Below are 57,671 nucleotides of genomic sequence, written 5' to 3'. Positions count from 1 at the left end.
CCTTAACGCCAGTTAATTTAAACTGGAAGTAGTCTGGTAACATTAAAAATGTTTTTGCTTTTTTTAGACTTTCTTCTTCCTGTAACTTTAAAGCCATAAGCTGATAAATGGTGTTAAAAGGCTGCTTTTGAATGCCTGTCCTTCTATATAAGCTTTCACTATCTATTATTTTTTCAACCTCAAGATCAATATCCTTAGTTCTATTATCTCTGTATGCGTAAACATCTCCGATTAATTCATCCTTTTCATCAAGCAAGCAATAATCCACCGCCCAAGTATCAATGGAGATGTATTCTGGTATCTTGCCTAAGACATTACACATCTTAAGACCGATTTTTATCTGATCAAAAAGATAATCTATATCCCAGACTTTATGTCCGTTTTTATTAGTCATTGCATTTTTAAATCTGTAAATTTCTTCTAAAATTAATTTACCATTATCTATGTGACCTAAAATATGACGGCCACTTGAAGCGCCAATATCAATGGCTAGATATAATCCCTTCATTATCGCCCCTCCCTTTGCATCTTTATTCTTTATCTTTAATAAGCAACTTAAGCAAGAAGCTTAAGCAAATCAAAAACTAGCTAAGATAAAATACGTTTTTTAAATCATCTTGAACCGGGCTATTATCAGCATTAACTTTCATTAAAGGTGCCATATAATCCCACCATTTTTTATTAATTGGAGTCTTTGCAATCTCCTGCCACTTTTCCTCGCTTTCCACCTCCACATATCCGTAAAGAACGTTAGTGTCCTCATCAAGGAAAATTGAATAATTATGACCTCCATGACTTCTAATTACTTCCTTCATTTCCGGCCAAAGTTTTTGATGTCTCTCTTCGTATGTTTTTGCGCACCTAGGATTTAGGTACATTTTAAATGCTTTTCTAATCATGTAATAACGCCTCCGCTAAAGCCAAAATTGTTAGTGACTGTCCATATGCCATTGGGGCAATTAGGATATTTTTATAGTGGTTTGCATCATAGCCCATACCTGTACCACCTGAAACGTTAAGAACTGTTCCGTCCTCATCGATATTTTTCAAGATAGCTTTTATAGCCTTATCAGCTACGCAAAGATAAGAATCATCTAAGATTCCAAGTCTAATACCCTTTAAGATACCTGCTGTAATAGCTGCAGAACCTGAAACTTCCTCGTAACTTGACTTATCATCAAGAACTGTATGCCAAAGTCCTGATTTAGCCTGTAATTTCTTTAATGCATTTGCTTGCGCCTTATAAGTATCAAGGATAAATTCCTTAACTCCGGCATTCATTGTGCCCTTGAAACATTCGATGTAATCAAGGATTCCTAGAGTGAACCAGCTATTTCCCCTACACCAGAAGATTCCGCCGAAATTATTCATCTCATTAAAAGTCCAACCGTGATAGAATAAGCCGCTTTTTTTATCATAAAGATATTTAATATGCATAAGAACCTGATGAATGGACTCATCTATCCAATCCTGACGATTGTATTTTTGTCCCATCTTATTAAGGAATAGAACTGTCATAAAAATGGTGTCGATCCACATTTCATTTTCATTAAGACGAACCCCTTGTCTATCCCCGTTAGCACTTGTTACATGCTGGAAGCCTCTCTCTTTAGTTCTTGGTAGACAATTCATAAGCCAATCTGCCCAACTAAGACAAAGCTCTTCAAATTCAGGATCCTTGTAACACTCGTTTAACTCCACAAGTGTAAGAAGAGGTGTTGTAGTGTTTATGTTTCTTGATGGAAGGCCGGCACTTATATTTTCCTTAAACCAGTTATATAAAAACTCCTTGTAGTTGTCGTTATTCTGGTACTTCATAATCTTTAGAAGGCCTAGTAAACCAACCCCCTGTGGCCAGTCCCACTCTTTTATTCCAAAGTCTCTTTTAAAGAAGCCCACTGCCTCACCCTTTTTTGCAAGCTCTGCATCATCTTTTGTTTCTGAACCTAAATTCATTAGTTTATTAATTACAAGATCTAATTTTTCTTCGATTTCTTTTCTGCAATTATTTTTAATACCCATAAAATTTCCTTCTTATCCTAATAATATTTTCAAAAAATTGTTTAAGAAAAAGGGCCTTGTAAAATTCCCGTAGGATTTACATTTTCACAAAGCCCTTAAAATTTCTACACTCGTCAAGACTCGCTCGCGAGTCTTGCGCGCCGGATTCGGGTCTGCTTCAGCAGACAAATTCCTGTCCGAATCCGTGCGCATCCTCGCGGAGCGTTTAACTCAGTCGGAGCTTGTTCTCCGACTGAGTTAAACTAGCCTAGTAATCCAAGAATACCTGGTAGCCACATACTAAAGGCTGGAATAAATGTGATAAGTAAAAGTGCTGCCACAATTACGCCAAAGTATGGTAATAACTTCTTTATAACGTCTTCAACTGAAAGCTTTGAAACACTACAACCTACGAATAATACGCTACCAACAGGTGGTGTGATTGTTCCGATTGAAAGGTTCATAACCATCATTACACCAAACTGAATTGGATCCATACCAAGTGTCTTAATGATTGGTAAGAAGATTGGTGTGAAGATAAGTAATGCTGGTGCCATATCCATAAATGTACCAACGATAAGTAAAATAAGGTTGATGATAAGTAAAAGTACAATCTTATTTGATGAAAGACTAAGTAATGCTGCTGAAATAGCCTGTGGAAGGCCTGTAAATGAAAGCACGAATGAAAGTACTGATGAAGCACCAATAATTAACATTACGATAGCTGTCATAACTGCTGTTTCTCTTAAAATCTTAGGAAGATCTCTAAACTTAATGCTCTTATAAACAAAGCAAGCTAAGATAAATGCGTACACAACCGCAACACCACTAGCTTCAGTTGGTGTAAAGTAACCTGAAAGGATACCACCAATGATGATTACAATAAGGAATAAGCTTGGAATTGCATCCCAGATTGTCTTTAAAACGATTTCCTTAGTTAACTTATCTCTCTTAATTACGTAGCCGTGCTTTTTGCTATATACAAATGCAACTAACATACAGAAGAGTGCCCAAAGTAAACCAGGAATCCAACCAGCCATAAGAAGTGCTGCTACTGAAACACCACCACTTGCTGCTGAGTAAACGATAAATGAAGCTGTTGGAGGAATAAGCTGTCCAACTGGAGCTGATGCAATATTTACTGCTGCTGAGAAGGCCTTATTATAACCCTGCTCTTCTTCAAGTGGCTGCATAACACCACCAATAGCTGTAGCTGCTGCAATACCTGATCCTGAGATTGAACCAAACATTGCGTTACCTGCAATATTTGTCATAGCAAGGGAACCAGGAACCTTACCTAAAACTAGCATGGCCAGATTTATCAGTCGTTTTGCAATACCGCCGTTACTCATAAGTAAGCCTGCAAGTAAGAAGAAAGGAACTGCAAGTAATGTGAAACTATCGATACCTGTTACCATTTTCTGTGCTGATATAAATACTCCAAATTTAGGAGTTAAAAACATTGTCAATGTAAGTAATGCCGATGAAATAATGCTAAATGAAACTGGAACCGACAAAGCCAGTAACAAAAAGAATGTAATTACTAAAACAATTGCTGCTTGAATTTCCATAAAATCCCCCCTATTTAAACTGCCTTCTTAAAACTTGGAGCCTCTTCCTGCTTTGATGCATTTTCATTATGAAGCTCAGCTCTAAAGTCTTTAATATGCTTAACAATCTTATCGATACCGTAAATTACCATTAAACAACCACTAATTGGAACGCAAACATAGTAAACTTCCATTGGAAGCTGCATAGCTGCTGATAACTGGCCTGCTGCATTGCCTGTTACCATGATGCCACCAACAATCATTACAAGTACGCAAAGTGCAACTACAAAGACATCCACGAATAACTTAACTAATGCATCGTTTTTCTTAGTATTTTTATTCATGAAAATGTTAATAGCTAGGTGTCTGTCCTGACCATAAGCATATGGAACGCCCATGAAGGTTACCCAAATCAACATATATCTAAGTAATTCTTCTGTATATTTACTTGGATCGTGGAGGATAAATCTTGTAACTACCTGCCATACGCAACCAAGAACCATGCCACAAACAAGAACGCTTAGTATAAATTCAACTGTTTTGTTCAAATATTTCATAACTCTCTCCCATCTCTACTTAATTAGCGTAGCTTTGAATATCATCATAAAGTGCCTTGTATTCTTCGCCTCTTGCACAGAACTCCTCATGAATTGGCTGAACTGCTTCAATAAATGCTGTCTTATCAATATCTCTATAAACATGAACTCCCTTTGACTGGGCTTCCTCAATAGCCTCTGCCATCATGTCGTTGTAGACACTTACGAAGTTGTCATTAGTCTCTTCTAAGGCTGTGATTAAGCACTGTCTCTGTTCTTCAGTCATCTTATCCCATGTCTTAGTACTGATTATGAAAATGTCTGGAGAAAATTGATGTTCTGTATATGTATAAGACTTTACTAAGTCCTCATGTCCATCAACTGTTAATGCAAGTTCTGTATTTTCAGCACCATCAACAACTCCCTGCTGAAGTGATGCATATGTTTCTGAACTTGCCATTGGTACTGGTGTACCACCCATCTTCTCGATTGTATCCATTGATGTTGTACTTGCCATTGAACGAATCTTTAAACCTGAAAGTACACTTGGATCTGTAACTGCCTTATCTTCTTTTAAGTAAAAGTTTCTAGATCCATTTGCATAATAACCAATTGCAATGAAGCCATATTCTCTAGTATCTGTAAATAAATTCTTGATTTCACTACTTTCTCTCATTGCTGTGTAGTAATGCTCCTGGCTCTGGAAAAGATATGGAACAGAAAAGATTGCGTATCTGTCATCAAACTGTCCTAATGTATTAGAACTTACCTTTGCCATATCAAGGATTCCTGCTTGTACCATTTCAACTTCAGAACTTTCTGTTCCAAGTACGCCACTAGCAAAAATCTTTACGTTAATTGTGTCATCTGACTCTTCTTTTGTGAATTCAGAGAATTTAGCTATTGTTTCTGCAATCTCTGAACCTGCTGCCTGATTGTGTGCTAACTGAATAACTAATTTGTCCGAATTTTCGATTCCTTTTACGCTAATAAATGTTCGACCTACAATTATCAAACATAAGATTATGCATAAAAACCCCAAATATTTCTTTTTGATTTTCATGAAAAACCTCCCTTATATATTCTTTGCTTAACCCTTTAATATTTAACATATAGCTATCTGTTGGTCACATTATATCATTAATGTTTTTAACTTTTCTTAAACTATATTGCGGGATGGTGGGGAAATTCAAACTATATTGCACTGTTGGGGGATGAAGAAGGGAAGTGTAGAAAAATGGAAGTTAGAAGGGACTACGAAAAACACGCTCCCGCTTGGCGCAGCTCGGAGCAGATGCTAAGCCCTCTTTACGGGCTTCGCCCTAAAGATGGCAAGCACTGCCGGCTGCACACAGATTTTTCTTTAGTCCCTCCTAACTTCCTACTTCACTTCATCTCCCCCGCGGGAAGGGGCGCCCTAGCTAGGGCTTTAACTAACCGGAAATGTAGTGTGGACGAGTGGGTGGGGATACGGCAAATGTTGGGTTGGGGTACGACAAATGTGCTTCGCTGTTTGTCTAACGGAAGGTTTAGTTTAACGGACGGCAAACTAGCTTCGCGTTTGTCTACCGGGAAGTGTAGAGTTGATGTACGCCAAATGCACTTCGTTATTTGGCTACCGCGACTTAAATAGATTTTAAAGGACATACGCCAAATGCGCTTCGCTGTTTGGCTACCGTGAAAGGAAATAGTTAGGACGCCAAAGTTGCTTCGCCTTTGGCTGGGTAAAAAGAATCCCATCTCTACATTGCTTTAGAGATGGGATATTTTTATGTTTCTTTACTATTAAATATAGTCTGAATCATCTATAGTATTTAATTCTTTCTCACCATAGGTCACGCTATGATGGCTTTTCTTATATTTTAATGGTGTGATATTCATAAACTTCTTAAAGACTCTTTCAAAATATGTCATGCTTTCAAAGCCTAGTAAATCTGAGATTTCTAGGATGCTTTTATCTGTTGTTTCTAGTAGATCTGTTGCTTTTTTTATTCTGAAAATGTTTACGTATTCTGTGATTGTAAATCCTGTGTATTCTTTGAAAATTCTACAAAGGTAATATTTGCTTAGATAGAGTTTATCTGAGATTTCTTCTAGGGAAATCTGTTGGGTGTAATTTTTTTCAAGGTAACTTGAAATTCTAAATACTGTTTGGGCTCTTGCATCGTCTCGCGGACTTGCTACATTTTCATTCTTAGAATAGCTTTGTGAAAAACGCGATAACCATGCTAGTAGATAGACTGAGATTCTATCTTTATAGCCTGATTGTTTCTTAGTAAATTCGTGGCGCAAATCTCTATATAGGTTTAGAAAGTTTGCCCTTTGCTCGTCATTAAAATGATATATGCCATAATTTTTATGAAAAAAATCTACCAAGTTTAGGCCTGGATACATTTTATCAAAGACACACATCTGCTCGTAATCGATGTAGAGAATTACTCGATTGTAGCCGCTATCGTCCTCATCCACAGTTCGTGTGGTGTGAACTAGATTTGTATCAATAATTGCAAGGTCCCCAGCATATGCATTATACGATTTGTTATCGAAGAAAAACTGACGTTTACCTTCAATTATATAGAAGAACTCATATTGGCTATGAAAATGTTTCACCTTCATATCAAACTTTTGATACCTGATGAGCTGCTCCACCGAAACCCCATCTACTTTTCCGAAAAATGTTATTTTGTTCTCAACTTTATTCAATCCCATACTCAAGCCTCCAAAACTAGAAAATAATAATTAAATAGGATGTCTTATTTTATCATTAAATTGTTTAAGAATTAAACCTACTTTTTTAGGGTTTTTAAAGAATAGCTATGACTAGAATACTAGAAATGTCTTGATTTTTCATACTTTAAGCCTAGCTATAGTCCTTATTAAAGACCTTAAGGGGAAATTAATCAAGGATTTTCTAGGTCAAAAAAGTCTAAATTCTAATTTGTAGCCGCGCACAAAAAAAGTTCCATACTTTCGTATGGAACTTTAATAATCTTTTATAATATCTCCCAGAACGCCGTCCGCCTACGGTTTCGACTCCTAGCAAAGCCAGGTGGGTCACCGCAACTATACATCTGCCATCCACTCTAAGGAGGCTCGACATCAGCATAGCGATATAGGAATCCCGTCGAATAAATGTAGGATCAAAATAAGTAGGTTTGCGAACGCCCCAGGAATTGATATTCCCGTATTCATTTCTCTAAAGAGATTGCTCTCTTAACTTACGTTTATTATGGCACTATTACTGAAAAAAGTCAATATCCTAATAGTACAAAAGGACTAGTAATAGTTAAAAAGTATTAGTTTTTATTTCTTTTTTATAGTCTTTGGATAGTCGATGTTTTCAATATTTTCTGCTGAAAGGCTAATTGCTTCATTTATCTCATCTTCTGAGACTTTCATCTCTGCTGCAACTTCCTTTACAGTAGGCTTACGACCCAAGTCTTCCATCATGCCCTTTGCGAAATCATTGACCTTATTAACCTTATTTAAAATCTTACCAGTTACAAGGTTTGCGTTGCCTTCTTCATCAAGAAGCATATCAAGAGCATCTTCAATCTCTGACTTAACAGCCTTGTTGATTTCTCCTAAAACATAAAGTAAATCTTCTGTTGAGCCTTCCTTAACCTTATCTTTCCACTCGTAGTTATTAAGCCACTTCTTCTCGCCAATATATGACATCATGGCTAAATTTGCTTCCTGAACAAGATCAGAGGCTAAAACACCCTTATTTCTATAAGGTGTGATCCACTCGATAACCTTCTCTAAATATGATTCACTAAGGATTTCAAGGGATTCCTTGTCGTTATCTTCAACGATGTTCATAAGTAAGAAGGCCTTTGAAGTATCTGATAAAGGCTGGATTCTTGCAAGGTCATCTAAGTATAACTTAAGGTACTTCTCATCTTCTTCATAGTTAAGATTGTTGGCGATTTCCTTTGCCACGTTGGCATCTTTTTCGTCTACGTCTTCCTTTGATGAAAATAAATCAATGCCCTGAATTGTTACATTTTCATCATCATCCTTAGATTCTTCCGACTTTGTCTCATCCTTAAACATCTCTTTAAACTGGTTGTCTTCTTCACCAGAAACTGTGATGTTGTGGGCAAGTAAATATCCAGTAATCATTCCCATCTTTGTCTCATCAAGGGACAAATCCTTGAAATAACTGTTGATATCGTCTTGATTTATTATATTGCCATTGACTTTGGCGTATTCTTTTAAGCTGTTAAGGGCTTCCATAAAGGCTGCCTGATTGTTATCTGCCATATTACCTCCGATAATTCGTCTTCACATTGCAACTCTAAAAGAGTTGCAACAGTTTTATAGAACCGTCCAGCATGAGATTTTGCTTCGCAAAACTGCTGGAGGCTACATTGCAACTCTTTCAGAGTTGCAACAGGGGGAACCTCATGCATTAGATGCCTTCGGCAGCATGAGGCTACATTGCAACTCTAAAAGAGTTGCAACAGGGGGAACCTCATGCATTAGATGCCTTCGGCGGCATGAGGCTACATTGCTGTTAAAAATTAACAGCAACATTAATTATAACAGTAAATTGCTATTCTGCAAAGTACATTAGCCTTCTTAGTTGCCTTATTTAAGATTAATTTTATAAAAATTAATTTATACTTTCTCCCATTAAATTGCAAGTTCGTGTATTATATGAATTAGGCGTGATTTTGCAAGAAAAGAATGGAAACAATCATTGACAAAAAGCATATTTTTGCTTATTATTAAAATGTTTGTAAATTCTACTTTGTAGCCAAAAAATGCTACAAATAAATATGCCTATGAAGACTAGATATATGCTAGCTTTTAGGTGTATTACAATTTAATCGTTTGTAACAAAATTTTAGAAGGTGAGGAGAAAAATATGAGAATCGCTCTTATTAATGAGAACAGCCAGGCTGCTAAGAATAGCGTAATTTATGATGCTTTAAACAAGGTAGCTAGTGCTAAGGGACATACAGTAGATAACTACGGTATGTATTCAGCAGAGGATAACGCTCAGTTAACATACGTTCAGAACGGTATCTTAGCTGCAATCTTACTTAACTCAGGAGCTTGTGACTTTGTTGTTACAGGTTGCGGTACAGGTGAAGGTGCTATGCTTGCACTTAACTCATTCCCAGGTGTAATTTGTGGTCACGTTGTAGACCCTTCAGATGCATATATGTTCATGCAGATTAATGATGGTAACGCTATCGCTCTTCCATTTGCAAAGGGCTTTGGTTGGGGCGCTGAACTTAACCTTACATATATTTTCGAGAAGTTATTCGAAGGTGAACCAGGTGGCGGATACCCTAAGGAAAGAGTTGTTCCAGAGCAGAGAAATAAGAAGATCTTAGACGGCGTTAGAGCTGTTACACTTAACCAGGATTTAGTTGAAAGCTTAAAGAAGCTTGATAGCGACTTAGTTAAGGGCGCTGTTGCTGGTGAGAAGTTTGCTGATCTCTTCTTTGCTAACGCTAAGGATGAGAAAATCATCGAATACGTTAAGACTTTAAGAGCTTAACTAATAAATTTCATTGTCGAAACCTCATGCATTATTTATGCATTTGGCTATATAATGCTTTTATCATAAGCATTATATTTATAAAACGTAAAGTAGCATCTTTTTCATAGGTCCCCCCTTATAAAAAAATTTACTACTTTACGTTTTTTTATTATAAAAAAGAGCTCATTAAAAATGAGCTCTTAAGAAGGTATATTTTGCAAGGTTTAAACCTTTGCAAGCTTTAATTTGTTTGGCTTTTAGCCAATAGTTTTTGTAGAAAATTTCTACTCTACTATCTTATCTCAATTCTCTTGGGCCACCGCCTACGTCTAATGCATAGAAGGAAGCCTCGATTCCTGTTTTCATAGTATATTCTTTAGATACATTTTCAATAAAGGCATCTACATTCTCGTCCTTGACTAAAGATACAAGGCAGCCGCCAAATCCAGCTCCTGTCATTCTTGTACCAATAACGCCCTCCTGCTTACTCTGAGCATCAAAGAGAGTGTCTAGCTCAAGGCCTGTAACCTCGTAATCATCACGAAGTGATAGGTGAGACTGAATCATTAATTGTCCGAATTTTTCAATTTCGTTATTATTAAGCGCCTCCACAGCCTGAATTGTTCTGATATTTTCAGTGACTGCGTGTCTAGCTCTACGATAGTTTACCTCTTCCTTTATGAAGTCCTTGTTTCTCTCAAAAGTCTCAAAATCAAGGTCACCTAAAGTTTTAATGTCCTTGCACTCTTCACTTTCCTTAAGCATCTCTAGTGCTGCTTCGCACTCTGCTCTACGCTCGTTATATTTTGAAGAGCCAAGACCTCTTTTCTTATTTGAGCAAGTAATTACAAGCTTTACACCATCAAGTTTAATTGGCACATACTCGTATTCAAGGCTTGCTGTATCAAGATAAATTGCATGATGCTTCTTACCCATAGCAATGGCAAACTGGTCCATAATGCCACAGTTGACGCCGCAAAATTCATTTTCAGCCTTCTGACATAACTTGGCAGTTTTAATCTTGCCCATCTTAATGCCGTAGAGCTTAATCATGGAAAAGCAAGTTAAAACCTCAATGGAAGCTGATGAGGAAAGTCCTGAAGAACTTGGTAAATCTCCCCATACAAGCATTTCAAAGCCTGAGGAAAATGCAACTCCACTCTTTTTAATCTGGTCAATAACTCCCTTTGGATAATTTGTCCACCAGTCGCTTTTATTGTATTTTAAATTGTTAATTCGGCTTTCAATAATTCCGTCCTGATCATAATTTAGCGAGAAAAATCTAATCTTAGAATCCTCTCTTTTTCTAATGGCCGCATAAGTTCCAAGAGGAATTGCACATGGGAAAACGTGACCACCGTTATAGTCTGTGTGCTCTCCAATTAAATTAACTCTTCCTGGAGCAAAGAAAACTCTTACGCCTTCACTATCGCCATAAACTTTAGCGAATTCTTCAAGCATTTTCTTCTTTGTCATAATCATCCTTCTCCTTTAACTCTTCAATAAAGAATATTCTTGAGGCATAATCCTGATAAAAACGTACATCCCCATCAAAACCTGTAGCTGCATAATTATTGTGTAGCTTAATTGGAGCGTTATTAATAAAACTTCCACTAAGTACAAAATCTTCCACTTCTCCATCCATTTTCTTGAATTTAGAAATTATCTTATGGATGTTAGAACCCGGTCTAATGTGAATTGGAGATACTGCATTTATCAAATCCCCGAAATGTTTTATGTCATACTTTGCTGGCATATTATAAATGTGATAAAGCTTATTATCATCAAGGCCCGTAAGTCGAAGCGAAGCATTTGGCTGATTAGCAACTGCCTTGTCCTGCATTGTAAAGGCAAGGGCTCTTTCCTTATCCTTTGAAACACATATCCACTCAAAGACATGATTATTAAAATCTGTCTCTTCGCCGTTTTTAATTCTTATATAATCACCAGTAAATATCAAATCTCTAACTGATTTATAGACTTCTATTTCTGTCTTTAAAATCTCAAGCTCCTCATCCTTTAAATCTGATAAGTTAAGCTCTAAGCCTAGCATTGCAAAGCTTGCCACATTAAATCTAGTTTCTAGTAAGGTCTGTCTTAGGGTCTGATGATTTGGACTAGCAGAAATGTGTGCTGCAATTACTGACATAGGGTAGCCATAGCTATAGCCTGTCTGAATATTAGCTCTACACCAAGGATCAGTATTATCTGATGCCCAAATTTGTGACATGTAAGATAAAATTCCTAGGTCAAATCTATTGCCCCCTGATGCGCAACCTTCAAATAATACATCTGGGAATTCCTCTACAATTCTTCTTAAAATGTCATATAAACCAAGCACATATCTATGAGCAAATTCCCCTTGATTAGATAGGTTAAAGCCATAATAATCTGTGAAAATGCGGTTCATATCCCACTTTACATACTTAATATTAGCAGATGATAATAAATCAAAAATTCTAGCAACTAGATAATCTCTTACCTCTTCTATTGTTAGATTTAATATTCTTTGATTTCTACCCTCAGAGTGCTCAATTCCAGGAATATCTACTGCCCAGTTTGGATGACTTCTGTAAAGTGCCGAGTCTACATTTATCATCTCAGGTTCAAGCCAGATACCAAAATCTAGACCTAGGTCATTAATTTTCCTACAAAGACCTGAAACTCCGTTTGGTAGCTTAGTTAAATTTACATCCCAGTCACCAAGTGAGGACTTATCATCGTTTCGATTGCCAAACCAACCATCATCCATAACAAAGAGTTCCACGCCAATTTTTTTAGCTTCCTTAGCCATATTAACTAACTTAGTTTCATTAAAATTAAAATAGCAAGCCTCCCAGCTGTTTAATAAAACTGGACGAACCTTCTTAGCCCAAGTTCTTCTAAGAACATGTTCTCTAATAAATTCATGGAAGTTATGAGATAGGCTATTAAGTCCATTTTTTGCAAATGTCATAACTGCCTCAGGGCTCTCAAATACTTGTTCCGGTTCGATTCTGAAATTGAAATTATTTGGATTTATACCCATTACAAATCTTGCCATACCATAAGCATTTTTCTCAGCGCAAGAATAATGGTTTCCACTATAAATTAGGTTAAAGCCGTAGCTCTCTCCTGCAAATTCTGTTGTGTCTCTTTTTTTCAAAATTACAAGAGGATTATTTCTGTTACTTGAGGTTCCTGTAAAGGAAGAATTAACAAGCTTATTCTGACTTAGCTTAGTAAAATTCCTATTCATTTCTCTAATCCAAGCCCCAGTGAAATTAAGCATTTCAAGGTCTTCACCCTCAAGGTCAAGATTTAGTGAAAGAGCTCTATTAACCTCAATAAAAGACTCCTCTTTATTTATAATTTTAATTCTTCTTGTTATACAATCCGTCTCGTAAAACAAGTTATAAATCATCTCAATATAGATATTTCTTTGCTTATCCTTTAAAGTAACAATAAGCTGACTATCACTTGAATGTGCCTCTGGCATCTCTTTTAAGTGTCTATAGCCATTACTTGCATAGCCTTCAATTAACTCATGACTATCATAGATAAAGTCATTAGAATTTGAACCATCAATATTAGTTAAAATGACCTGACTTTCTCTAATATCACCCTTACCCATTGTAGATAATTCAAGGGCTGTATCTTCAAGAGCTAAATAACTATATTCATTTGAATAGCTAATAGTATTGCCTGCTAGATACTTACTAAAGCCTAGTCTTGCCTTAATAGCATTCTCATCAAATTCTAGCCTAGCACCATAATAAAGATGAAGTAAATGTCCGCTTTCATTTACTGCAAAGGCGTAACTTGTATTGCGACTTTCAATAACAAAAGCTCTATTTACTCTTTGATCTTTAACATCAAAAATCTTTATCATCGCAATCCCTCCATTTTCGTTTTAATTAGAAAATGCATCCTAAAGCCGCGGCTTCGGACACATTTTCTAGTAAGATTAGTCCCTCTAAATTAGAATCTAGAAAAACTAAGCGTTTAATTTCTTAACCTGCTCATTGATTTCTTCAATCTTTTTATCTGTTAAAATGTACTTCTTCTTAAACCAGATAAGAGCGATAAATAAACCAATTATAGGAATGATTGTCATTGTTGTTCTAAGGCCGAGTCTTGAGGCAGCTGATACATTTTCACTAAAATCAATAACTGCTTCAGCATCAGTAACTTCTGTTCCGCTCTGTAAGTTGTTAAGTGAAAGGCAGATAGATGCAACGAAAGCTGCAATACCTGATGCTAACTTAACTACAAAAGTCTGCATTGAGAAAATAACCGACTCATCTCTTCTACCTGTCTTTAACTGGCCGTAATCTACTGTGTTAGCTAGGAATACTGTTGTAAGTACCTGTAGGATTCCGTTGGCTGCAAAGATGAAGAAGCCAGGAATGAAAAGGATAAATACATTTGTCATGCTTGTAAAAGCAATGCAAAGAAGTGATGCATAACCGATAATTGCAAATCCTAAGCAAATATAGAAAATCTTTATGTTACTAAAGAATTTTCTAAGTAATGTGTAAAGGAACATCATTGATAAAATCTGAACAGCTCCGCCAAACATGTTAAAGAGTGTATAGCTGCTAAACCATTTTGTTCCGCCAAAATCATACTTAAAGAAATAGATAACAAGGTTTGATGTAATATAAACCGCACAGTTAATGAGTACGATTGCAACTACAACTGTCATAGCCTGGTCGTTATTAATAAGTGCCTTAAACATTGCGCCAACAGATGGTGTTTCCATGTCTACACTTGATTTTTCCTTGATTGTAAATACTGTAATTCCAATAAATACTACAAAGAGGATTGCAATAATAAATGCAAGGTACTTAAAACCTACTCTTTCGTTGTTGCCACCAAGGGCATGAACAAGCATCATTGTAAAGATTGTAATGATTGCTGAACCAACGCCTGCGCATGATCTTGCAAGAGTTGTAAGGCCTTCTCTTTCCTTACCACCATTAGTGAAGGCTGGAATCATTGACCAATATGGGATATCCATCATTGTATAAGTTACACCCCAAATTATGTAAAATACTGCAGCATAAGCTGTAAGTCCTGCTCCATCAAGGCTTGGTGGACAAGCAAACATAAAATACAAAATGATTGCGTTAGTAACTGTACCAATTAAAAGCCATAATCTAAAACGACCAAATTTTGACTTTGTCTTTGCAACGATAACTCCCATAACAGGATCATTAAAGGCATCAAAGATTCTTGCTGCCAATAAAATAATGCCCATTGCAACTGCGCTAACCCCTAATACATCCTGATAGTAATACAAAATATAACTAGCAGATAACATGTAAACCATGTCCTTACCTACGGCTCCTAGACCGTAAGCTAACTTTTCTTTTAAACTAAGCATAATTTTTACCTCCCTACTGTTTATCTCTTAATTCAAAAGCTTTTTTTACTACTTTAATTGCCCCGTCGTATATCTCAGCCTTTTTGTTGGCCTTAATGTTCTCACACATTTCAATTATTGTCTCTCTGTTGTTGATGAACATCTTTATCATCTGTAATGTATGTGGAATGTCCTCACACTCGTAAGTTCCATCCCCAATTTCAGCAGAATGAATTGCGCCCCACTTCTCATGACCGCCAACTCTTTTAATAAAGAGCTTTGGTACTGGGTAAAATGATAACTCGCTAGGCTTTGTAACTAAAATATCGCAAGATCTCATTAGGATATTGGTACAATAAACAGCCTCGAAAATATTTTCATGATAAAAACCATGAATTCCAGTTATCTCTTCATTCTCGTCTAATGCCTTATTAGCAAATGTTGTTGTATCTTCCCAGTTATTAAAATGTTCTGTTGCATATTCCTTCATCTCTGGAATCTCTGCAATTAATTCATTCCAAACGTTTTTATAATCGCCAACATTTACATAAAGACAAGCCTTACCAGCCTTAATTGCCTTAAGTAAATACTTAATTATGCTAGCAAAAATCTCTCTTTGAGCTCCAGCACCACCAATTGTTAGTAAAAATCTAACGGGTTTCTTATTTCTTGCTCGATTAATTCTTTGCTCACAATCCTTCTCAATATTATCTACAAGCTCGTAGTCGATATAGTGGCCTGTATAGCATATATCCTTGCTTGTCATAGTGTTAAGTATCTTCTTGCCATTCATGCCATTAAGGTTTCTATAACCTAGTAGGCTTGAATGGGTCTGCACTGTATGTAGGCTGCCTTCAGCTAGGTGAAGGGCCATTGGCCAATTATCTGGAATGGCATTAACTACATACTTCATACCAGCATGAACTGCTGCCTGTGCTGGCCAAACATGAGTACCTACAAGTGGAATGTCCTTTGGTACATTTTTAAAGACGCTAGTCATAAGCTCAGCATTCTTTTGATCTGAACTGTTATAGCTTATCTTTCTAAAGCCTTCATAGTTCATTGGCTCCCACACCACTCTGTTAAAGAGCTTTGACTTCTGTGAGATTCTTGAACCTAGTGAATATAGCTCATTTTGTGCATTAATAACCTTACCGCCTGTAGTTTGTGTATAGGAATTTAAGTCCATCCAGTATGGTGTGTAGCCAAGCGCGTTAGCTGCTGAAGCTATTGCCATGGAAATTCTATAATGTCCAAAGCCCATACGAATATTGCCCACTATAATTCCTTTTTCCTTATCAAAACCAGAATCTAATCCTGCATTAATTGGATTAAGCCCGTTAGTGCTAGGAGTATTATCTTCTCGTCTAATAATAATGTTCTTTACTCCAAGGCTATCGCCGATATACTTGTTATCCTCAATAGCTAGCTTATAATCTACGTTAGAGTCATCACCAAATTTCTTAACGTACTTCCTCTTTGAGCGGTTAGCAGACTTTATAGTCTTCTTGCTCATCTTATTGCCAAATATAATTTCTGATTTACCCATATTTAATCCCTCTTACTTTATTTCGATTCCTACCATTACTATGCTAATCATCTCTTCTAGTGATTCCTGATAGCTAAGCTCTGTATTGCCTTCGTTTCTAATTTTTAAAACTCCTTCAAAACCAGCTTCAACCATGATTTTAAATAATTCCTTATTAATAGGTCTAAGCTTACCTTGCTTAACACCTTCATCAATTAGCTTAAAAGTAGGTTCCCAATCATTGTCAATTCTTAATTTGAACTGCTCATAAATCTTTGGATAGGCTGCAACTGCTTCTGAAACCTTCATCCAATCTAAATTAGTAAATCTGTCTGGAATACAAATAACTGTTCTCTTGAGCTTTTCAACAATATCAAGGTCAGGGTCGTTAATGATTCTTGCCTCTTCCTTCTTTACTAAGTCAAAACAATAGTTAATTGCATCAATAACTAATTCACTCTTATCATCCACGATCTTATAAATAGTCTTCTTACTCATATGAAGTCTCTTAGCGAGCTCGTCCATAGTAAACTTCATACCCTTATTGTTGAATTCCTCAATAGTGGCATCGATAATAGCAATCTTTGTTTTCTTCATTTCGTTAATGTCCATTTTTTCCTCTTCCTTTCCTTTATCAATTTTGCGTTTCTATCCCAGTGCCCTTATTTTATTTATATTCTATTAGGAAACCTCACTTAGTTTTTTAGTTTCCCTGTAAATAAAGAATATCATACATGTTTTATTAATGCAACACATCCTATTATATTTTATCGAAAAATCGTAATAATCATTGTTAAATTTTATGCAAACTGCACAAAAAATCGAGGGCATTTTACTGCCCTCGATTAAAAATCCTCTATATTTGTATAAGTTAATGAGAAACTTTAATCATTTCTTAGATACTGAATCATACCAGGACCTAGTTTCTCAGTTGGTCTTGCTATAAAGCCGTGTCTTTCGTAAAATTTTTCTCTTCCTTTAGCGCACATTAGGCATAGCATCATCTGGCTACCCTCAAGCTTAATTGAATCCACATACTCAATCATGGTATTAAGAAGGTAACTGCCTAAATGCTGGCCTTGATACTCTGGCACAATAATCAAGTCCTGAATATAGCTAATTACTGCCATATCAGAAACTATTCTTCCCATGCCTATTGCCCTTTCATCGTCAAATACTGTAAATACCTTTTGACAATTATTAATAGCAAGTTTAGCTTGCTCTCTAGTTAACTGCACCCAACCTACCTGCTCTCTTAAAGCAAGGTATGTGTCTACATCCCTAAAATCTTCAACTATTCTTATCATTTACATTTACTCCATATCAAAAAATCCTACCGCTAAAGTATACTTCTTTTAAGCACTAATGTCTAGACAAATATAGACTATGAGCGTATTCTAGACATAAAGGTTAAACCTAAAATTTAAAAAAAGAGGAAAAAATATGATTACAGTTGATATTAACAACAATGGTGATTTTACTTCCATTCAGGAAGCCATTAACTCCCTTAAGGACACTTCAAAGAGCGTTACAATTTTTATTAAAAATGGAGTCTACAAGGAAAGAGTAGAAATTTTAAAGGACAATGTTAGCTTAATTGGTGAGTCAAGAGACGGCGTTATCATTACTGAGAGCTACTATGCTAACGAGATTTTAGAGGACGGCATTAAGCGCGGCACTTTTAGATCTTACACTTTCATGGTAAATGCTAACAATTTCCACGCTACTAATATTACATTTAAAAACGAGGCTGGCTTTGGAAAAATGGTTGGCCAGGCCGTAGCAGTTTACGCTGAAGGGGATAAAATTACATTTAAGAACTGTGCCATGTATGGTCATCAGGATACTTTATTTACAGGTCCACTTCCAAAGGCAGAAAGAGAAGTAGGCGGCTTTACAGGCCCTACAATGGACGCCGAGAGAAGAATTGTTCATCAGTTATATGAGGATTGCTATATTGAAGGTGAAGTTGACTTTATCTTTGGTAGTGCTGTTTGCTATTTTAACCGCTGTACCCTCTACGCTCTTGATAGAAATGAGAAGATTAATAGCTACTACACAGCCCCTTCAACTTACGAAGAATCTAAATATGGCTATGTCTTTAACAAATGTATCTTAACAGGTAACTGTCCTAAGCATACTGTTTCTTTATCAAGACCTTGGAGAATTTATGCTAAGGCTGTATTTATTGATTGTGAATATTCAGATCAGGTTATTGAGGAAGGTTTCTGTGACTGGAACAAGCCAGAATCTCATGAAACTGTAAATTACTTTGAATATAATGGACATGGTCCTGGATTTACACCATCAAAAAGAGCTGCCTTTTCAAAGCAGCTCAATAATCTTGAAGTTCAAGCCTACACTAAAGAAAAAGTTCTTGGCCCAGACTTTAATTAATTTTTATATAGGTTTTATTTAAGTGTTATGGAACCTAAGCTTTCTCCATCCTTTGTTGCTGTAAGGGTTGAGGAAGCTACGCTTCCTTCTAATTCACTTGGAATCTGGAATAATGCAACTGCTGTATAGCTCTCTCCTGCATTGATTGTCACATTTGACAAGGTTAGGAGAGAGTTTTTTAGTAGTGTGGCATAGTTTGTATAGCTTGTGCCTGACACCTTTAATTTCATTAATACGCCAGCATTTGTTGTATTAGCTGTAATTGCAGCTGAAGAATTATTTACAACCGTAAACTCCACACCTACAACTACTCTATCTGACTCAGCAGGAACATAGATGGAATCCGGATTTAAAGGATAACTAGATCCTACTGTATATTTACTATAAGTTATGCTACATGAAGTTAAGCCAAGAGCAGTTGGCAAAGTATCTGAAAGACTTGCTGCTGCCGTAGTTGTAGTAGTTGTGCTTGATGAACCTGAACTTGAGCCTGAACTTAGAGTTGTTGACTCTGTTTCAGTCGTAGTTTTAGAACTAGATGTCTCAGTCTCTGACTCTGTTGACTTATGATAACCGTAAAGGGCATCGTATAACTTAGTGTATTTCCATTCATTTTCATAGGAATATCTAAGCATAACTCCAGCCGCATACTGGCTTATAATATCTTCTTGTTCATCTGTTATTGTTACATCTCCACTACAGCCTTGAATCTGTAAAAAGGCTAATACAGTTATTAGACTTACTAGAATCTTTTTCTTCATGTGGCCCCTCCTTAAGGACTGCTACTTTGCGTCACAATCCAAATCAAACCAGAACTCTACTCCATTAGAAACATTCCTAGCTCCATATCCTTTGCCCATAGATGTCATAATAGCCTTTACAATTGAAAGGCCAATTCCGTTACCGCCATACTCTCTAGTTCTTGCCTTATCTACCTTATAGAACTTTTCCCAAATTCTATCAATATCTTCGGCAGGTATTGGATTTCCTGTGTTAAATACGGATACTCTTACATTTTTATCATCAGGTCTTTCTAGTTTGACCCTAATTTCTTTTTCGTTAGCGCAGTGATTAATCGCATTAGTAATATAGTTTGTCACTACCTCTTCGATTTTGTACTCATCACCCCATACGTCTATATTTATATCGGATGATTCGTAAATAATCTTTATATCATTTTGCTTTGCTCTTAAAGAATTTGCATTAACTACTGACTGTAAAAGATCATTTATATTAAATCTTTCCATCACTAACTCATCATCGCCAAATTCTAGCTGATTAAGGGTTAATAATCTCTTAACCATAACGCTCATCTTATTGGCCTCATCAGTAATTACATCAAGATAAAAATCTCTACTTTCCTTATCGTCTGCAATTCCATCCTTTAAGCCTTCTGCATAACCTTGAATTAAAGCGATTGGTGTTTTTAACTCATGAGATACATTTGATAGGAAATCTGTTCGCATTTTTTCAATCTGCTCCTTCTTATCAATATCTCTTTTAAGTTCTAGGTTAGCTGACTTAAGCCTTGAGATGTTATCCTCTAATTTAGCAGACATGTTATTCATACTTTGTCCTAAAAGTCCAACCTCGCCCTTATCTTTTCCTGTATATCGCACATCAAAATCAAGCTCTGCCATACGCTCAGAAATATGTGCTAACTGCTTAATTGGCTTTGAAATATAAGCTGAGAAAATAAACACAGCAATTACACCTATAACTAAAACAGTTAATCCTACGTAGCGAATTAATGTATTGGAAATTTCAATATTATCTTTAATACTCTGGATTGGCAATCTAACAATTATAGAGTCTCCATTATCAAGAGTTCCCCATAATTCAAGATAGTAATCAGCCATGACAGAATCGTAAATTTTCTGTATTGTATAGTTACTGTTTTCCTGCAAAACCTCGCTTGTCTCGCTATCAAACTTATCATAGTTTAGCTTATAGCCGCCCTCGCCTGAAGATTGAACATCCTTTGCAGGAGGCTCATTTTTATTGCTTGCATCAGAATTATTCTTATTTCCCTGATCTGAACTTCCTGCATCTCCTGCTTCAGAACTTGAACCAGATTTATTCTCTGTATTGTCTTCTGACTGGCTCTCAGCCTCCGTTGCATTCTCACTAGAAGAATCTGTTGCATTTTCCAAACCACCAGTAAGAATACTTAGCATAAGTCTTTGAAGAAGTCTGTCATCTCCTGAAGAATTACTTACATAAACTGTAGACCAGCTGCTATCAACCACAAGAGCTGTCATGGCATTTCCTGAAACATATCCATCAAGCTCTGCCATCATAGTTGACTTAGATATATCTCCATCATCGTACTGAAGCATTATCTCGTTTATCTTGTCATAAGTCTCACTCATGGTCTCCTGCTTGCCACTTATATAGAATTTTTCTGCAAATGCAACATTTATTACAAGCAACAAAACAATCAAGCTTGCAACGATCGCAACTAATAACAGGGTTATTTTAAATCTAATTGAATGTATACCCATTTCTTCTCCTGCCTCTATTTAATATACCGTACTCCGATTGAGTTAAAAATCGAATTTGTAGCCCATGCCCCAAATTGTCTTAATATAATCTCCTTTTTCACCCATCTTCTTACGGAGCTTTTTAACATGGGTATCAATTGTTCTTGCATCACCAAAATAGTCGTAATTCCAAACATTATTAAGAATCTTCTCTCTTGATAATGCAATTCCTTTATTCTCAACAAAGTAAGTTAAAAGCTCAAACTCCTTAAAGCTTAAGTCAATTTCCTCACCATCTATCTTTACAATATGTGCTGCCTTATCAATGACAATTCCGCCAATCTCAACGCTTTCGCTATTATCCACGCCATAAGTTCTTCTAATTATGGCATCTACTCTAGCTGTAAGGATCTTTGGTGAAAATGGCTTACTGATATATTCGTCAGCGCCTACCTGAAAGCCCTGTAACTCATCCTTTTCTTCGCCCTTTGCTGTAAGCATAATAATTGGCACCTTAGAATCTTTTCTAATTGTTTTGCAAACTTCCCAACCATCCATCTTTGGCATCATAACATCAAGAATAATAAGGGAAATGTCTTTATTCTCATAAAAAACATCAATGGCCTCTTCTCCATCTGCTGCCTCTAAGACTTCGTAGCCTGCCTTAGTTAGGAAATCGCTAACTAACTTTCTCATTCTGCTCTCATCATCTACCATTAAGATTCTAACCTTATCCATTAATAAGTCCTCCTAAGTTTATCAATTGTAATCTTCTTAATTAATTATTCTCTACTCTGGTTTTGTAGTTTCGGGCTTGCTTTCATTTTCATTACTAGTATCTAATTCTTCATTAGAGCTTTCGCTCTCGCCCTTAACCTCGTCTTCATCAGAATAAACGCCCGCCTTAATGGATGCACTTTCTAACTCGTATTGAAGCTTATTTAGGTCAGATTCCTTCTGCTTTAAATAAGCTTCCTTAGATTCTAATTCCTGCGCCCAACTTGCATATTTATCTTGAATACTAATTTCGTAATTCACAATATTAGTATTGGTTCCAGTATTTACAATGACAAACATAGCTATTATAACTGCAGCAAAAAAGCCTATAACAATTAAGCTTTTTATATATTTATTGCGGTACTTTGCAACTAAAATGGTAAGCTCATGAATTTCTGACTTGTGCATTACCTTCTCTCTTCGCCTGTCTATCTCAGCCTGAGTATCACTCTTAATAGGAATTGGCCTAATTCTGTCGTTAGGAATACTTGGACTTTGATACAGGAACTGCTGCAAATTCTTTAGGTAGCTAATACCTAAAGAGGTTGTAAATAGCTGTCTGTCAATTATTTTATTGTAAAGAATAAACACCTGCTTTGGATCTTTTGAGTCCGTCTTTGACGACAAATACTTTATAGCTGCCATCTCGTCTTTAGCTGCCTCAGCCTCCTGACTTGTCCTAAAATTATAACCGCCAACTACAAAGGCTTTCTCCTTCTTTTCCTTGGCTTTATTATAATTGTCACTGGCCTTTTTTCTGGCTTTTCTTAACTCTTCATCCTCAGCGCTAATCTCTTTTCCTTCAGCCATATTCTGCCCCTCATACTATAAAATTAAATATTTTCACGTTAAAATCTAATTTTATTTTATCATTATGAGTCTGAAATGGCAATTAATTTAACAAGACTATCAATTGTATTCTAGTATAAACTTGTGTATTTCATGTGTCGTTTCAAAAATTTTTTACACACTAGTCAAATAACTGTAAACGCAATAATATACATTTCCATTATAAATAACCTGTGCCCAACCATAACTTGTTGTAGCCACTACCACCACATTAGTTCCATTAGCTATAGTTGTAGCCACATTATCTGTATCCTGTTCAGGGCTAGTTCTAAGATTTAACTCTACCTTAGGAGTATATGTGGCTGCTTCGCATAAAGAAAATGTAAACAAAGTACCCGAGCTTGTTGTATAAGAAACTGGCAAACTATATTCTACCGAATCTACTGTAACAGTTACTAGTCCAGAAGAAGAAGCAGCTGTAGTTGAGCTTGATGACTGAGTTGTCTCACTAGTAGAACTAGAATCACTAGATTGTGTAGTAGTTGAAGCTTTAGTCGTTTCAGTGTTTGAAGAAATTGTTGAACCTGATCTTGATAAATAATAACAAACGTCTAAATCTACATTTCCTGATATACCACTTACACTACCTGAATTAGTATATTGCCAGAAGCTATATGCACCAGAGTAGGAAGGGTTTGTAGTATCAGGATATACCGAAGGTAAATACTGAGCCACCCAAATCTTATAGCTTGCTGAAATAGTAGATTTATTTAAATAATTATTTAAGCTAGAAGTATTACTATAAAAAATCGCTGTATAGCCTGAACTAGAAATCTTATTTAAAAAAGCCATGGCATTAGCTGTTCTTTGGCTTGTAGAAAGTCCATAAATTCGATTAGAACTATTTGCAAATCCTTCATAGTCAAAAGCTATACCTAGATTAATTGAAACGCCATATTCACTTAATTTAGCAAGTACCCAATTAGCCTCTTCTATAGCTTCTGCCTCAGTAGTAGCTGTTGAATAAAAATACACGCCTACCTTAAGTCCATTAGCTAGAGCCTGCTTAATATTATATTCTGCATAAGGATCCTCACAAACTACACCAGAAACTAAAGTTCTATAACCGATTCTTATAAAAGCAAAATCAATGCCAGAACTTGCCACACTTGACCAGTCAATATTGCCCTGATATTTCGATACATCAATACCTAATGCATATTCTGAAGAAGAAGCTGTAGTTTGACTAACTGTTGTTGCAGTTGCAGTACCTGTATCTGAATCTGACTGATACACAGGATCTTCGCTAGTATCATTAGCAATTTCCTCTAACTCTTCACTAGTATATTTAGCATTATTAGAAACAATAGTTGAACTGTCTACTGTAGAAGGCTCTGTTGACTCATCAGTAGCTTCTTCGCTGCTTTCTTCGCTTGATTCTAAACTATCTGTTGAATCCGCATTTTCACTAGTCTCTTCCTGCACCTTACTTGTATTATTTGTAAAATTATTTATTGCTATAACAGTTCCTGTAGTAATTCCAGCTATAGCTACTACAGAAGAAACTGCACCAATAACAACATTTCTTAAACCAAATCTTAATATGAGTTTAGCAATTTGTCCTTTAATAAAATCCATAATATCTCTATCTCCTTTTTTTGCATAAAAAAATAAGTGCTAATTTACTAGCACTTATCTTTACCATAACTCTTATGGAACTGAGGGGAGTCGAACCCCTGTCCGAAAACCCATTCACTGTTCTTCTACTATCATAGTTAACTATAGTTTAATTCCCTCACAGTAAGGCAAGTTAACGCGCCCTAATGCTTGGTAGCTTCATAATACGCCCACTAGCCTCAAAGCTTTGGCTAGGTCGTTTCCTACTAATTCGAAGCCTGGGTCCTTGCGCGTAGGTTCGCTAGGTCAGACTGCTGCCATTAGGCAGCGATTGCTAAATTTTCTTCAGCGTTTATATTTAATTTGGAATTTAACGCATCACCCTGCGGATAGCTTCACCAGCTTCAAAATCCCCGTCGAAACCTTTACAGCCCCAGATTTTACACTAGTAAATTATTAAAAGCCTTATCCCATTCCTAATAATGGCAAAAGCCAAAACTAGCATAAAAAATATTAACATTCCTAGACAGTTCTGTCAAGGAATTCACTATTGTTTCATAGCATTAAAGTATATTTTCTTAATACATTTTCCTAAAACCAAGTAATAAATCTAATACTAAAATCTTAAATTTCTAGACTTTAATTCCTTCTGAGCCTGTCTCTCCTGATCTCGCTTTGCAATAGACTCACGTTTATCATAGTTTTTCTTACCCCTTGCAAGACCAATTTCAATCTTTACCTTACCCTGTTTAAAGTAAACCTGTAAAGGTACTAAAGTATAGCCCTTTGTAGCAATCTGACCTGAAAGCTTACTAATTTCATTCTTATGAAGTAAGAGCTTCTTAGGTCTTAAAGGGTCTTTATTAAAAATGTTACCTTTCTCGTAAGGTGTAATATTCATATTAATGGCAAATACCTCGCCATTCTGAATCTGGATATAGGACTCCTTAATGGAACACTTGCCCTGTCTTAATGACTTAACCTCTGTTCCATGAAGTACTAAACCTGCCTCTATCTTCTCTTCAATAAAGTAGTCATAGTAAGCTTTTTTATTATTAGCTACAAGTCTATTACTGCTTTCACTAGACTTTCCCATATAATACTCCTATCTTTTTATTTCATCCTCGTAGCAATCCTCAAGGAATTTAAAATCGATATTCTTTAATAATTTATCAGTAGCAATTACAACTACTGAAACTTTCTGTCCTAATTTATAAGTCTTATTAGTAGTCTGTTCTACCATTTCATAATGATTCTCATCATAAATGTAATAGCCATTCATGTTATTTAAAGAAACCATACCCTCGATAGTATTAGGTAATTCAACGTAAATACCCCAAGATGTAACACCAGATATGACACCTTCATATACTTCTCCAATATGGTCTTGCATATATTCGCACATCTTAATCTTATCAGTATCACGCTCAGCCTCATCTGCTCTTCTTTCTGTATTAGAAGTCTGAACAGCCACTTCTCCTAAAATTCTATCGTAATGGTCTATTCTTTTCTTGTCCAAACCACCATGGAGATTCTCCTTAATGATTCTATGAATCTGTAAATCAGGATATCTTCTAATTGGTGATGTAAAATGACAATAATACTTAGCTGCCAAACCAAAGTGTCCAATACACTCAGTTGTATATCTAGCCTTCTTCATAGAACGAAGTGTAAGTCGAGAAATAAGAGTCTCCTCTTCACTGCCTTCTATCTTAGCTAGTAGCTTCTGAATTTCCTTAGGATGCATCTCTTCTGAAACTCTTAGAGAATGTCCAAAGTTGTTAATAAAAGTAGATAACTTCATTATACGCTCAGGATCTGGATTCTCATGAGTTCTATAAAGGAATGGTAACTCCTGCCAGAAGAAATCCTCAGCCACAGTTTCATTAGCAATAAGCATGAAATCTTCAATAATCTTATTAGCTGTAGTTCTCTCGTAAGGACTAACCTTAATTGGATGTCCCTTCTCATCAAGTTCAATCTTTGATTCAGGGAAATCAAAATCAATAGAACCTCTGCTAAATCTCTTCTTACGAAGTAAACTAGCACACTCCTCCATAAGGAAGAACATATCCACTAAATCAGCATACTTCTTAGTTTCCTCTTCATCCTTATCTAAAATGATCTTCTTAACGGAAGTATAACTCATTCTTCTGTCAACATTAATAAGTGTTTCGCAAATGCGATGTCCCACTACATTACCCTTAGAATCAATGTCCATAAGACAAGAAAGAGCAAGTCTATCTTCTCCCTGATTTAAAGAACAAATACCATTAGATAATTTATGTGGAATCATAGGAATAACTCTATCTACTAGATAAACGGAAGTTCCTCTTTTAAGAGCTTCCTTATCAAGAGCAGAGCCTTCTTTTACATAATGACTTACATCTGCAATATGAACGCCAAGCTTATAAATATCGCCTTCCTTAGATAAAGTAATAGCATCATCTAAGTCCTTAGCGTCCTCACCATCTATAGTTACAGTAGTTAGATTTCTTAAATCTACTCTACCAGCCTTGTCTTTCTCATCTACAAAATCAGGAATATTCTTTAATTCCTTCTTAACCTCCTCAGGGAATTCCATTGGAAGGTCGTATCCACGAATAACTGACATAATATCTGTTCCTGGATCATTAATATGACCAATAACTTCAACTATGCGTCCCTCAGGACTTTTACCTGGCTTACCATAATTAAGAATCTTAGCAACAACCTTGCTACCTTCTACGGCGCCATTACTATATTCCTTTGATATAAAAAGGTCTACTGAAATCTTATTATTATCAGGTACTACAAAGCCGAAATTCTTGCTCTTCTGATATGTACCTACAATCTGTGTGATTCCGTGCTCAACAATACCTACAATCTTACCTTCAGCATGTCTGTCGCCCTTCTTCTCACTTGTAATAACAAGCTTAACCTTGTCCATATGGAAGGCATTAAGTGTATCTGAAGATTTTATGAAAATGTCGTCCTCTCTGCCCTCTATAGTTACAAAGCCGAAACCTCTATTGGTCATTGTAAATGTACCTATCAACGCTACATTCTCTGCCTTAATATACTTGCCCTTCTTAGTAACTCCAATTCTGCCCTGGCTTACTAAGGAATCTAGTACCTCCTGTAAAAGATATCTCTCTTCCTTAGGAACATTAAGTAAAATAGCTATTTCTTTAGTTTTCATTGGAACATAGAATTCATTACGAACAATTAAGTCCTCAAGCATGTCTTCACGTTCTTTAAAAATTTCGTCTTTCATATATACCTCTAAATTCGATTAGTAGATAAAAAGCACTCTTAAGATTAACTTAAGAGTGCTAAATAATCTAAAAATTAATGTTTAATACTACTGCAATAAGAATAAATACAATAACAAGGATTCTTGTGATTAAAACAAGCTTGCCTTCCATTGAACGAGCCTTATTCTTACCCCAATATGTATCGGCCACACCGCTGATTGTACCTGACAAACCGCTGTGCTTGCTTTCCTGCATAAGTACTAAAATTGTAAGTGCAATTCCTACTAAAATAAAGATACCCATCAAGAAAATTCTAATTGTATCAGCCCATGACATACCAAACATCTATAACACCTCCTAGCTGATTAAGTCAGCAACGAGTTTATTCTATCATAATAAAAGTTGCTGCGCAATATAAATTCTAATAAAAACTTAATAATATTATAGTTAGTCTCTAATCAAAAGAGGTCATGCTTTGTCTAGGCATAATACATTTTTGACTCGAGGATATTCTTATGTTTTGCCTTAAGAAAATCTTAGCTTATAAATCTAGTACAATTACTTTCTTACAAGAAGAGAATGTCCTGTCATCTCAGCTGGCTGTTCCATACCCATAATCTCAATAAGAGTTGGGATAATATCTGAAAGCTTGCCATCTTCAGCTAAAGTATAATTCTCATCATAGTTAACTAAGATAAATGGAACTGGGTTTGTTGTATGAGCTGTAAATACTTCACCCTTTTCATCAATAAGCTTTTCAGCATTACCGTGATCAGCGCAAATAAATGCAACGCCATCAACTTCCTTAATAGCATCAATAACCTGTCCAACGCAGTTATCTACTGTCTCAATAGCCTTAACTACAGCGTCCATAACACCTGTATGACCAACCATATCAGGGTTAGCAAAGTTAGCAATGATTACATCATACTTATCTGACTTAATAGCACCAACTAACTTCTCGCAAACTTCTGGAGCGCTCATTTCTGGCTGTAAATCATATGTAGCAACCTTAGGTGACTTAACAAGGATTCTGTCTTCACCTTCGTTTGGCTCTTCAATACCGCCGTTAAAGAAGAATGTTACGTGAGCATACTTCTCTGTCTCAGCGATTCTTGCCTGTGTCTTACCATTCTTAGCAAGGAATTCACCAAATGTGTTAGTATATGATTCCTTCTTAAATGCAACTTCCTTGTTAGGAATTGTTACATCATAATCTGTGAAGCAAACGTACTTAACGTTCTTTCTTGCTCCTCTTTCAAATCCTGTGAAATCATCATCACAGAAACATCTTGTAATTTCTCTAGCTCTATCAGGTCTGAAGTTGAAGCAGATTACTGAATCGCCATCCTTAATTGTAGCAACTGGCTTTCCATCTTCGCCAACAATAACTGTAGGCTCAACGAATTCGTCAGTCTTGCCATCTGCATAAGACTTAGCAATAGCTTCGTTAACGTCTGTAGCCTTAATACCTTCACCGTTAACTAATGCCTTATAAGCGCTTTCAACTCTATCCCATCTGTTATCTCTATCCATTACATAGTAACGACCGTTTAATGTAGCAAACTTACCAACGCCAAGTTCTTCCATCTTATCGCAAACAGCCTTGATGTAACCCTTACCACCATCTGTAGGTGTATCACGTCCATCCATGAAACCATGTACATAAACATTTGTTAAACCATTCTTCTTTGCAAGTTCAAGTAATGCAAAGAGATGTGTGATGTGGCTATGAACACCACCGTCTGATAAAAGTCCGTATAAGTGAAGATCTGAGTTATTCTCCTTACAATTCTTTACAGCATCGAGCAATGCTTCATTTTCAAAGAAATCACCATCTTCAATAGACTTTGTAATTCTTGTTAATTCCTGGTAAACAACTCTACCAGCACCCATATTAAGATGACCAACTTCTGAGTTACCCATCTGTCCATCAGGAAGACCTACTGCAAGACCTGAAGCATAACCCTTAACGAATGGGTAATTCTTCATTAAACCGTCCATAACTGGAGTGTTTGCTGCTGCAATACCGTTTCCTTCTTTAATATCGCTTAAACCATAGCCATCTAAAATCATTAATAAAACTGGCTTTTTACTCATATCATTTGCCTCCAAATTTCTTAAATTCGTATACTTTAGGATAATACCACATTTGTCCATAAATTTAAATAGAAATTGTGTTTTTTGATAAATAATTAACTAATATAAAATTTATATTAATCAAATAGCTTATTCATCGTATTCTCCGTACTCGCAACCTACATTATATGCATCAATATCATCTATGAGTTTTAACTTGCCACCAAGCTTCTTATAGAGCTTAATTCTGCCAATTCCAGTTCCACCATTTAATAACTTGTTATGTCGTTTCATGCCATCAGGTGACTCATAATTAATATAAATCATGTCCTTTTTAAGGCACTTAACCTTTGTAATCATAACAGAATCAAGGTTTTCCTGGGCAACATACCAATAAGCTGCCTCATCTGTCTCATAGAATCTAAATCTTGTATGAACCTTATCCCAAAACTTTGAGAAATTATATTCATACTCTTCTCCTCTGTAATAAAAGGCTCCAAGGAGCTTTCTCTTAAGTGAAACCATATATATCTTAGGGCAGCCTCCCCCAATGTCAAAGGCACTACCCTTTAATTTCTTTCCTGTTAATCTACTCTTTAAATTGTTAGAGGACAACCAAAGCCAAGGGCTTGTAAAATCGCGTCCCCAATTCTTATCTGCGTAGCCGTAACATTTGTTAGGAATAACCTTATAAGTCACTCCATTAAGCACTACCTCTCCGTCAAATAAAGTTCTCATGCCTTCTACATGCCAATACATCTCAAAGGCCTCTAGGTCTCTAAAGAGCTTACTAGCTCCGTAACCCACATTAAATGGCAAATTCTTAGACACCTTAAGATTCCAATACATAGAACCGGCATCTGTCATATATTCTGGATGATCCTTAGCTGTCTGCTCATCGATGCTTATCATACCTGTGATGCTATTTTCCGAAGCAAAACAATCCTTACAGTTAATTGAATATGGCACAGATCTTGAAACAGCAATTTCTCCCCAGCCATAAAATTTATTAAGCTCAAGGCTATCCTCGCCCCAGCATCCAGCCTTAACCATAAGGTATGAAGGCTTAATTCCCTTGTTCTTGTTAGCCTCTAATTGGCCAAGTACTGCTTCCTTGCGGCCATGTCCTGGATTACAAAGATAATATTCTATAAAAAATGTCTTCTTTTCTCCAGTCTTCTCATTGATTCCGGTGAAATTATGCCACCACCAATCATATCCATTGAAAGCAAAACCACTAAACAGCATACACTTATTTCTTGAAACATCTGATTTTGCAAACATATCTATCTTCCTCCCTATACTAATCTGCCTTATTATTATACTAAATATAAGAAAAAAAGTGTAGTCGATATTACACATTAAGCTAATACCAACTACACTTAGATTTTAGTAATTTACAATATTGGCAAATTCTGGCTTAAGACTTGCTCCACCAACTAAACCGCCATCAATGTTCTCCTGAGCAAAAATTTCAGCTGCATTAGAACCATTAACACTACCACCATAAAGGATTCTAATCTTTGAAGCTGTATCAGCATCATAAATTTCTTCTAAATCCTTTCTGATAGAAGCACAAACTTCTTCAGCCTGCTCTGTTGTAGCAACCTTACCTGTTCCAATAGCCCAGATTGGTTCGTAAGCTACGATTGTGTTAAGTGCATCTGCTGCAGATACTCCTTCATAAGCTGCCTTAATCTGGCCCTTAACGAATGTAAGTGTAACTCCTTCTTCTCTCTGCTCAAGTGTTTCACCACAGCAAATGATAGGAATTAACTTATGTTCAATTGCCTTCTTAACCTTCTTATTAAGGAATTCATCGTCTTCCTTGAAGTACTGTCTTCTTTCTGAATGTCCAATAATTACATGTGATACACCTGCATCAACTAACATATTTGGACTAATTTCTCCAGTATATGCACCCTTTTCTTCAATGTACATATTCTCAGCACCTACACAAATGTTAGTACCCTTAGCTGCTTCTACAACTGGTACAATATCGATTGCTGGTACACAAAATACAACATCCACTGCTGTATTAGCTACATTAGCCTTTAAATCATTAACTAACTTTACTGCCTCAGATGGTGTCATATTCATCTTCCAGTTTCCCGCAATAACCTTACGTCTCATATCAAGCCTCCATTTTCCGCCAATGCTAAACGTTTACCCCTATATATTTAATTCTCACCGCACTGACAATACATTATATAAATTATATCACATTGGTTTGGTATTTTCCATACTTTTAATGAAAAAATCTAATCTTTTACGCAAAGCTTTCACATATATCTAGGTTAATAATCTATCTTCTTAAAAATGTATCAAAGATACCCCTTGCTAAAGAAGAGCCAATGTCCCCACCAAGCTTTTTACCAAAACTACCTCCAATACTATCACCAATTGACTTGCCTACTTGTCTACCAATCTTACTAGCACTTGATTGTAAGGTTCTATTATAATTGGATGAAGTTCTCCGTTTTGTTGTGCTAGTAGGCTTGTATTCTTTTGGCCTTGGATTAGTAGTTCTAGTGCTTGTAGATCTAGACCTCCTAATCGTTGGTGTGTTATTCACGTTTCTCTTTTCGTTTTGATTGTTATCTATAGTGGTTCCACTCGGATTAAGACTTTCTCTAGCCTTTAATCTTGCCATAAATTCATAAGCAGATTCATTATCAACATAAGTGGCATATTTAGTATTTAACTCATCAGAAACTATGACTTCATTTCTAGCCTCATCATTTATAGCTCCCATCATGCTTCTTGGTGGTAAAATCTTTGTTTTTTCAACTATAGTAGGAATACCATCCCTATCTAGAACCGATACTAGTGCTTCACCAATTCCTAAATTAGAAATAGTTTCGCTAATATCAAATTCCGAATTTGCTCTAAAAGACTCTGCCACAGCCCTTACCGCCTTTTGTTCCTTTGGAGTATAGGCTCTAATTGCATGAATTACCTTATTAGACAATTGAGCTAATACCTCATCAGGTATATCGTTAGGGGATTGTGTAATAAAATAAATACCCACACCCTTGGAACGAATTAATTTAACCATTTGACTAACCTTATCGATTAACACCTTTGGGGCATCATCAAAAAGCATATGCGCCTCATCAAAGAAGAAAACCATCTTAGGCTTGTCTAAATCTCCTGCCTCAGGCAGACTTTCATATATTTCGCTAATCAACCATAAAAGAAAAGTCGCATAAAGCTTTGGATTTAGCATTAACTTCTGACAGTCTAATACTTGAATCCAACCTTTTCCATTTTCATCCTGGGAAAACCAGTCATTAATATCAATTGCAGGCTCAGCAAAAAATGTCTCACCGCCGCTAGCCTCTAAAGAAACAATAGCTCTTATTATAGCTGCAATACTCTGCTTAGACATATTACCATAGCTAAGGGAGTATTTGTCCGCATTATCAGCTATATGTAAAAGCATAGCCTTTAGATCTTTACAATCTATAAGCAAAAGTTTCTCGTCATCTGCAATCTTAAAGACTATATTTAAAATGTCTGACTGCAGGTTGTTTAACTCTAATATTCTTGAAAGTAGCATAGGACCCATTTCCGAAACCGTAGTTCTTAGTGGTATGCCCTTCTCTTGATAGACATCCCAAAAAGTAACTGGAAAAGAATCTAAGCAAAAACCATATTTCTCAAGTCCCAATTTATCTACTCTATTCTTGATATTATCTGACATTTCACCAAGATATGATAACCCTGCCAAATCCCCTTTGGCATCCGCTAAAAACACCGGAACACCAAGTTCACTGAAAGATTCGGCAAGCACCTTTAGGGTTACTGTCTTTCCTGTTCCTGTAGCTCCTGCTATTAGACCATGTCTATTAGCCATTTCAGGAAAAATGTAAACCTCTTTATCATTGGCTTTACCTATCAAAATTTTATCTTCATATAACACTTCAAATTCCCCCTTGTTAATTTAAACTAACTTAATTATCTCAAATTATTATCTTAATAACAAGGTTTTATTTCACGCACTATACTTCTATCTATTCCATTCGCATCTTAATGTTATAATTTTATCAGTCTTTGTGATTATTTTAACGATACTATTTAAATAAAAACCATAGTGGTCACATATGTAGCCACTATGGCCTTATATTTATAATTTATGCAGTAAATCTTATATCTTACTTATCGTTAGCAGCAACTACACCTGGTAATTCCTTACCTTCAAGGAATTCAAGAGAAGCTCCACCACCTGTTGAGATGTGAGTCATCTTGTCACCAAATCCTAAATTATTAACAGCAGCAGCTGAATCACCACCACCGATGATTGTTGTTGCATCCTTTAAGTTTGCAAGAGCTTCAGCAACAGCTACAGTACCCTTTGCAAAGTTATCGAATTCGAATACACCCATAGGTCCATTCCAAACAACTGTCTTAGCATCCTTAAGAGCATCCTTGTATAATTCGCAAGTCTTTGGTCCAATATCCATACCCATATCGTCTGCTTCCTGATGTCCAGCTTCAACAATCTTTGAAGGAGTATCATTAGCAAATTCCTTAGTTGTTACTGTATCGATAGGAATTAATAACTTAACGCCCTTAGCTTCAGCCTTAGCCATCATTTCCTTAGCATAATCAAGATAATCATCTTCTACTAATGACTTACCAACTGAGCCACCCTTAGCCTTCTGGAAAGTATATGACATACCACCACCGATGATAAGAGTATCAACCTTATCAAGAAGGTTATTAATAACTGGAATCTTTGATGATACCTTTGAACCACCTAAGATAGCTACGAAAGGTCTAACTGGATTATTTACAGCATTACCAAGGAAGTCAATTTCCTTCTGCATAAGGTAACCAACAACAGCTGTATCAACAAACTGTGTAACACCAACATTTGAGCAATGAGCTCTATGAGCTGTACCGAAAGCATCATTAACAAATACATCAGCAATTGAAGCTAAGTCCTTAGAGAAAGCTTCACCATTCTTTGTTTCTTCTGCTCTAAATCTTGTATTCTCAAGTAAAATGATATCGCCATCGTTCATTGCTTCAACAGCAGCCTTAGCATTATCGCCAACTACAGTATCATCAGCAGCAAACTTTACTTCTTTACCAAGTAATTCTGTTAATCTCTTAGCAACTGGTGCTAAAGAAAATGCAGCATCTGGTCCCTTTGGCTTACCTAAGTGTGAGCAAAGAATAACCTTACCACCATCTGAAACTAACTTCTTGATTGTTGGAAGAGCAGCTACAAGACGTGTCTCATCAGTAATCTTATCCCCATCTAATGGTACATTAAAATCACATCTTACTAAAACTCTCTTACCCTTAACGTTGATATCATCAACAGACTTCTTATTTAGCATATTATTTTCCTCCATTATAGAAAATGATTCTGTAATTGAGCTACAGACCAATTAACACCCAAACCTTGATGTTTGATGGTCTATATCCCAATTACATCTTTTTTAAAAAAACCGGAGAACGCTATTAATAGAATTCTCCGGTTTTAATTTTTACAACTATAAATCAATAAAATTATTGATTACTTATTCTAATTAACCTAATTCTAAATTAACCTAATTCAGCGAAGTACTTGATTGTTCTAACCATCTGGCTTGTGTATGAATTTTCATTATCATACCAAGAAACAACCTGTACCTGGTATGTTGTGTCATCAATCTTAGATACCATTGTCTGTGTAGCATCGAATAATGAACCAAATCTCATACCAACGATATCGCTAGATACGATTAATTCTGTATTGTAACCGAATGATTCTGTTGCAGCAGCCTTCATAGCAGCATTGATAGAATCAACTGTTACTTCCTTATCAGACTTAACTACAGCGATAAGGATTGTTGTAGAACCTGTAGGTGTAGGAACTCTCTGAGCAGCTCCGATTAACTTACCGTTAAGTTCTGGAATAACTAAACCGATTGCCTTAGCAGCACCTGTTGAGTTAGGAACGATATTAGCAGCACCTGCTCTAGATCTTCTTAAGTCACCCTTTCTCTGAGGACCATCAAGGATCATCTGATCACCTGTGTAAGCATGAATTGTTGTCATGATACCAGACTGAATTGGAGCAAACTTGTTAAGAGCATCAGCCATAGGAGCTAAGCAGTTTGTTGTACAAGAAGCTGCTGAAATAATCTTATCATCCTTTGTTAATGTTTCATGGTTTACATTGTAAACGATTGTAGGAAGGTCATTACCAGCTGGAGCTGAAATTACAACCTTCTTAGCACCAGCATTGATATGAGCCTGTGCCTTAGCCTTTGATGTATAGAAACCTGAACACTCAAGAACTACATCTACACCAATTTCTCCCCATGGGCAGTTGTTAGCATCTGGTTCCTTGTAGATCTTAATTGTCTTACCCTTTACTGTAATTGTACCAGCCTCATCATCAGCTGTTACGTCATCTTCATGACCAAGCTCTACATATCTACCCTGTGAAGTATCATACTTTAAAAGGTGAGCAAGCATTGAAGGTGTTGTTAAATCGTTGATTGCTACTACTTCGTATCCTTCTGCACCGAACATCTGTCTGAATGCAAGTCTACCGATACGGCCAAATCCGTTAATAGCTACTTTTACTGACATAAATTGAATCCTCCTAAAAGTGATTTTACATTGAATTTTAGTTTGTTAAAAAATCAACTATTAGTTATTTTACATAAATTTTGTTTAAATATCAAGTGGTTGTCGTTTTAATTTTCACAATTCTAAAAATTTAGCAACAAACAACTAATATTTAATTTAAACCTTGTTTAAATTGCTAAAAAACCCTTGTATACAGTATGCTTTATACATATTTTAGAGTACTAAAATAAGGTTATTAGTTTCTTTTTGTTAAAAACATATAGGAAATTTTGCCCAATGCCAATTTTTTAACCTTCTAAAAACTCAAACTACAACAAAAATAATCATCTTACTAAATTTCATAAAATTCCGCTTTTCTATCCTTAAAAACGGAATAATATTTAAATCCTAATTCTTTTAGCATATTATAAACTCGATCAAATTCATATCCTAAATAATCAACACTATGAGAATCAGAACCTACGGTAATTATCTCACCTCCTAGTTCTTTATACAATTTCACTATATTAATATCAGGATTAGGATTTTTAAGACCATATTTAAGGCCCGCTGTATTAACCTCAATTCCCTTACCCTGATAAATTAATGACTTTAAAATCTCACAAAAATAGTCATAATAATCTTTCCAGTTATAATTTACATCCTTTTCTGGGGCATATCGAATTATATAGTCTAAATGACCGTAAATATCGAAGTTGTGGCAAGTTTTTATATTTTCCATAATACTCTCATAATACTTTATAATAGTATCCTTTACTGCCCTGCCTTCCCAGTAACTTGGATAGTAAGGATCTTCTCCTTCCACCAAATGAGATGAGCCAATAATAAAATCTAGCTTATTCTCAGGATCATATGAATCCACACGGCTAGCCACTGATTTCATAAGTCCCTGCTCAACTCCAACTCTTATATCAAAGGAACCTCTAAACTCCTCCTTAAGCTTTAGCATATAGTCTAAATATGCCTTAAAATCCAAATCAAAAACCACTTTTCCATCCTCAAGTGGAAAGTCATAGTCATTGTGATCTGTAAAGCAAATGCCCTTCATGCCCTTTTCTTTTGCTAACTTAATATAGGCTCTTGGGTCTGCCTCTGAATCTGAGCTAAATCTAGTATGTAGGTGGCTATCAAAACTTATCATATTAATTTTTCCTTCTCTTTATATTTATACTTTTATAATAGCCTTTATGACATCATATGGCAATTATAAGTTTGATATTTTAACGCCAAAAAAGCACAACCGGGAGGAGGTTGTGCTTTTTCCACTGTAATTAATAGTGCCGCAATCACTATTAAAAACTGTATATTAAGTTGTTCACTACTTAATGTAACTTTATTATAGCAAATATATATATACTTGCAATAGTACTTTTGCCCTATTTTTATAATTTTCTTTAATTTTAGTAGGTATGACATTTAGAATAGTTACTAAACAAGCAGTAAAATAGCCCTTTCTAGGAATTTCACTTTCTAGAAAGGGCTTTAAAAATTTTTATTTGTTATTATAACTTTAGTGTAAAGAATTAAGCTCTTGTTGTATCAATTCTTTCTCTTAAGTCATTCTCTTTTTTGTTAACATCATACTTTCTTGTGTATTCATCAAAGATAAGCATGTATTCGTCATCCTTTAATTCCTTGACGCTCTTTAAATAGCTATGAGATGCGATTTCTGAATCTTCGATCTCAATCATAGCAACTGCTATATTAGAACAGTGAGCACCAATTCTTTCCATGTTAGTTAATAAATCGTTAAAGGCAAATCCCTGGTTATAAGTACAAATACCCTTACTTAATCTAACAATGTGTCGAGTCTTTAACTCATTACATAGAATTGTAATGTGTTCTCTTAAAGGCTCTACTCTTCTTGCAAGTAATACATCGTCATTTGTAAAGGCTGTCTCTGTAATTTCAACGATTTCAAGAACCGCTGCACGTAATACACTAACTTCATACTCAGCATAGTCAGAAAAGCTTGTCTTCTTCTCGTGAAGTTCTAAGGCTACCTTTGAAAGGTTAACAGCATGATCACCTAATCTTTCAAAATCACCGATAGTATGTAAGAACTTAGTTACCTGCTTTGTCTGTGCAGGAGAAAGAGATGTACCTGTTAACTTCATAAGATAGTTACCTAACTTATCTTCGTATTTATCAATTACATTTTCCTTTTCCTGAATAACCTTATATCTTTCATCAGAGTAGTTGTTCATAAGCTCAACTGCTCTTAAAATATTCTTTCTTGACTTTCTTGCCATACCATTAATAGCTTCATGTGACTGATTAATAGCTAAATCAGGGTATGCTAAGAATCTTTCTTCAAGTAATTCAAAGTCAGCCGAATCATCTGCATCTTCTGGATTATCCTTAATAAGACGATGAACTAACTTATCAATGTACTTAATGAATGGGAATAACATAACAACTGTTGCTACTCTAAATATTGTATTAAGCATAGCAATTGTCACTGGTCTCATAGCCATATCCATAAATGGGAATCCACCAATTACAAAATTAATTGAGTAAACAACAATCGACCAAAAAATCATACCAAATAAGTCGTTAATTAAGTAAACAAGGGCTACTCTCTTACCATTCTTGCTACTTCCAATACTTGAAAGTAAAACTGGAGCTGCGGCACCAACACCAATACCCATTGTAATTGGGAATGCTGCTGCAAATGTAATGCCACCTGTTACTGAAAGCGCCTGTAAGATACCTACTGAAGCCGAAGCACTCTGTAAAATAGCAGTAAATACAATACCAACTAAAATACCAAGAGCTGGGTTTTTAAACATTGTAAGTAAGCTTACAAAAGCTGGGCTTGATTTAAGTGGAGATACGGCAGAACTCATTGTCTGCATACCAACCATAAGGATTGCGAAACCAAGCATGATATCGCCAACATTTTTATAAGTATTCTTCTTAACAAATGTCTTAAAGATAATGCCTATAATAGCTACGATAGCTGAAATAGTTGCTGTTGAAAGAAGTGAAGCAATACCGCTTACTCCATCGATATATGACAAACAAAGTATCCAACCTGTAATACTTGTTCCTATATTAGCACCCATGATAATACCAATACCCTGAGCTACCTTCATCATTCCTGAATTTACAAAACCAACAACCATAACTGATGTTGCTGATGATGACTGAATTACCGCTGTTACAACAGCGCCTAATAAAACTCCCTTAATTGGAGTATTTGTTAACTTATAAAGGGTAGTTTCTAACTTATTACCCGCCACACGCTTTAAGCCATCGCCCATGACTGACATTCCATATAAAAATAATGCAACGCCAAGAAGCAATGAAAGCACAATAGAAATAACTTCCATATCTTATTCCTTCACACTAAATCCTTTCTTTTCTTAGTCCTAAACAATAATAACTTAAAAACACTAGTAACATCAAGCATTTTATTCAAATAAGATTATATTTAATCAGAATAAATCAAACTTTAACTAATGTTTATAAGGCTCTGTTTCTAGTATAGAAGGAGCACTATCCCACTCTTCTAACCTTGCATCGTACTGATCTTTCAACCAATTTATAAGTTCTAGACGACCCTCTTCGCTATAGTCAAACTCCTTAGAACTTATCTTTTCTTTAGGAACACTACATGAGGCATAAGGTCCCTGCCAAACATTACCTCTTAAGATAAAATCTGGCTTTTCGCCATCTCTTTCAATGAGATAACGCATGCCTCCATGCTGCCCACTATATTTTCCACCATAGGCAAAAAAATTAAAGGGCATAATTTCATTTTCATCTAGCATATCTTTGTTTCTCCAAAATATAGTTTTAGCACATATTTATTATATCAAACTATTTTCTATACTAAAAGATTTCTTATGATGAAAATTTTGTGTTTAGTTTGGCCTATATTAACTAATTAGTCTATTGAAAATGTTTCTAAATAGGTAAAAGGCGACGCACAGACTAAGTTTATCTCCATTATTTACACTTATATCCATGCATCGCCTTTTTATAAAAAAGACTCAAGTTATCGAATATTAAATTCGTCAATCAGAGCATTTAAGCCCTGTGACTGAGCTGATAGGTCACCAGAAACCTGGCTAGCCTGTACAGCTGTGGCAGAATTTACATTTACAACACTAGAAATCTGCTCGATACCAATGTTGATTTCCTTCATGCTTGATGCCTGCGCATTAGCTCTATCCTTAGAAGCCTTCATCATTTCAGCAACTGCAGATACAGACTCCTGTACCTTCTTTAAGGCAAGAGTAGTCTCCTCAACCGCTGCATTACCTGTCTTAATTTCATTCATTGTATCATCAATAAGCTTGTGAGTATTCTTTGCTGCTGTAGAACTTTCATTAGCAAGTTCACTAATTTCTTGAGCTACAACTGCAAAGCCACGTCCAGCCTCACCTGCACGAGCTGCCTCAATACTAGCATTTAATGATAAAAGGGCTGTCTGAGAAGCAATACTTTCAATAGTACTTGTGATCTTCTCAATTTCACTAGAAGCAATTGTAATTCGCTCCATAGCCTTTGTAACGCCACTCATCTTTTCTGTACCAGTCTCTACATCCTTTACAACAATGCTTGCTGACTTCATAGATTCAACTGCATCCTTTGCAAGAAGTTCCGTCTGTTCTGTAACAAGTTCAACAGAGGCTGTAAGCTCTTCTACAGCTGCTGCCTGGCTTGAAGTACCTTCCGATAAGTTAACAGATACATCCTGAAGATTTGCTGCACCGTCTGATACGCTAGCACTGGCCTCTTTTACATTTTTCAAAGTACTAGAAAGCTTATTAGAAATATCTATAAAGGCTGCGTTAATAGCCTTGTAATCTGCAATATAAAGCTCTGGATTTGAGCTACCACTTCTAAAGTCGCCCCCTGCCATCTTATCGGCAGTTCTAATAATATCCTCAGTAATTGACTTAATAACCTCTGTAGCCTTCTCTAAGTCTCTTGCCATGGCTCCAAGCTCATCCTCGGAATCACATTGAATATCAATGTTAATATATCCATCTGCCATATCCTTAGCCGCCTTTGAAATCTCCATAGACGGAGACAAAATGCTATCATTAAGGACCTTACTTGACATATTAACAAATATAACTGCTATCACAATAAATAAAACAGAAACTACAAGTAAGACAATTGTTGCAATCAAAGATGTTCTAAAAGCCTTCCAAGCTGTGTCAAAACTATCAGAAGAAATAGTCTTTAAATCTGATGCCATAGTCTTTACTGCAGAATTTACATCTTCATTTATAAACTTGTAAATGTCTGCCTCATTAGACATTCCCGTTGTTGTAAGCTCTCCTTCAGCAAAAAGTGCAGTAAGTTCACTAGTTAAAGTGCCTAAGGTCTTAATATCCTTTCTTACAGCTTCAATATTTTCATCATTATCATAAACATCTTCTAGGTCAGATAAAAATGTGTCTAACTCTGATATTTTTTCCTCACAGCCATCTAAATGACTATTTAGGTCTTCTTCGGTTCGATCAGAAAGTGCCCACCAGGCATTCTTTAAATAAGCCTGAATGTCAATTCTTAACTCGCCCTGAAGATTGTCTTGCTTATAATACTTATTATACATAGTATAGGTACTACCTAAAGAATAAAACGTTGTAATAAGAAGTATTATAATCGGTAAACCAAGATAGATGTAAAGATTTTTGAAAATGTATTTAAACTTATCAGCCACCTTCATCTTCTTAAGTTTTCCAGCCATTGAATCTTTAAAGTTCATATGCAAAAAACCTCCAATTCCTAATATTCAGTTATACACGATATTGTTAAAGTAATAATACCACATTATGCATATATTCGCAATGCTATAACAGTAAATTTAACAACTAAAATAACTTATAAAAGAATTGGAGGTTGTACCCCGACTGAGTTAAAAATTATTATTTGACTTATGCATCAGATCTAGCAAAAGAATTCTTCATACCGCAACTTGCTGTATAAAGCACCTTATCAAGGGCATCATCTGTCTCTTTTTTAAGCATCTCTGCAATAGCATCATTGCAGTTAGCAAGCTTTCTAGATACATTTGCAAAATCCTTAGATAATAATTCCTTATCGAAGGCATTAATCATCTCGTGGCCCTTAGAGTGTACCTTATTCTGGTAGCGCTCAATGTGAATAGCTGTTGTATTGTAGTGAGCATCAGCCATTGCGCCAATAAGTCTAGATGACCAATAGTAATTATCTGTTGAAACTCTAGCAGTTGTGTTAGCTAGATAATCTGGTGTTCTATTAACATTTGCATAGAAAGGTGCTGAAACATTAAAAGCATTAGAACCCACTGAAATCCACTCTAGTGCCATAAATTCCTTTGGCATATATGGACGAAGCTGAGTAATAGCAAGGAAATTGTTTCTGCTAATACCGATTGGTCTATACTTACCCTTATTAGTAAGGTCACCAGTCTTGCCATATGGATTATATGGTGTTCCCTGATAATATGAAGATAAGACGTACTTTACATCCTCAATTGTAATCTTCTTTTCAGGAACAAAGCTCCATGGAATATCATCAGACTCAGGTGTGTAATCTGCACCCTCACCATCCCATGTGTAAGTTGTAGGATTTAAGTAACGAGCCATAAACCAAGCTCTAGGTGTGTTATAAGTGTGGTCTGAATCATCATGAGAACCAAGAGCTGCTCTAATATCAAAAGCCTTATCCTCTTCAATCTTATAACCTTCATCATGCATGCCAAGGTCTAGATGATTATCCTTAATGAAATCAAGCATATCCTTAGAGCACATGTGATTTTCCTTCTTTGAAAATGCATCTACAAAGTCAAAGAAATCAATACCCTGCTGGTTTGGCATAACCACGTAGGCATCATCTGGAACTCTCTTTGCAATCCAGTGATGACCGCCAATAGTCTCAAGCCACCAAACTTCGTCTTTATCCTGAAAGCCCACACCATTCATCTCATAAGTACCATATTCCTCAAGAAGGGATGCGAAACGAAGCACGCCCTCTCTTGCTGACTTAATGTATGGAAGCACGATTGTAAGCATATCCTCTTCGCCAAAACCGTCCTTTACAAGTGGATCAGCACCAAGAACTCTTGGATTACTAGTGATTGTCTCTGTTTCTGACATAGCCACATTTAATTCGTTAATACCTGCCTCGCCCCAGATACCTTCATTGTCAATTGCATTAGGCATTGCTGTGTATCTAAGAGGGTTTGCTGGTAATTTAATCTTAAACTTTGAAAGCACTGATCTATAAGATCTAGGCTGCTTTCCCTTATTTACTGATATAAATTTCTTGGCTGTAAATTCACCAGATGGTGAGTCTTCATTACGAGCCATTAAAGTAGAACCATCATAAGATGCGTTCTTACCTACTAAAATTGTTGTACAAGCCATTTTATTCTCCTTCCAAGCCTAGTAATGTGTTTCGCTTAAATTATATGCCTTACTTTAGCTCTCGTCTAGCTTGCTAATGATTTATTTTATGCAATCTTTATTCTTTCTTGAAATATCATAAGCTATTTCAGTTAATTCTTCCTTTGTAATTGTAAAAGGTGCCACTGAAAGCTTAGCCTTATTATTAAATAAATCATTAACTGTATTATCTAGCTCTTTATTTAGCTTAGCCTCTTCCACTTCTACTTTTTCACATACTAGTGCATATAGTTTTTCAAACTCTTCAACAGAGGCAATTCCTGCAGTGTTGAGGATAAAATTAACCTCAGCTTCGCCTACTGTGCTAAATTTATTGTTCAAATTTGTTTTGAAATAATCAGATAACTCCTGTGAAAGACATGTCCATTTTTTACAAGCTATCTTTAAATAGCCCGCAAGAAAATATCCACAAGCTCTACCATGCTCCACGCCTAAATTATAAGTAAATGCATAGCTAAGACCGTGTGGAATTGCAGTACCAGTTTGAGCGATTGCCATACCTGCATATGTAGATGTACGAAGCAAGTTAAAATAATCGCTAAGTTCAGGCTTTTTCTCACCCTTAACTACTGGCAATACATTTTTAAAAGAACTAAGACCATCAAGACATACAATTCTAGAATAAATAGTTGCATTGTTGTTTACATAGCTCTCCACTAAATGACAAAAGGCATCCATTGCAGTGTTTTTAAGAACCTTTGGGCTAAGACTTTCTAAATATTTTCCATCAAGTAAAGCGATGTCACCAAAGATCTTAAAGCTAATTGACTGCTTTGTCTTAATATCATTTCTTGTAAGCACCGAAACTCCTGTAACCTCTGAGCCTGTTCCACAAGTTGTAGGAATTAGGCATAAAGGTAGGTGACTATCGTCGCCGCCTGCTCTAAATAAATATGAGGAATCCTCCTCTGGATGCTTTAACATAAGTGCAATTGCCTTTGCTGCATCAAGAGGTGAGCCGCCGCCAATAGCCACCACAAAGTCTACATTTTCATTCTTTGCAAAATCCACTGCCTCCATAACGGTCTCAACTAGTGGATTTTCTTCTATCTTATTAAAATGTATATAAGAAATATTATATTCATCAAGTGCCGCTATTACATCATCTAAGCTACCATTAGCCTTAGCTGAATGCTTACCTGTAACAATTAATGCTTTGCTACCAAGTTTAGCTATTTCTCCCGCTTTTTTTCTAACTACATCTGTCTCTTCAAAAACCTTTACAGGCATATAATAAGTTGCCATAATGTCTCCCTAATCAATCTTTATATTGACCTTTCGAAATGTAATTCTCTCCTGATATTGCGGAATTGTAAGAACCAACACTCCTCCAGCCTTTTGTTCTAGCCTACAACCATCTGGAAGTAAATCGTTACTAGTTTGAACTAAAGCATCTGACACAGATAAATTAGTCTTATCAATTATTACCTCACTAGCTAAAATCTCACTTGGGGAATAATTGTAAAACTCTGTTATCTCCTTTAGCTCAACTTCCTTTGAACCTCCATATAAATCTGTAATTGCCGGCTGAATATTATAATAATAGCCCTCTTGATTTTTATCAAGTTTAATAGCCGCTAGCGCAAGTAAATTTACAATTCTTTCGCATTCCGCATCAACAATAAAAGATTCATCGATTAAGTTTAGCTTTGTATAGCCTGAATTTGTTAAGATTTCAAAGTCGTTGTAGCCAGCAATATAGATTCCATCAATGCTGTCTAAATCTAGAGCGTCTATACTAGTCTCATTATCTGGACTATAAATAGTTCCCTCATCTGCTGCCACCTGTATCTTTGATTCTGTCTCCTCTTCAGAAATTCCAACACATGTGGTTTTAAAATAAGCCATAGCAAATGTTGCAAAAAGCACCACTGCAGCAATTAGTAAAAGCATGAAAGTCTTATTGCTCTTAGAAATTGGTTTAGAATCTCTAATCTCCATAATAACTCCTCCAAACGTATATCGATATTAAATTTTATCACCCTATGTGTATATTTTAACAAATTTAAGGGTGTGAGGCAAGGGGGGTGAGGTAAGGGGGAGTGACCCGGGGGTACGCCTGGCGCTCACATAACTTTTTGAAGGACACGCTCCCGCTAAGCTAACCGCGTAGCAGTAGATAAGGCTTTCCATTGCCCTACGGGCTCGGAAAGCCTAACTACTGACGCGGTTAGAATTGTCTTCAAAAAGTCAGTGAGCTTCAGGCTTACGACCCTAGCTTACTCCCCCTCGCCCCACTACGGCGAGATGCACTAGCGGTTGGCTACTGTGGAGAGTGAGAGAGTTTAGATGCCGGGAGGTGTAAAAATTATGCAATGTTTGGATAATAAGAATGGAAAAACGGTGTGGCGGTTGTACCGACCCCCAAAAGTTAGACCTAAAAATCTAACGATTGGGAGGTCGATATTTTTATGGCTAAATATAGTTTTGAATTTAAAAAACAATTAGTTTCTGAATATCTTAGTGGAAGAATTGGTGGGGATTCTCTCGCTCGAAAGTATGGTATTAATCGAAGCCAGTTATGGTTTTGGATAAATACATACAAAAAATTCGGAGATGAAGGATTAAAGAGATCTCAAAAAAAGAAAAATACTCTTTTGAAAAGAAACTTTTTGTTGTAGAGTTATACTTATCAAGTGAAATCTCGTATCAGGATTTAGCTCTGCAAGAAGGAATTACTAATCCAAGTATGATTACAAACTGGGTTAATCGCTTTCGCATTTCTGGTCCTGATGCTTTGAGACCACACAAAAAGGGGCGGAAGAAAACATTGGACAAATCTAAGATAAATAATAAATCTCAAGAAGTAGAAGAAAAAACAATTGATACCAGTGCTGAGCATGTAAAAGAATTGGAAGATGAGCTTCTTAAGTTAAGAATCGAAAATGCTTTTTTAAAAGAACTGAGGAGGCTGCGTTTAGAGGACGAGGCAAAAATGAGAGAACGGCGCTCGTCATCAACAGCCTCCGAGGAGAATTCAGACTAAAAGACCTTCTCTCTTATACCGGAATGCCTAAAGCAACATACATGTATTGGCAAAAAAGATTTGATAGAGAAAATCCAGACAAAGAAATTGAAGAAAAGATGTTGGAGATTCGAAAGGTTAATAAGGATTATGGTTATCGCCGAATGTTAGGAGAGCTTAAAAATCAGGGATACTGTATCAACAAAAAGAAAGTACAAAGAATTATGCAAAAACTTGATTTACAGGTCACTTCATTCACTCGAAAAAGCCGTAAGTATAGTTCTTATAAAGGTAAGGTTGGAACTGTCGCACCTAACAGAATACGTAGACGTTTTAATACAAATATACCACATCAAAAGATTACAACGGATACAACTGAATTCAAGTATTATGAAGTTGATGAAAAAGGTCATATGAACATGCATAAACTATATCTGGATCCATTTATGGATATGTGTAATGGTGAAATACTAAGTTACGGAATTGACAAGACTCCTTCAGCTAAGAATGTAATGGACGCATTGGACAAGGCTATTGAAATTACTTCAGACTGCCCTTATAGAAGAACCTTTCATTCTGATCAAGGCTGGGCTTACCAGATGAAGGCATACTCTTACAGATTAAAGGAAGAACGAATCTTCCAAAGCATGTCCAGAAAAGGAAATTGCCACGATAACTCAGTTATGGAAAACTTCTTTGGGCTACTAAAACAAGAAATCTATTATGGTGTTGTTTATTACAGTTATGAAGAATTAAAATCAGAAATCGAGCGATATATAAAGTATTATAATGAACAAAGAATTAAAGAGAAACTAGGATGGATGAGTCCTGTTCAATACAGGCTTAGCCTCTTGGCTGCATAAAAACAGCGTAGCAGCCAAAAACTGCTACGCTTAAAAAGTCTAACTTTTGGGGGTCACCTCAGGTGCCCCACTGGTTTTTCCTTTTTTTGAGAGGGTGCTGCCGGATGGCTTATGACTTACGACGGAAGTTTTCGTATCTTATGTTTAGAAAATTGGGTAAAAAAATGGTGGAGCTTTGCTCCACCTATTTTTTCATATAATGCCTCACGGCTTATTTTAGTATGCACAATTTGGGCATGCCTGGAAATTTGCGATTTCCTTTACTGATGATTCCCAAATTTTATTGCAATTTGTACACTGAGCTTTGAAAAGGCCATTGTTTAACACTTTCTTTACCTTAACCTTGCCCTTTGTGTTTCTTATAACATTAAAATAAAGGTTCTTGTCCCATTCGTCTGTCATTTCTGACTTTTTCTTTAAAGAACCGCAATTTGTACAGACACGTCCTTTGTTAATAATTACATTAACTTCGTCATCGTAGATTTCACCACATCTTTTACATTTAACCTGAATGTACTTGTTACCATTCTCGTACTTTACAAGGTCAAATCCCAAATATTCTAGTCTAGAACCTAATCTTTTTCTAACTGGTGATTCACTCATAACCGTCTCTCCTTCTATTTCTATATCATTTCATACTTATAAGCGATTTTGTCGCACAAGAAGTTATTTTAACAGAAAATAGTTGGACTGTTAATAATATTATTAGTATAGAAGAGTCGAAGCTAGATTTCATGGGACTTTCCAAATTTATTTTTTTAGAAAATGTCTTTTTATGACAATTTATCTAGCTCATATGGTGTCTGCTGGTATACATAATAATTTAACCAATTTGTGTAAAGGTTATTTGCGTGACTCCTCCAAGATAGGATTGGCTTTCTATTGCAGTCATCATCAGGATAGTAATTTACCGGAAGGGCAGGATCTATGCCTTTTTCCAAATCTCTTTTATATTCCTGATCTAGAGTGTATCTATCATATTCTGGATGGCCCATAATAAAAATCTGCTTGCCATCTTCTGTCATAACGATATAGATTCCAGCTTCTTCTGAGTCTGCAAGTACCATCAATTCTTTATTTTTAAGGATATCTTGTCTTGAGGCTTCTGTATATCTTGAATGTGGTGCCATGAAAATGTCATCAAAGCCGCGCACCAAAGGCTCTTTACGGTTCATTACCTTGTGCTTATAAATACCTGATAACTTATTTTCAAATTCCACCTTACCAACTCCAAAGTGGTAGTAAAGTCCGGCCTGTGCGCCCCAACAAATATGAAGGGTTGAAGTTACATGCTTTTTTGACCATTCCATAATTTCAGTAAGCTCTTCCCAGTAGTTAACCTCGTCAAATTCAAGCTTTTCCACTGGTGCCCCTGTAATAATCATTCCATCAAAGTTGCGGTTTTTGATTTCAGAAAATGTCTGATAGAATTTACGTAAATGCGAAGCCGATGTATTCTTTGACACATGACTTTCTAATTGTAAAAATGTGACATCTAACTGAAGTGGTGTATTAGACATAGAACGAAGTAGCTGTAATTCTGTATCTTGCTTAATTGGCATAAGATTAAGAATCAAAATTTCAAGAGCTCTGAAATCCTGAGATAGGGCTCTATCCTCGTCCATGACGAATATATTTTCTTCCTCTAATTCTAACCTTGCAGGCAGGTCGTTAGCGATTTTTACTGGCATAATATTTTCCTCCTAAACTAACTTCTAGTAACTAAGCTGCACATTGTAAAGCGGACATTCGGAATCCGCTTCGCTACTTCCTTATGAAAGAAGGTCCTCTCTTCCAATAAGCTTAATGAATTCCTCCTCAGTAATAACTGGAATTCCTAGCTTAGCTGCTGTTTTATTTTTAGCTGACTGAGACTTAGAATCGTTATTAATTAAATAATTTGTCTTTGAAGTAACAGAGCCTGTAACCTTGCCACCTAGAGACTCTACAAGATCCTTGACTGCATTTCTATTAGGGAAAATGTTAACAGTACCAGTTACTACTAGCACCTTGCCCTCTAGAATATTTGAAGTCTGAGTTTCCTGCATCTCTTCTAATTCTAACTCAGCTAATAAGCGATTAAATAGGTCTAAATTCTTCTCCTCCTTAAAGAAGTCCACTAAAGAAGCTGCAATGATTTCCCCAACACCGTCAATGTCAGTTAATCTCTTTACTGTAGCATTTAAAATGTTTTCAATAGTCTCCTTGTTATTCTCGCCCTTTAAGGATTTAACCATCATCTTAGCATTTGATAAACCAATGTTATCAATACCAAGTCCATAGATTACTCTAACTAAATTTGTCTTTCTTGAATTGTTCACGGCTTCTATTAGATTATTATATGACTTTTGACCAAAACCTTCCATAGTAATAATCTCATCTGCATGTCTTTCAAGATGGTATAAGTCTACAAAATCATGAATAAAGCCTCTTCCAATAAACTTCTCAAGAGTAGCCTCAGATAAGCCATCAATATTCATGGCATCACGGCTTACAAAATGTGTAAATCTACCTACATGCTTTGCCTGACAATCAGGATTCATGCAATATAAAGACTTAACCTCATTAATTGATTTGATCTTAGTCTCCCCACCACATACCGGGCACTTACTTGGAATCTCAAGCTTAGAACTTCTTGTAAGATTCTTAGCAATCTGAGGAATAATCATATTAGCCTTAAAGACTTCAATCTCATCTCCAATACCAAGTTCTAAACTCTCCATAACACTAATATTATGAACACTTGCTCTAGAAACATTAGTACCTTCAAGTTCTACTGTATCAAAAATTGCAACAGGGTTTAGTAGACCTGTTCTTGAAGCACTCCACTCAATCTCACGTAAATTTGTCTTTGCAGTCTCATCAGACCACTTAAAAGCCATGGAATTTCTAGGGAACTTCGCTGTTCTACCAAGAGAATTTCCATAGGCAATATCATCATAAAGAATAACAAGACCATCCGATGGGAAATCATTTGTCTTAATAGTATCTGCAAACCACTGGATGCTATCAAGTATAGTTTCCTTTGTAACCATCTTGTATTCCACCACGTCAAAGCCAAGACTCTTTAACCATTCAAACTGGCATTTTCTAGAATTTTGAAAATCTACATCATTGGCAGAAACTAAGTTAAAGGCTCTAAACTGCACGTTTCTTTCCTTTGTAATCTTGTTATTTAGCTGTCTTACTGAACCTGAACATAGATTTCTTGGGTTCTTATATTTAGCATCTGCCTCAGGAATCTGCTCGTTGATTCTTTCAAAATCTGAGTAAGAAATAATTGCCTCACCACGAAGCACTAGCTTTCCCTTGTAAGGAATATTTAGAGGTATATTTTTAAAAACCTTAGCATTATTAGTAATGATTTCGCCAATCTCACCGTTTCCACGAGTTACTGCCTTGCTAAGCTCACCATTCTCGTAAGTTAAAACGATAGTAAGGCCATCAAGTTTCCAAGAAAGGACACCTAGATTATCACCAAGCCAGTCTCTAAGAGCTTCTCTTGACTTAGTCTTATCCAAACTAAGCATTGGAGACTCGTGACGCTCTTTTGGAAGTTCTGAAAGTGTCTCGAAACCTACATTAATTGTTGGGCTATTTGAAAGCACATGACCAGTTTCCTTTTCAAGGGCCACCAACTCATCATAAAGGGCGTCGTATTCAAAATTTGACATTATCTCTGTACCCTTTGAATAGTAGGCTTCCCCCGCCTTATTTAATATCTCAACTAATTCTTTAATTCTATCTAATTTATCCATTATATTTTCTCCCTTATGTCGCATTTTTACAAATCAAAAGTCAACTAATCATCTAAAATCTTATAAAGAGTTTCCTTTTCTTTACCTGTAATCTCCCTATACTCTCCAGTCTTTAAATCTCCTAGATTAATATTAAGGATTCTAAGTCTTTTAAGGCTTGTAACCTTTCTATTGCAGGCCTTGCACATTCTTCGAATCTGTCTGTTTAGGCCCTGAGTAAGAATTATTGTGAAAGTGTGCTCATCCACCTTCTCCACCTTACATTTATTTGTAGTTCTATCTAGTTCTTCTAAGTAGATACCGGAGCGCATTTTCTTTAAAAATGCATCATCCACCTTACCATCAACACTGACAATATACTCTTTCTCATGATGATTAGAAGAACGAAGTAGCTTATCCATCATCTCACCATTATTAGTTAGTAAAATAAGGCCGCATGACTCCTTATCTAGTCGACCCACAGGATAAATTCGTGTCTTATAATTTATAAAATCTACTATATTATCTCCCTGGTCCCTTGCTGTGGTGCAAAGTAGGCCAACAGGTTTATTAAAGGCAATTAATACATCTTCTGTATTTTTACTTGCCACAAGTTTTCCATCTATTTTAATCTCATCTTCATCGCTAACTTTAGTTCCAAGGCTAGCACGTTCGCCGTTTACTAAAATCCTTCCAGCCTCAACTAATCTGTCTGCTTCACGTCTTGAACATACTCCAATGGCACTTAAATATTTATTAATTCGCTCCATCTTGATTCCTTTCTATTTGCAAATGCAAAATACACATGACGGGATTCGAACCCGCGACCTTTCGCTCCGGAGGCAAACGCTCTATCCAGCTGAGCTACATGTGTCGACATACTATTTAATATTACTATATTCTTGCGCTTCTATCAAATTTTTTCATTTATTTTCTACTTGCCAATATGAAAACTTTAGTATATACTACATAAGAATTTTCAAAATTCATTTCTATAATCATTGGTAAAGTTCTTACCACATTTCATTTTTACAAAAAGATAAGAAAAAGGAGAAACTCTATGAAATTATTAAACTACGAAGATTTCACCCAGTCTATTAAGGAGAATCTACAGACACAGTTTGATGAAGATGTGAAGATTAACATCAATCAGGTAACTAAAAACAACAATCTAAAGCTTGACGGCCTTGTAATTATTAGTCCCGGCCAGGTTGTATCCCCAACCATCTATCTAAATCCCCTATACGAAGAATATAAAAGCGGTTTAAGCCTTGATGCTATTACTAAGAAGATTAATGAAACTTACGCTAATGCCAAGGTTCCAGAATTTGCCAAAGAAGCCGATAGATATACGGATTACAATTTTGTTAAGGAACACCTTGCCATTAAGCTTATTAATTACGAAAGAAATAAGGAGACTTTAGAAAACATCCCTCATATCAGAAGGTTAGACCTTGCCCTTGTATTTCTTTGCGTCATTGACAAGGATGATAAGCAGAGCGCTTCTGTACTAATTAAGAATTCCCACCTTAAGTTCTGGAATATTGATACAGACACGCTTTTTGCAGATGCCATTATTAATGCGCCAACATTTTTAAAGCCAAACTGCTACTCCCTATTTAAGACCGTTTATGAAAAGAAGCACATGGAGCTTATGGAGCTAGACGAGGTAAGGCTTGATGATGACGACTTACTAATTCTTACTAATGAAAATAAAGTAAATGGTGCCTCATGTATCTTCTATCCTGGGGTTCTTGAAAAAATCGCTACAAAACTTGATAGTGATCTCTACATTATTCCATCCTCAATTCACGAGGTTTTAATCCTAAGAAAAACTGATAATATCAAAAAAGATGATCTTAATTTCCTAATTAATACAGTTAATCAATCTGAACTTGCTCAAACTGAGATACTCTCAGACAATGTCTATATTTACGACTTCGACGATAAAATACTTACTAAATAAATCTTTTTCCCATTTTATATTGACATTCCTCTCAATCTACTTTAATATATATGAGTATGTTTACATTAGATCGTCCGTGTCCGGCTTTAATGCGAAACAGTTTAAATTCTAAATTATAATTTTTATTAAATGGAGGTGTACGGATTGGCTAACATTAAATCTGCTAAGAAGAGAGTAATTACAAGTCAGGTTAGAGCTGAGAGAAATAAGGCTATTAAGTCTAAGGTTAAGACTTATATTAAGAAGGTAGAAGCTGCTGTTGCTGCTGGTGACAAGGCTGCTGCTGAAGCTGCTCTTACTGTTGCTATTAGCGAGATTTCTAAGGCTACTTCAAAGGGAATTTTCCACAAGAATACAGCTGCTAGAAAAGTATCTCGTATTACAAAGGCTGTTAACACATTAGCTTAATAGACTTGATTAATAATATGATTAATGAAAACCTCGTTGGAGCCCACTCACAACGAGGTTTTTTAAGTCTATTTAAGTCTAATAATCTAAAAAGCCAACATTTTAATCTAAAAGAGCCAAATTATTAAGGTATACGCTATTAATGCACTGCCCTAATAATTTGGCTTTATTTAATTTAATCCTTTAGATTTAATTCTACTTTGATGAATACTTTACAATTGCAAGCTCAACACCCATTCTATCTGAGATTCTACCCTGCTTTGCGCTCTCGTCAATTTCAGCAAAGAATTCAAGGGCATCCTTGATTTCCTCTAGACTAAAGTTTTTAGCCTGGCTTTGATACTTTCCAATAACGAAAGGCGGAAGCTTTAGGGCTGATGCTATCTCTTTATTTGAAAGATGTCTATTAGTTAATTCCTTAGTCTGTAATATTCCATTAAACTGACGAACAATTAAAAATAAAATCTTTAATGGCGCTTCCTTAAGCATTAACAATTCATAGTAAAGGCTAAGGGCTCTTTTTTGATTGTGATTAGCAAGAGCCTCAATCATTTCAAAGATGTGACTCTCTGTCTGGCTTGAAACAATTTCTCTAACCTCATTAATTGTAACCTCTTTACTATCCGCCACATAACCTTCTAGCTTATCAAGCTCCATCTTAATTAATTCCATGTTAGAACCAGTTCTAAAGATAATCTCATCACAAGCCTCAGAAGTAATCTTAATCTGATTTGCTCCAAGTACGGTAACGATCCATTTTTTCAAAACCGCACTTGTCTGAAAGCTCATCTCTGAAACGTAGCCAATGGACTGCACAGCCTTATATAGCTTATTTCTCTTATCTATTTCTTTTTCAACAAATATCAAAACAAGATAGTCTGGCAATTCTTTAATATAATTTGCAAGTTTATCATTAGACTTCTTAAAAAAGCCGCTATTCTCAACAATAATCGTCTTTCTATCACTAAAGAATGGCATTGTATCGCAACTAGAAATTAAATCGTCCACATCAATGGATTCGCCCTCATAATAGACGTAATTCATTGTGTCGTCTCCTACTAAAGCCTGCTTTAACTTTTCCTTATATTGCTTTATTAAATAGGTCTCCTCGCCATATATTAAATAGGCCTTTTTAAATTCCCCAGATTTTATATCCTTAGCAATTTCTTTCATTTAGTCACTCCTAATTATCCATTAATCCCTTCAACTATACCATGTATTAGGGCAAGAATCAAAACTAATCTAAGTATCCCCTTATAGTTAATTTCCCGGAATTCTTAGTATTTATAATAATTTCGCCAATCTTACTTGTAATATAAATTTTAGAATTTATAGCATTTAATTTATCTAAGGTTTCCTCATTTGGATGATGATATCTATTCTTAATGCCACAAGAAATTATACTAAAACTTGGCTTTGTAAAATCAATAAATTCCTTACTTGAGCTTGTCTTTGAGCCGTGATGCCCCACCTTTAAAAGGTTGATATTACTAATATCTACTCCAAAAGCCATAGCATTATCCATTATAGCTTTTTCAGCTAAAGCAGTTGCATCACCAATAGTTAAAGCCTTAAAGTCCCCGTAATTTATTAAAAAGGATGTAGAATAATCATTAGCATCCTCATAATTAAAGTTTTTAATGGGATGCAGGCATGTAATTTTAAAGCCCTTATTCTTTTGAAAATATAAGACATCCCCAGCCTTAATATATTCCAGCTTAATACCTCGCTCCTTTGCTAGTTTTATCATTTTTAGATAATTTTCGTTCTCCTCCAGCTTTTCTACATCCGGAATAACGATTTTCTTTATTTCAAGTCTATCTGCCTTTTCAAGAAGTTCAATTAAACCATTTACGTGATCTGAATCAAAGTGGCTAACCGTTATGGCCTCAAGACTTTTAATTCCTCTATATTTAAGGCTAGGATATATGCGATACTCTCCAACATTTTTAATATCAGTACTACCACCATCAATTAGGAAATTCTTTCCCTCTAAGCTAACTAGCTGGCAATCCCCCTGCCCCACATCAAGGCTAACAATATTAAGGCCTGACAGCTCCTTGTAGTGAAGATTAAGCCCAATTATTATTAGGAAAATGTATGCGCCAAATAGAGTTTTTTGAAAGAAAGAGACATATTTAAATAGAATCTCATCTCTTAGTAGTTTAGCCAAAATTATAATTACCAAAAGGATTAGATAATAAGCAATTACAAATTCTCTTCTTGGAGCCCCCGTTAAAATTATGGAGCCCTTAAAGCTTGTGCTAATCTTCATAAGTAAGCTATAAAAATCTAATATGTAATTTGAACTTCCTGCAAAAAGTAGGGATAAAAATATATTAAAAAGTCCTATGATTCCAGAAAGAAAAGCACTTACCATAAGAAGGCTAAATAGGGGAATTACAATTAAATTAAGTAGTACAGAAAGTAAAGCAACTTCATAATTCATTAGAATAATCACAGGAAGTGTAGCGATTTGAATAGATAGACTAAGGCAAAAGGCTTCACTAAGCTTTCTTTTTATCTTTTGTTTCATATCCTTTTTATTCAATTCTTCTCTTTTAAAAAGCATAAGGATTTTCTCATCATTTATAACTATTGGATAAATAAAGGCGATTGCTGCCATGGATAAAAAGGATAGTAAAAATCCCGTATTAGTTATAACGTAAGGATCATCTACTATTAATATTATCAGGCTTAAAGAAATAGTTGTAATTAAGTCATTAGACCTAGCTAGATTATCTGCAATACAATAAGCGATTAACATAATTACCGCTCTTCTACAGCTAATACCATTATTAGTAATTATTAGATAAGATAGCATAATAAATACAGCTATAATGGCCGCAACTAAATAATCTAGTTTTCTCTTTAGTAGTTTATAAATTGTAAGGCCAAGTAAGGATACATGAAGGGCTGAAATTGAAAGTAGGTGAGCTATTCCACTATCCTTAAAGTCTAGCTTTTGTTGTTCTGTTAAATCTGTTCTTACTCCAAGGGTCATGGCCTTTACAATGGCTGCTTTGTCTTTTGTAAAAATTTTATCGTAAACTCCAATTAAATTCCCCTTTAGTCTAAAAAGTTCTGGGTAAATTCCTGTTTTAGATTTGTCTATTTTTTTCAAATCTAAAATTGTAAAAGATGCCCTTATTCCAAGGGATTTATAATATTCTTCTTGATTATAATTTCCTTCATTTCTACTAGTATTTAGCCTCTTTAATTTACCACTAGCCTCAATATAATCTCCCTCTAAAAGGTCTGTATTAGCCTCTGCATAAACTAGAATTGAAAACTTCTCAGAAACAGTTTTTCCAGAAGCAGTCTTTTCAGAAGCAGTCTTTTCGCTACCATAATCATCAGCATTGTAAACATCTTTATCCACCTCAACCCTTGCATTCATAAGCCTAAAGCTTATTCCGTTTTCCGTCTTGGTGATACAAGTTACGTAACCTGATACATTTGCATTAAGCTCCTCCTTAACTTCTAGATTAGAAATTAACTTAGCTTGGTTTTTGTAAAAATACGACCTAATACTTACAATGGGAATTATTAATAGAATTATTAAATATAGATAAGAGACTTTCTTATACTCCCTTAAAGCTAGAAGTATAAGAAGTCCTGCAATTAGGACAAAAATAGTCAATTCCTGCCCTAGAAATATAGATGTAAATGCAGTTATTAATGCAAAAATAGCTGCAATAAAAATTGGTCTTTCCATAATCTTTCCTATATACTCTCAAACTATAATCTTTTTTTAAATCTAAGAGTAAAGCGGACATTCGGAATCCGCTTCGCTACTTCCTCATGAACGCAGTGGCACTTTGTGCCACCTGTCAGAAGGGGCTTTAACCCCTTCTGACACTAGTAAGCTTTATACCCCCGCTTAAAGCTT

45 protein-coding genes, 1 tRNA gene, 2 other RNA genes and 1 pseudogene (1 of these 49 running past the window's edge) are annotated in these 57,671 nt (G+C 35.7%); 5 read left to right on the top strand and 44 right to left on the bottom strand.

The annotated features are described in order from the left end of the window. The 9 genes from rhaB to QVA17_RS04165 all read right to left on the bottom strand — a co-directional run. Positions 1 to 508, bottom strand: partial view of a rhamnulokinase gene (rhaB, locus tag QVA17_RS04205; RefSeq protein WP_287386667.1) — the beginning only. It extends 962 nt beyond the left edge of the window; only the first 508 of its 1,470 coding nucleotides appear in the window; the start codon lies at positions 506 to 508; its stop codon lies beyond the left edge, outside the window. 76 nt (positions 509 to 584) lie between these two features. After that, complete coding sequence (rhaM, locus tag QVA17_RS04200; protein ID WP_287386665.1) at positions 585 to 899, bottom strand: L-rhamnose mutarotase; 315 nt, start codon at positions 897 to 899, stop codon at positions 585 to 587. Continuing rightward, on the bottom strand, positions 892 to 2,022 hold the full coding sequence (locus QVA17_RS04195) for a glycoside hydrolase family 88/105 protein (RefSeq protein WP_287386664.1): 1,131 nt from the start codon (positions 2,020 to 2,022) through the stop codon (positions 892 to 894). The genes rhaM and QVA17_RS04195 overlap by 8 nt, the downstream gene beginning before the upstream one ends. A 242-nt stretch (positions 2,023 to 2,264) precedes the next feature. Beyond that, positions 2,265 to 3,572: a TRAP transporter large permease gene (locus QVA17_RS04190; protein WP_027430626.1), complete on the bottom strand. Its 1,308-nt coding sequence runs from the start codon at positions 3,570 to 3,572 to the stop codon at positions 2,265 to 2,267. Between the two features lie 14 nt (positions 3,573 to 3,586). Continuing rightward, complete coding sequence (locus tag QVA17_RS04185) at positions 3,587 to 4,108, bottom strand: TRAP transporter small permease (RefSeq protein ID WP_051195339.1); 522 nt, start codon at positions 4,106 to 4,108, stop codon at positions 3,587 to 3,589. A 19-nt stretch (positions 4,109 to 4,127) separates the two neighbouring features. Next, entirely contained in the window at positions 4,128 to 5,150 is a 1,023-nt protein-coding gene (dctP, locus tag QVA17_RS04180) for a TRAP transporter substrate-binding protein DctP (protein ID WP_287386662.1), read from the bottom strand. Between the two features lie 722 nt (positions 5,151 to 5,872). Continuing rightward, on the bottom strand, positions 5,873 to 6,796 hold the full coding sequence (locus QVA17_RS04175) for an AraC family transcriptional regulator (RefSeq protein WP_287386660.1): 924 nt from the start codon (positions 6,794 to 6,796) through the stop codon (positions 5,873 to 5,875). A 289-nt stretch (positions 6,797 to 7,085) separates the two neighbouring features. Continuing rightward, positions 7,086 to 7,263, bottom strand: a non-coding RNA gene (gene ssrS, locus QVA17_RS04170) — 6S RNA. Positions 7,264 to 7,390: 127 nt separating this feature from the next. Beyond that, the gene (locus QVA17_RS04165) at positions 7,391 to 8,353 is read right to left on the bottom strand and encodes a sigma-70 domain-containing protein (RefSeq protein ID WP_287386658.1); all 963 of its coding nucleotides are present in this window, start codon (positions 8,351 to 8,353) and stop codon (positions 7,391 to 7,393) included. 607 nt (positions 8,354 to 8,960) lie between these two features. Between QVA17_RS04165 and QVA17_RS04160 the strand changes: the two genes are divergently transcribed. Continuing rightward, positions 8,961 to 9,602 (top strand): RpiB/LacA/LacB family sugar-phosphate isomerase, encoded by a 642-nt coding sequence (locus QVA17_RS04160; protein ID WP_027430621.1) that lies wholly within the window; start codon positions 8,961 to 8,963, stop codon positions 9,600 to 9,602. Between the two features lie 279 nt (positions 9,603 to 9,881). Here QVA17_RS04160 and QVA17_RS04155 read toward each other — a convergent pair whose 3' ends face one another. The 6 genes from QVA17_RS04155 to QVA17_RS04130 all read right to left on the bottom strand — a co-directional run bounded on the left by QVA17_RS04155 (position 9,882) and on the right by QVA17_RS04130 (position 17,766). Further along, complete coding sequence (locus QVA17_RS04155) at positions 9,882 to 11,060, bottom strand: galactokinase (protein ID WP_287386656.1); 1,179 nt, start codon at positions 11,058 to 11,060, stop codon at positions 9,882 to 9,884. Then, positions 11,038 to 13,455, bottom strand: a complete 2,418-nt coding sequence (locus tag QVA17_RS04150; protein WP_287386654.1) for an alpha-galactosidase — start codon at positions 13,453 to 13,455, stop codon at positions 11,038 to 11,040. Before QVA17_RS04150 ends, QVA17_RS04155 begins: the two co-directional genes overlap by 23 nt. 105 nt (positions 13,456 to 13,560) lie before the next feature. Continuing rightward, positions 13,561 to 14,955 (bottom strand): glycoside-pentoside-hexuronide (GPH):cation symporter, encoded by a 1,395-nt coding sequence (locus QVA17_RS04145; protein WP_287386676.1) that lies wholly within the window; start codon positions 14,953 to 14,955, stop codon positions 13,561 to 13,563. 10 nt (positions 14,956 to 14,965) lie between these two features. Continuing rightward, positions 14,966 to 16,480 (bottom strand): DUF6937 domain-containing protein, encoded by a 1,515-nt coding sequence (locus QVA17_RS04140; protein ID WP_287386653.1) that lies wholly within the window; start codon positions 16,478 to 16,480, stop codon positions 14,966 to 14,968. A 12-nt stretch (positions 16,481 to 16,492) separates the two neighbouring features. Then, positions 16,493 to 17,071 (bottom strand): TetR/AcrR family transcriptional regulator, encoded by a 579-nt coding sequence (locus QVA17_RS04135; RefSeq protein WP_287386652.1) that lies wholly within the window; start codon positions 17,069 to 17,071, stop codon positions 16,493 to 16,495. A gap of 272 nt (positions 17,072 to 17,343) precedes the next feature. Beyond that, complete coding sequence (locus QVA17_RS04130) at positions 17,344 to 17,766, bottom strand: GNAT family N-acetyltransferase (protein ID WP_287386651.1); 423 nt, start codon at positions 17,764 to 17,766, stop codon at positions 17,344 to 17,346. A gap of 136 nt (positions 17,767 to 17,902) precedes the next feature. Here QVA17_RS04130 and QVA17_RS04125 point away from each other — a divergent pair, with 136 nt between their 5' ends. Beyond that, positions 17,903 to 18,856, top strand: a complete 954-nt coding sequence (locus QVA17_RS04125) for a pectinesterase family protein (RefSeq protein WP_287386649.1) — start codon at positions 17,903 to 17,905, stop codon at positions 18,854 to 18,856. 14 nt (positions 18,857 to 18,870) lie between these two features. On the opposite strand, the gene QVA17_RS04120 is transcribed toward QVA17_RS04125, so the two are convergent. The 22 genes from QVA17_RS04120 to QVA17_RS04015 form a co-directional block, all read right to left on the bottom strand. Continuing rightward, positions 18,871 to 19,617: a hypothetical protein gene (locus QVA17_RS04120; RefSeq protein WP_287386647.1), complete on the bottom strand. Its 747-nt coding sequence runs from the start codon at positions 19,615 to 19,617 to the stop codon at positions 18,871 to 18,873. A 21-nt stretch (positions 19,618 to 19,638) separates the two neighbouring features. Further along, a complete protein-coding gene (locus QVA17_RS04115; protein WP_287386645.1) occupies positions 19,639 to 21,360 on the bottom strand; it encodes a sensor histidine kinase in 1,722 nt (573 codons plus the stop codon). A 42-nt stretch (positions 21,361 to 21,402) separates the two neighbouring features. After that, complete coding sequence (locus QVA17_RS04110; protein ID WP_287386643.1) at positions 21,403 to 22,077, bottom strand: response regulator transcription factor; 675 nt, start codon at positions 22,075 to 22,077, stop codon at positions 21,403 to 21,405. Between the two features lie 51 nt (positions 22,078 to 22,128). After that, positions 22,129 to 22,926, bottom strand: coding sequence for a hypothetical protein (locus QVA17_RS04105; RefSeq protein ID WP_287386641.1), 798 nt, complete (start codon positions 22,924 to 22,926; stop codon positions 22,129 to 22,131). A gap of 153 nt (positions 22,927 to 23,079) precedes the next feature. Further along, entirely contained in the window at positions 23,080 to 24,543 is a 1,464-nt protein-coding gene (locus QVA17_RS04100; RefSeq protein WP_287386639.1) for a GH25 family lysozyme, read from the bottom strand. Positions 24,544 to 24,615: 72 nt separating this feature from the next. Next, positions 24,616 to 24,957, bottom strand: a transfer-messenger RNA (tmRNA) gene (gene ssrA, locus QVA17_RS04095). A 181-nt stretch (positions 24,958 to 25,138) separates the two neighbouring features. Next, positions 25,139 to 25,618, bottom strand: a complete 480-nt coding sequence (gene smpB, locus QVA17_RS04090) for an SsrA-binding protein SmpB (RefSeq protein ID WP_027430610.1) — start codon at positions 25,616 to 25,618, stop codon at positions 25,139 to 25,141. Between the two features lie 9 nt (positions 25,619 to 25,627). Then, a complete protein-coding gene (gene rnr / locus QVA17_RS04085) occupies positions 25,628 to 27,778 on the bottom strand; it encodes a ribonuclease R (RefSeq protein ID WP_287386637.1) in 2,151 nt (716 codons plus the stop codon). Positions 27,779 to 27,845: 67 nt separating this feature from the next. Then, the gene (gene secG, locus QVA17_RS04080) at positions 27,846 to 28,103 is read right to left on the bottom strand and encodes a preprotein translocase subunit SecG (RefSeq protein ID WP_027430608.1); all 258 of its coding nucleotides are present in this window, start codon (positions 28,101 to 28,103) and stop codon (positions 27,846 to 27,848) included. Positions 28,104 to 28,316: 213 nt separating this feature from the next. Continuing rightward, positions 28,317 to 29,858: a 2,3-bisphosphoglycerate-independent phosphoglycerate mutase gene (gpmI, locus tag QVA17_RS04075; protein ID WP_287386635.1), complete on the bottom strand. Its 1,542-nt coding sequence runs from the start codon at positions 29,856 to 29,858 to the stop codon at positions 28,317 to 28,319. A 129-nt stretch (positions 29,859 to 29,987) separates the two neighbouring features. Continuing rightward, positions 29,988 to 31,121: a tocopherol cyclase family protein gene (locus QVA17_RS04070; RefSeq protein WP_287386634.1), complete on the bottom strand. Its 1,134-nt coding sequence runs from the start codon at positions 31,119 to 31,121 to the stop codon at positions 29,988 to 29,990. Between the two features lie 105 nt (positions 31,122 to 31,226). Beyond that, positions 31,227 to 31,970: a triose-phosphate isomerase gene (gene tpiA, locus QVA17_RS04065; protein ID WP_287386632.1), complete on the bottom strand. Its 744-nt coding sequence runs from the start codon at positions 31,968 to 31,970 to the stop codon at positions 31,227 to 31,229. A 172-nt stretch (positions 31,971 to 32,142) separates the two neighbouring features. Continuing rightward, positions 32,143 to 33,762 (bottom strand): helicase HerA-like domain-containing protein, encoded by a 1,620-nt coding sequence (locus QVA17_RS04060; protein ID WP_287386630.1) that lies wholly within the window; start codon positions 33,760 to 33,762, stop codon positions 32,143 to 32,145. A 232-nt stretch (positions 33,763 to 33,994) separates the two neighbouring features. After that, entirely contained in the window at positions 33,995 to 35,188 is a 1,194-nt protein-coding gene (locus tag QVA17_RS04055; RefSeq protein WP_287386626.1) for a phosphoglycerate kinase, read from the bottom strand. A gap of 208 nt (positions 35,189 to 35,396) precedes the next feature. Beyond that, positions 35,397 to 36,431: a type I glyceraldehyde-3-phosphate dehydrogenase gene (gap, locus tag QVA17_RS04050; protein ID WP_027430602.1), complete on the bottom strand. Its 1,035-nt coding sequence runs from the start codon at positions 36,429 to 36,431 to the stop codon at positions 35,397 to 35,399. 331 nt (positions 36,432 to 36,762) lie between these two features. Continuing rightward, positions 36,763 to 37,572 (bottom strand): histidinol-phosphatase HisJ family protein, encoded by an 810-nt coding sequence (locus QVA17_RS04045; RefSeq protein WP_287386621.1) that lies wholly within the window; start codon positions 37,570 to 37,572, stop codon positions 36,763 to 36,765. Between the two features lie 382 nt (positions 37,573 to 37,954). Beyond that, positions 37,955 to 39,766, bottom strand: coding sequence for a Na/Pi cotransporter family protein (locus tag QVA17_RS04040; protein ID WP_287386620.1), 1,812 nt, complete (start codon positions 39,764 to 39,766; stop codon positions 37,955 to 37,957). A 126-nt stretch (positions 39,767 to 39,892) separates the two neighbouring features. Continuing rightward, a complete protein-coding gene (locus tag QVA17_RS04035) occupies positions 39,893 to 40,207 on the bottom strand; it encodes a hypothetical protein (RefSeq protein ID WP_287386618.1) in 315 nt (104 codons plus the stop codon). A 227-nt stretch (positions 40,208 to 40,434) separates the two neighbouring features. Next, a complete protein-coding gene (locus tag QVA17_RS04030; RefSeq protein ID WP_287386616.1) occupies positions 40,435 to 42,159 on the bottom strand; it encodes a methyl-accepting chemotaxis protein in 1,725 nt (574 codons plus the stop codon). 169 nt (positions 42,160 to 42,328) lie between these two features. Next, on the bottom strand, positions 42,329 to 43,801 hold the full coding sequence (locus QVA17_RS04025; protein ID WP_287386615.1) for a C69 family dipeptidase: 1,473 nt from the start codon (positions 43,799 to 43,801) through the stop codon (positions 42,329 to 42,331). A gap of 81 nt (positions 43,802 to 43,882) precedes the next feature. Beyond that, positions 43,883 to 45,085: an iron-containing alcohol dehydrogenase family protein gene (locus QVA17_RS04020; protein ID WP_287386613.1), complete on the bottom strand. Its 1,203-nt coding sequence runs from the start codon at positions 45,083 to 45,085 to the stop codon at positions 43,883 to 43,885. Positions 45,086 to 45,094: 9 nt separating this feature from the next. After that, positions 45,095 to 45,781 (bottom strand): hypothetical protein, encoded by a 687-nt coding sequence (locus tag QVA17_RS04015; RefSeq protein WP_287386611.1) that lies wholly within the window; start codon positions 45,779 to 45,781, stop codon positions 45,095 to 45,097. 470 nt (positions 45,782 to 46,251) lie between these two features. On the opposite strand from QVA17_RS04015, the pseudogene QVA17_RS04010 reads away from it, so the two are divergent. Next, positions 46,252 to 47,668: pseudogene (locus QVA17_RS04010) on the top strand (IS3 family transposase). 216 nt (positions 47,669 to 47,884) lie between these two features. Here QVA17_RS04010 and QVA17_RS04005 read toward each other — a convergent pair. The 5 genes from QVA17_RS04005 to QVA17_RS03985 all read right to left on the bottom strand — a co-directional run bounded on the left by QVA17_RS04005 (position 47,885) and on the right by QVA17_RS03985 (position 52,279). Beyond that, on the bottom strand, positions 47,885 to 48,271 hold the full coding sequence (locus QVA17_RS04005) for a hypothetical protein (RefSeq protein WP_287386609.1): 387 nt from the start codon (positions 48,269 to 48,271) through the stop codon (positions 47,885 to 47,887). Positions 48,272 to 48,441: 170 nt separating this feature from the next. Continuing rightward, positions 48,442 to 49,359, bottom strand: a complete 918-nt coding sequence (metA, locus tag QVA17_RS04000) for a homoserine O-acetyltransferase MetA (RefSeq protein WP_287386607.1) — start codon at positions 49,357 to 49,359, stop codon at positions 48,442 to 48,444. Positions 49,360 to 49,440: 81 nt separating this feature from the next. Further along, the gene (ligA, locus tag QVA17_RS03995) at positions 49,441 to 51,426 is read right to left on the bottom strand and encodes an NAD-dependent DNA ligase LigA (protein WP_287386605.1); all 1,986 of its coding nucleotides are present in this window, start codon (positions 51,424 to 51,426) and stop codon (positions 49,441 to 49,443) included. A gap of 44 nt (positions 51,427 to 51,470) precedes the next feature. Then, positions 51,471 to 52,175: a pseudouridine synthase gene (locus QVA17_RS03990; protein ID WP_287386603.1), complete on the bottom strand. Its 705-nt coding sequence runs from the start codon at positions 52,173 to 52,175 to the stop codon at positions 51,471 to 51,473. 30 nt (positions 52,176 to 52,205) lie between these two features. Continuing rightward, positions 52,206 to 52,279 (bottom strand) — tRNA-Arg (locus QVA17_RS03985). A 186-nt stretch (positions 52,280 to 52,465) separates the two neighbouring features. Between QVA17_RS03985 and QVA17_RS03980 the strand changes: the two genes are divergently transcribed. Both QVA17_RS03980 and rpsT read left to right on the top strand, forming a co-directional pair. Then, a complete protein-coding gene (locus QVA17_RS03980; RefSeq protein ID WP_287386601.1) occupies positions 52,466 to 53,371 on the top strand; it encodes a DUF5688 family protein in 906 nt (301 codons plus the stop codon). Between the two features lie 129 nt (positions 53,372 to 53,500). Further along, positions 53,501 to 53,779 (top strand): 30S ribosomal protein S20, encoded by a 279-nt coding sequence (rpsT, locus tag QVA17_RS03975; RefSeq protein WP_034245369.1) that lies wholly within the window; start codon positions 53,501 to 53,503, stop codon positions 53,777 to 53,779. 195 nt (positions 53,780 to 53,974) lie between these two features. Here the strand turns inward: rpsT and holA are convergent, their stop codons facing one another. Then, positions 53,975 to 54,952 (bottom strand): DNA polymerase III subunit delta, encoded by a 978-nt coding sequence (holA, locus tag QVA17_RS03970; protein ID WP_287386598.1) that lies wholly within the window; start codon positions 54,950 to 54,952, stop codon positions 53,975 to 53,977. A 64-nt stretch (positions 54,953 to 55,016) separates the two neighbouring features. Next, complete coding sequence (locus QVA17_RS03965; protein ID WP_287386596.1) at positions 55,017 to 57,497, bottom strand: DNA internalization-related competence protein ComEC/Rec2; 2,481 nt, start codon at positions 57,495 to 57,497, stop codon at positions 55,017 to 55,019. Positions 57,498 to 57,671: the final 174 nt, after the last annotated feature.

Origin of the sequence: Lachnospira sp. (assembly GCF_016290755.1) — a bacterium.
Lineage (GTDB): Bacteria > Bacillota > Clostridia > Lachnospirales > Lachnospiraceae > Lachnospira > Lachnospira multipara.
Note: the sequence above shows the minus strand (reverse complement) of the source record. Positions and strands in the feature narration are given on the sequence as shown.

Excerpts from the sequence above, each read along its gene's own strand:
- dctP (WP_287386662.1), bottom strand. The coding sequence starts at position 5,150 with ATGAAAATCAAAAAGAAATATTTGGGGTTTTTATGCATAATCTTATGT.
- QVA17_RS04140 (WP_287386653.1), bottom strand. The coding sequence starts at position 16,480 with ATGGGTAAATCAGAAATTATATTTGGCAATAAGATGAGCAAGAAGACT.
- ligA (WP_287386605.1), bottom strand. The coding sequence starts at position 51,426 with ATGGATAAATTAGATAGAATTAAAGAATTAGTTGAGATATTAAATAAG.
- QVA17_RS04135 (WP_287386652.1), bottom strand. The coding sequence starts at position 17,071 with ATGGACATTAACGAAATGAAGAAAACAAAGATTGCTATTATCGATGCC.
- QVA17_RS04150 (WP_287386654.1), bottom strand. The coding sequence starts at position 13,455 with ATGATAAAGATTTTTGATGTTAAAGATCAAAGAGTAAATAGAGCTTTT.
- QVA17_RS04195 (WP_287386664.1), bottom strand. The coding sequence starts at position 2,022 with ATGGGTATTAAAAATAATTGCAGAAAAGAAATCGAAGAAAAATTAGAT.
- QVA17_RS04030 (WP_287386616.1), bottom strand. The coding sequence starts at position 42,159 with ATGAACTTTAAAGATTCAATGGCTGGAAAACTTAAGAAGATGAAGGTG.
- QVA17_RS04025 (WP_287386615.1), bottom strand. The coding sequence starts at position 43,801 with ATGGCTTGTACAACAATTTTAGTAGGTAAGAACGCATCTTATGATGGT.
- QVA17_RS04190 (WP_027430626.1), bottom strand. The coding sequence starts at position 3,572 with ATGGAAATTCAAGCAGCAATTGTTTTAGTAATTACATTCTTTTTGTTA.
- rpsT (WP_034245369.1), top strand. The coding sequence starts at position 53,501 with ATGGAGGTGTACGGATTGGCTAACATTAAATCTGCTAAGAAGAGAGTA.
- QVA17_RS04115 (WP_287386645.1), bottom strand. The coding sequence starts at position 21,360 with ATGGGTATACATTCAATTAGATTTAAAATAACCCTGTTATTAGTTGCG.
- QVA17_RS03965 (WP_287386596.1), bottom strand. The coding sequence starts at position 57,497 with ATGGAAAGACCAATTTTTATTGCAGCTATTTTTGCATTAATAACTGCA.
- QVA17_RS04110 (WP_287386643.1), bottom strand. The coding sequence starts at position 22,077 with ATGGATAAGGTTAGAATCTTAATGGTAGATGATGAGAGCAGAATGAGA.
- QVA17_RS04100 (WP_287386639.1), bottom strand. The coding sequence starts at position 24,543 with ATGGATTTTATTAAAGGACAAATTGCTAAACTCATATTAAGATTTGGT.
- secG (WP_027430608.1), bottom strand. The coding sequence starts at position 28,103 with ATGTTTGGTATGTCATGGGCTGATACAATTAGAATTTTCTTGATGGGT.
- tpiA (WP_287386632.1), bottom strand. The coding sequence starts at position 31,970 with ATGAGACGTAAGGTTATTGCGGGAAACTGGAAGATGAATATGACACCA.
- QVA17_RS04055 (WP_287386626.1), bottom strand. The coding sequence starts at position 35,188 with ATGCTAAATAAGAAGTCTGTTGATGATATCAACGTTAAGGGTAAGAGA.
- QVA17_RS04015 (WP_287386611.1), bottom strand. The coding sequence starts at position 45,781 with ATGGAGATTAGAGATTCTAAACCAATTTCTAAGAGCAATAAGACTTTC.
- QVA17_RS03990 (WP_287386603.1), bottom strand. The coding sequence starts at position 52,175 with ATGGAGCGAATTAATAAATATTTAAGTGCCATTGGAGTATGTTCAAGA.
- QVA17_RS03980 (WP_287386601.1), top strand. The coding sequence starts at position 52,466 with ATGAAATTATTAAACTACGAAGATTTCACCCAGTCTATTAAGGAGAAT.
- QVA17_RS04020 (WP_287386613.1), bottom strand. The coding sequence starts at position 45,085 with ATGGCAACTTATTATATGCCTGTAAAGGTTTTTGAAGAGACAGATGTA.
- rhaM (WP_287386665.1), bottom strand. The coding sequence starts at position 899 with ATGATTAGAAAAGCATTTAAAATGTACCTAAATCCTAGGTGCGCAAAA.
- QVA17_RS04005 (WP_287386609.1), bottom strand. The coding sequence starts at position 48,271 with ATGAGTGAATCACCAGTTAGAAAAAGATTAGGTTCTAGACTAGAATAT.
- metA (WP_287386607.1), bottom strand. The coding sequence starts at position 49,359 with ATGCCAGTAAAAATCGCTAACGACCTGCCTGCAAGGTTAGAATTAGAG.
- QVA17_RS04125 (WP_287386649.1), top strand. The coding sequence starts at position 17,903 with ATGATTACAGTTGATATTAACAACAATGGTGATTTTACTTCCATTCAG.
- QVA17_RS04175 (WP_287386660.1), bottom strand. The coding sequence starts at position 6,796 with ATGGGATTGAATAAAGTTGAGAACAAAATAACATTTTTCGGAAAAGTA.
- QVA17_RS04160 (WP_027430621.1), top strand. The coding sequence starts at position 8,961 with ATGAGAATCGCTCTTATTAATGAGAACAGCCAGGCTGCTAAGAATAGC.
- gap (WP_027430602.1), bottom strand. The coding sequence starts at position 36,431 with ATGTCAGTAAAAGTAGCTATTAACGGATTTGGCCGTATCGGTAGACTT.
- QVA17_RS04040 (WP_287386620.1), bottom strand. The coding sequence starts at position 39,766 with ATGGAAGTTATTTCTATTGTGCTTTCATTGCTTCTTGGCGTTGCATTA.
- rnr (WP_287386637.1), bottom strand. The coding sequence starts at position 27,778 with ATGAAAGACGAAATTTTTAAAGAACGTGAAGACATGCTTGAGGACTTA.
- holA (WP_287386598.1), bottom strand. The coding sequence starts at position 54,952 with ATGAAAGAAATTGCTAAGGATATAAAATCTGGGGAATTTAAAAAGGCC.
- smpB (WP_027430610.1), bottom strand. The coding sequence starts at position 25,618 with ATGGGAAAGTCTAGTGAAAGCAGTAATAGACTTGTAGCTAATAATAAA.
- QVA17_RS04165 (WP_287386658.1), bottom strand. The coding sequence starts at position 8,353 with ATGGCAGATAACAATCAGGCAGCCTTTATGGAAGCCCTTAACAGCTTA.
- QVA17_RS04070 (WP_287386634.1), bottom strand. The coding sequence starts at position 31,121 with ATGTTTGCAAAATCAGATGTTTCAAGAAATAAGTGTATGCTGTTTAGT.
- QVA17_RS04155 (WP_287386656.1), bottom strand. The coding sequence starts at position 11,060 with ATGACAAAGAAGAAAATGCTTGAAGAATTCGCTAAAGTTTATGGCGAT.
- QVA17_RS04130 (WP_287386651.1), bottom strand. The coding sequence starts at position 17,766 with ATGATAAGAATAGTTGAAGATTTTAGGGATGTAGACACATACCTTGCT.
- QVA17_RS04045 (WP_287386621.1), bottom strand. The coding sequence starts at position 37,572 with ATGATAAGTTTTGATAGCCACCTACATACTAGATTTAGCTCAGATTCA.
- QVA17_RS04185 (WP_051195339.1), bottom strand. The coding sequence starts at position 4,108 with ATGAAATATTTGAACAAAACAGTTGAATTTATACTAAGCGTTCTTGTT.
- QVA17_RS04120 (WP_287386647.1), bottom strand. The coding sequence starts at position 19,617 with ATGAAGAAAAAGATTCTAGTAAGTCTAATAACTGTATTAGCCTTTTTA.
- gpmI (WP_287386635.1), bottom strand. The coding sequence starts at position 29,858 with ATGAGTAAAAAGCCAGTTTTATTAATGATTTTAGATGGCTATGGTTTA.
- QVA17_RS04105 (WP_287386641.1), bottom strand. The coding sequence starts at position 22,926 with ATGGCTGAAGGAAAAGAGATTAGCGCTGAGGATGAAGAGTTAAGAAAA.
- QVA17_RS04035 (WP_287386618.1), bottom strand. The coding sequence starts at position 40,207 with ATGCTAGATGAAAATGAAATTATGCCCTTTAATTTTTTTGCCTATGGT.